Genomic DNA, 56,444 nt, shown 5'->3' on the forward strand with positions numbered 1-56,444 from the left:
GCGCCGGCTGCAGACCGCGGATGGCCGTACCCGTGTCTTCGTCAACGACCAGCCGTCCAGCGTCACGCTGATGCGCGACATAGGCCACGCGCTGGTCGAGATCCACGGCCAGCATGACGAGCGCGCCCTGGTCGATCCAGGCGCGCATCGCGAATTGCTGGACAGTTTTGGCGGCCATCTCGGCGCCGCCCGCGCGACCGGCGAGGCGTGGCGCTACTGGCGCGGCGCCGAGCAGGAGTTTGCCAGGCACCGCGCCAAGGTCGAGGCAGCGGCGCGCGAGGCCGATTATCTCAGGGCCTCGGTGGCGGAACTGGCAAAGCTCGATCCGCAGCCCGGCGAAGAGACACAGCTGGCGGAATTGCGTGCAACGATGATGCGGGCGGAAAAGATCGCCTCGGAAATACACGATGCACAGGATGTGCTGTCAGGCCCGTCCTCGCCGCTGCCGCAACTGGCCAGCCTGCTGAGGCGCCTGCAGCGCAAGGCCAGCGAAGCGCCGGGACTGCTCGAGGATGTGGTGAAGTCGCTGGACGAGGCGATGCTGTCACTGGATGCAGCGCAATCGGGCGTCGAGGCGGCACTGCGCGCCACCGAATACGACCCGCAGAGGCTGGAGAAGGCGGAGGAGCGGCTGTTTTCGCTGCGTGCGGCCTCACGTAAGCACAGTGTGGCCGTTGACGATTTGGCGCAACTGCGCGACACCATGTCCGCCGATCTCGCCGATCTTGATGCCGGCGAGGGGCGCCTGCATGTCCTGGAAAAGCAGGCCTCAGCGGCGCGAGAAGCCTACGATATTTCCGCAGCCCAGCTCTCCGCCCTTCGCCATGCGGCCGCGGTCGGCCTGACCAAGGCTGTGATGGCCGAATTGCCGGCGCTGAAGCTGGAACGGGCTGAGTTCATCGTCGAACTGGCCAGCGATGGCGAGAACCGCATGGAAGAAGGCATCGACCAGGTCGAGTTCTGGGTGCGCACCAATCCCGGCACCAGGCCTGGGCCGATGATGAAGGTCGCCTCCGGCGGCGAGCTGTCGCGCTTCCTGCTGGCGCTCAAGGTGGCGCTGGCCGACCGTGGCTCGGCGCCGACATTGGTCTTCGACGAGATCGACACCGGCGTCGGCGGCGCCGTGGCCGATGCGATCGGCCAAAGGCTGGCCAGGCTGTCGAAGCGCGTGCAGGTGCTGTCGGTCACGCATGCTCCGCAAGTGGCGGCACGTGCTGCGACGCATTTCCTGATCTCCAAATCCGGCGGCTCGGACAAGGTCGCCACCGGCATCGCCGAAATGGACCGGGCGGCGCGCCAGGAAGAGATCGCGCGCATGTTGGCCGGCGCTACCATCACCGACGAGGCGCGCGCAGCCGCGGAACGGCTGCTGCGCGAGAATATTGCTGCAGCGTAGTCGTCGCAAGGCTTTCGGACTGAGTCAGGATATGGCTCCATCCCGCTGTTCAGGAATGCTTTTTCCGAAATCCTGATTTATGGTGCCTCGCCACTGTCCAGGGACCGCTGCATGTCTGAAAAACCAGTCGAATCGTTGAGCGAAAGCGAAGCCGCGGATGAGCTCCAGCGGCTGGCCGAGGAGATCGCCGGTCATGACCGGCGCTATCATGCCGAGGACGCGCCGACGATTACGGACGCAGAATATGACGCGCTGCGGCGGCGCAATCTTGCCATCGAGGAGCGCTTTCCCGGTCTGGTGCGCGAGGATTCGCCCTCGCTGCGGGTCGGCGCCGCGCCGGCGGAAGGCTTTGCCAAGGTGCGCCATGCGGTGCCGATGCTCAGCCTCGCCAAGGCCTACACAGACGAGGACGTCACCGATTTCATCGAGCGTGGCCGGCGCTTCTTCGACCGCGACAAGGACCTCGACATCGCGTTTACGGCCGAGCCGAAGATCGACGGCCTGTCGGCGTCGCTGCGCTATGAACGCGGTGTGTTCGTGCAGGGTGCTACGCGCGGCGACGGCACTGTAGGCGAGGACATCACCGCCAATCTCAGGACCATCGCCGACATCCCCGCCAAGCTGAAAGGATCGGGCTGGCCCGAGACCATCGAGATCCGCGGCGAGGTCTACATGACCTATGCGGAATTCGAGGCACTGAAGGCCCGCTCGGCGGCGGTGGGCGGCCAGGACTATGTCAATCCGCGCAATACGGCAGCGGGCTCCTTGCGACAGAAGGATGCGTCCGTCACCGCCAGCCGCAATCTTAAATTTTTTGCCTATGCCTGGGGCTATACGACAGCGGATCCGGCGCCGACCCAATATGATTCGGTGCAGAAATTCGCCGAATGGGGGTTCAAGGTCAGCCCATTGATGGTGCGGGCGAAGTCTGTCGAGGAGCTGATCGCGCACTACCACAAGATCGAGGAGCTGCGTTCGTCGCTCGGCTACGACATCGACGGTGTCGTCTACAAGGTCGACCAGCTGGAATTGCAGCGTCGCTGGGGCTTTGTCACCGGCGAGCCGCGCTGGGCGGTTGCGCATAAATTCCCGGCCGAACAGGCGATGACGACGGTGCAGAAGATCGACATCCAGGTCGGCCGTACCGGTACGCTGGCGCCGGTGGCGCGGCTAGCGCCGGTCACGGTCGGCGGCGTGGTGGTCGAAAACGTCACGCTGCACAATGAGGACTACATCAAGGGTTTTGACAGCAACGGCTTGCCGATTCGCGACGGCATCGATGTCCGCATCGGTGACACGGTTGTCATACAACGGGCGGGCGATGTCATTCCGCAGATCGTCAGCGTCGTCGTCGACAAGCGGCCGGCTGATGCGGTGCCTTACGAATTCCCGCACATTTGTCCGGTCTGCGGCTCGCCGGCGACGCGCGAAATCAACGAGAAGACCGGCAAGGAGGATTCGCGCCGGCGCTGCACCGGCGAGCTGATCTGCGCCGCGCAGGCCGTGGAGCGGCTGCGTCATTTCGTGTCGCGCGGCGCGCTCGACATCGAGGGGCTGGGCGCCGAGAATATCGACCTGTTCTTCAATTCGGGACTGGTCAAGACCGCCGCCGATATCTTCACCCTCAGGGATCGCCGCCCGGCCGTCACCAGGGCGCTGGCCGAGCGGCGCGAGGAGCAGGCTAGGCAGCGCGAGGCGGCATCGGGCAAGGCGCGCAAGAATGTGCGCGGTGTCGAGGACCGCAATTATGAAGGTCTCGACAAGCTGTTCGCGGCCATCGATTCGCGCCGCCAGCCGGAGCTCGACCGCTTCATCTTCGCACTCGGCATCCGCCATATCGGCGAAACGACGGCGGCCGTGCTTGCCCGGACGTTTTCGACCATCGAGGAGCTGATCCGCGTCGGCAAGGAAACGGCGGCGGCTGAGGATCCGCACAGCGTCTTCCCCTCCATCAACGGCATTGGCGATACAGTGATCGATGCGTTGCGCGATTTCTTCGGCAATGAACGCAATGACGACGTGCTCGACAGACTGCTCGAACAGGTCAAGCCGAAGCCGTATGTCGTCACCGTGTCGACCGACAGCGAGGTTGCCGGCAAGACCATCGTCTTCACCGGCACGCTGGAAAAGATGACACGCTCCGAAGCCAAGGCGATGGCCGAACGGCTCGGCGCCAAGGTGGCGGGTTCGGTGTCGGCGAAGACCGATCTGCTGGTGGCCGGGCCGGGCGCTGGCTCCAAACTGAAGCAGGCCAGCGAACTCGGCGTCGAAGTCATCGACGAGGACACCTGGCTGCAAAGGGTCGGCAAGGCGTGATGGCCGGTTCGTTCAAAGGGTTCGGGCAAAAAGCCATCCCGTTCCTCAAGGCGCTCGACTTCCACCAGAGCCGCGAATGGTTCCAGGAAAACCGCGCGCTTTACGACAGCGAGTTGCATGAGCCGTTCTGCGATCTGGTCGAGACGCTGACCGAGCGCTTCGCGGCGGCGGGTCTGGGCTTGCGCGGAGACCGCAAGAAATCGCTGTTTCGCATCAACCGCGACGTGCGCTTCGCCAAGGACAAACGGCCCTACAACCAGCATTTGTCGGCCATGCTGTCACCGGATGGCACCAAGATGGAGCAGGGCGTGTTCTTCGTCTATGTCGGGATCGACCGCTGCTTTGCCGATGTCGCCTGGTGGAATCCGGAGCCGTCCCTGCTGCTGGCGATGCGCAAGGCGATCATCGCCCGGCCGGCCGACTTCCGAAAACTGCTTTCAACCCTTAGGAAAAACGGCTTCGAACTCGAAACCGAGGGCCGCATGAAGCGCACGCCGCGCGGCTTCGAGCAGGTCAACGAACCCGATCTTGTCGACGCCATCCGCAACCGGCACTTCTATGTCCAGCACATGATCGATCCGGCTGGAATTCACGCGCCGACGCTGGTCGACGAGCTTGTCGATTTCGCCTTGCGCGCCAAGCCGCTGCTCGACTGGGGCAGGGCGATCCAGGGCACGGCACCGCGGAGCTAAATCAGCCCCGCGCGCTGCACGGCTACATCCGCATCAAAAGACCGCCGTCGACTGCCAGTTCGATGCCTGTGATGTAGCTTGCCGCATCGGAAAGCAGGAAGAGCGTGGCATTGGCCATGTCCTGCGGCGTGCCGATGCGGCCGAGCGGCGCATAATTGGCAACGGCCGCGCGTTTCTCCTCGGTATCCCAGCGCGCCTGCAACGGCGTCAACGCCATGCCCGGGCAGATCGAATTGGAGCGGATGCCATCGCCCGCCAACTGCATGGCGAGCGACTTCGACAGCGCACAGACGCCGGCCTTGGAGGCCTGGTAGGCATCCTGCGGGGTCGGGTCGCCGCGATACCACTGGATGGTGGAAAAATGCACCATGGCGCCGCCGCGTCCGCCGGCCCGCATATGCGGAACGACCGCCCGCGCGGTGTGGACGAAGGATTTCAGATTGATGTTGAAGACCTGATCCCAGACATCGAGGTCCATCTCGAGGGCCGATTTGTCGCGACCGAACCAGAGCACGCCTGCGACATTGGCGAGATAATCGATGCCGCCGCGCTCGCGGCCCGTGGCATTGATGGTCTGCTCGACAAAGGCGGCGTCGGTGAGGTCGCCCTGGGCAAAGGTGAGCCGGTCGTCATAGGCGGCAAGCGACGCCGGACGCGGCTTGACGTCGATGGCGGTGACCGAGGCGCCGGCATCGAGCAGCGCCAGCGAGATCGCCTCGCCCATGCCGCCACCGGCGCCGGTGACGACCGCGTGCCTGCCGGTGAAATCATAAGCGATCATCCGAACCCCCTCATTTGTTTTTACAACATCAGTTTCGCTGATTTGTTGGCTCAAGCGAATTCGTCTGACTTTTCAAACGCCGGCTCCTACATAGCAGCGCGAGATGGGAATGTGACATGTCGGCAGAGACCTTAAGCGAAAATTCCGTGGCCAGCGACTTCTGGGACGGCGTGCGGCTGTCGATGCCGGTGGTTGTCGCTGCGGCGCCATTTGGGCTGCTGTTCGGCGCCATCGCCGTCGACAACGGCTTTTCCGTTCTCGAAGCTTTCTTGATGAGCGCGCTGATCTTCGGCGGCGCCAGCCAGATGGTCGGCATCGAATTGTTCGGCCAGCATGTCGCGCCATGGCTGATCGTGCTGTCGATCTTCGCCGTAAACTTCCGTCACGTGCTTTACTCCGCCAGCATCGGCCGGCGAATCGCGCACTGGCCGGTTATCAGCCAAGCGCTGGGCTATTTCGTGCTCACCGATCCGCAATTCGCGGTGGCCGAGCGTAAGGCCGAAGCCGGCGAGACCGTTGGCTTTGCCTGGTACATGGGGCTTGGCCTGCCGGTCTATGTGTTCTGGGGGATCGAAAGCGCGCTGGGCGCGGTGTTCGGCAAGCTGATCCCGGACACGCATGCGCTCGGCATCGACTTCCTGCTGCCGATCTATTTCCTCGGGCTGGTCATGGGCTTTCGCAACCGGCCACTGTGGCTGCCGGTGGTGATCGCCAGCGCCGCGGCGTCGATCATTGCCTACAAAACTGTGGGATCGCCATGGCACGTCTCCATCGGCGCCGTTGCAGGCGTGCTTCTGGCCGTCATCCTGCCGCCGCACCATAGCGGTGTGGAGGCAAAACGATGAGCGCGACCTTGTGGATCATCATTGCCGGCGCGATCGCCACCTATCTCACCCGCGTCGGCGGCCATCTGGTGATCTCGCGCTTCGACCACATCCATCCACGCGTCGAGGCGGGTTTGAATGCCGTGCCGGCCGCAGTGTTGACGACGCTGGTGGCGCCCGCCGCACTTAGCGCCGGACCGGCGGAATGGGCGGCGCTGGTCGTCGCCGCTGTGGTCTCGCTGCGCGGCGGCCTGATGGCGATGTTTCTGGCCGGGGCGGTGGTGCTGATCCTAGCGCGGCAGTTTGTCGGGTAATCAGATCTTGGCGTCGTGCGGCAGCGGCGCTGTTGCCTTCTCCAGCCAGGCCAGCGTCTCGCCGTCGAGCATCGGGCCGATCTCGGCCAGCACCCAAGCATGGTAAGTATCCAGCCAGTGCAACTCCTCGCGCGTCAGCAGGTCGGTGCGGATCAGCCTGATATCGATCGGCGCCAGTGTCAGCGTCTCGAAACCGTGCATGGCGATGTCGCCGCCCTCCACCTGTTCAGCCGGTGTCACCAGGATCAGGTTCTCGATGCGGATGCCGTAGGAGCCTTCCTTGTAATAGCCGGGCTCGTTGGAGAGCATCATGCCGGCCAGCAGCTTTTCGGTGCCGGTGCGGGCGATGCGCTGCGGCCCTTCATGCACGGCCAGATACGAGCCGACACCATGGCCGGTGCCATGGGCAAAGTCGCAGCCATGCTTCCACAGCGCCATGCGCGCCACCGCGTCGATTTCCGAGCCGCGCGTGCCGGCGGGAAAGCGCAGCGTCGAAATGCCGATCATACCCTTCAGCACCAGCGTAAAGCGCTCGCGCATCTCCTCGGTCGGCTGGCCGATCGGCACCGTGCGGGTGATATCGGTGGTGCCGTCCTGATACTGGGCGCCGGAATCGAGCAGGAACAGCTCGCCCTTTGCCAGCTTGCGATTGGTGGCGCGCGACACACGGTAGTGCATGATGGCGCCGTTCGGCCCGGCGCCGGAAATGGTGTCGAAGGAGACATCGCGCAGCGGCATCTGCGTTTCCTCGCCGGTCTGCCGGCGCGTTTCCTCCAACTTGGTGACAACGGTTATTTCGTCGAGCGTGCCCGGCTTCTGCCGTTCCAGCCAGCACAGCAGTTTCGCCACCGCCGCCCCGTCTCGGCGGTGCGCGGCGCGGCTGCCGGCGATTTCCGCTGGGTTTTTGGTGGCGCGCGGAATGCGGGCGGGATCGGCCGCTGAAACAAATGCGCCGCCATTGTCCTCGACCAGCATTCTCAGCTTTTCCGCCGCCAGCACCGGATCGAGCGCGATCTTGGCGCCGCCATTGGCAAGGGCTGCGACCGCCGCTTCGAACTCGCCGGGTTCGTGCAAATCAGCAAGCTGGGTGAGATAGGCGGCGACCGTGCGCGAAAACTTGCGCTGGTCCATGAACAGCTGGTGCTTGCCGTCGGCGGCAAGGATCGCGAAGCCGAGCGCCAGCGGCGTGTGCGGCACGTCGCCGCCACGGATGTTGAAGGCCCAGGCGATCGAGGAGGGGTCCGTGAGCACGGCGTGCGTCGCGCCCTCCTTGCCGATTGCCGCCGCCAGCCGCGCCAGCTTGTCCTTCGCCAGTTCCCCGGCAAAGCCGATCGGGTGGATTTCGACTGGCGCCGCTGGTGGTGCCGGCTGATCCTTCCAGATGATGTCGATCGGGTTCCTGTCGAGCGGCACCAGCGTCGCGCCGGATTGCTCGGCCGAGGTTTTCAGCGCCTTGACCTCAGCGATCGTGTGCAGCCAGGGGTCGAAGCCAAGCCTGGCGCCCTTGCCGAGATTGTCCTTGATCCAGGAGGCCGGCGGGTTGTCGACGAGACTCTCGATTGCAAAAATGTCGAGATCGACTTCGTGGCGCACTTGCAAGGTATAGCGGCCATCGACGAACATGAAGGCGCGGTCACGCTGCACAAGTGCTACGCCGGCCGAGCCGCTGAAGCCGGTCAACCATTTCAGCCGCGCCGAGCGATCGGCGACATATTCGCCCTGGTGCTCGTCCGCGCGCGGCACCAGGAAACCGTCGAGGCCATTATCCGCCAGCCATCGCCGCAGCAACGTCACGCGCGGCCTGCCGACGCTGGGGTCGCCTGCGGAATCGAAGGTCTGGAACATGGTATGCCTCCTGTATCGGGCGCGACCGTAGCGCATGACCCGGAAAACCGGAATCGATTTTCGCCAATCGCAACAGGCTCGGATTGGTCCAAAGCGCGTTGCGTCTCAGTGCTTCAGGTGGATCGTTACCCAGCCTTCGCGATGCAAGGTCCTGACATGGCGGAAATTCTGGCCGACATAGGCCGAGATCACCGCATTGCACTGGCGCTCGAGGATGCCGGACAACACGATCGAGCCGCCGAGGCTGATGTGCCTGGCCATCTCAGGCGCCAGCCGCATCAGCGGCCGCGCCAATATGTTGGCGACGATGAGGTCGAAAGGCGCGCGCTTGCCGAAGATCGGGTGGTGGAAGCCGGGCGCCGTCACCGTTTCGACCAGCGCCTTGACGTGGTTGAGGCGGGCGTTGGCGGCGGCGACCCTGACGGCGATCGGATCGATGTCGGTCGCCAGCACCGGAATATGCGCCAGTTTGGCGACGGCGATCGCCAGCACCGCGCTGCCGGTGCCGAGGTCGAGGGCATTCCTGGGACCTTCGCGGCGCACGACCCGCTCCAGCATTTCGAGGCAGCCGGCCGTGGTGCCGTGATGGCCGGTGCCGAAGGCAAGGCCGGCCTCGATCTCGATGGCCAGTTCGCCGCTGTGGCGCTTCCTGCGGTCATGCGCGCCATGGACGAAGAAACGTCCGGCGCGCACCGGCTTCAGTCCCTCCAGCGAGCGCGCCACCCAATCGATGTCGGGCAAAACCTCGCGCTCGATCGGCTTCGACAGGGACAGTCCGGCAAGGCTGTCCCTTAGCCGCGCCTCAACCGCGTCGACATTGCCGTCGGTGTAGAGCGAAACCTCATAGATGTCGCGGTCTTCATCGACTTCGAGCACGGCGATCGGCAGGCCTTCATCCTCGAAAGCCGGCTCGAGCGCGGCAAATATGCGGTCGGCCTCGATCTTCCCAGCGATGAAGTGGAGCCTGGTCTGACCCATCAGTTGGTCTCTTGCTTGAGCATGATCTCTGGACAACACTTTTCTGTCCGAGAAAACCGGATTCCACATTTAGGGATCATGCCTAGCCTGCTGCCAGCCGCTTCAGCTTGGCAATCGCGGTATCGGCGCTTTCGCCATAGGCGATGGTGCCCGAAAACTCGCCCTTGGCATTGAGCAGCAGCGCCGAGGCGGTGTGGTCCATCGTATAATCGCCGTCGCCGGTGTCGACCTTCTTCCAGTAGATGTTGAAGGACTTCGCCATGGCGTGCACCTTGTCGGGATCGCCCGATATGCCGACGATGCGGTCGGAGAAATTGCTGACGTAAGTGTTCATCACAGGCGGCGTGTCGCGCTCTGGATCGACGGTAACGAAGTAGGCGTTGAGGTTCTTGCCGTCGTCGCCCAGCGTCTTCAGCCAGCCGGCCATTTCGAACAAAGTGGTCGGGCAGACTTCCGGGCAATGGGTGAAGCCGAAGAAGACGATGCTGGGTTTTCCCCGGAAGGCGGTTTCGGTGATTGGCGCGCCTTTCTGGTCGACCAGCGTGAATGGCGCGCCATACGGTTCGCCACCATAGTGGCCGCGATAGAAGTCAAAGGTGAGCCAGCCGATGCCCGCCGCCATCAGAACGAGAATGCCGACCAGAATTGAACGCATCATCAGGAATTGTCCGTAGCAGAAATCATCGAGCGCCGGATCGGCGCCTCTCTGCCGGCAGTCTTAGCCGGTCGCAGGGGGCAAGGCAAAGATGCCGCGTTGCCGCAACCGGGCTGGGCGCTACCTTGCAAACAGCTGGCCCTTATCCCACCTGAGACCGGCAAACTGAACCTGAGGAGGCTCCCTTGCAAAGACGGACTGGGCAGAGACGGATTGGGCAGAAACTGATCGGCGGCGCGCTGGCCGCATGCATTGCCCTTGGCGCCGGTGCCGCCGCGGCAGAGGAGGTCGGCAAGGTCGGCGTCGATTGGGTCGGCAACGACATCATCGTCGAGGCGATCAAGGACCCCAAGATCGACGGCGTGACCTGCCATGTCTCCTATTTCGACCGCAGCGTCATCGACCGGCTGCACAAGGGCAACTGGTTCGAGGATCCGTCTGATTCCTCGATCTCCTGCCGCCAGACCGGGCCGATCACCATCGGCGACATCGACATGAGCGAGGGCGGCGAAGAGGTGTTCAAGCAAGGCATCAGCCTGATCTGGAAGAAGCAGGTGGTGAACCGCATCTACGACAAGAAGAACGAGACGCTGATCTATCTCTCGCATTCGCGCCAGGTGCAGGACGGCTCGGCGAAAATGTCGGTGACGACCGTGCCGCTGTTCGGCCAGAACGTGGTGTGGACCGGCGGCAAGCCGAAATAGCCGGTCGGAGCCGACGCAAGATCGACCCGCCTGCGGGCCCGACGGCGACGCGACAATTGCTTCCGCAATTGCGCGGGGGTAAATCCGCCAGATGGACCGTACCGAAAACCTCGTCCTGAAAGATCCGGAGCCGCGCATCCATCCGACCGCGGAGCTGAAAGCGTGCAAGCTTGGCCGCTATGCCTCGATCGGCGAACGGGTGGTGCTGCGCGAGGTCAATGTCGGCGATTTCTCCTATTTCGAGCGCCACGCCGAGGCGATCTACACGACGATCGGAAAATTCTGCTCGATCGCCGCCAACAGCCGCATCAATGCCTTGGAGCATCCGATCGAGCGGATCACGCAGCACAAGCTCGGCTACCGGCCGAACGAGTATTTCCGCTGGCTGGGCGTCGACGCGGCGTTCCGCGCGCGGCGGCAGGCCAAGGCGGTCGGCATCGGCAACGATGTCTGGATCGGCCATGGCGCCGTCATCATGCCCGGCATCAGCATCGGCAATGGCGCCATCATCGGCGCCAATTCGGTGGTGACGCGGGATGTGCCGGCCTACACAATCGTCGCCGGCGTACCGGCGAAGCCGTTGCGCATGCGCTTTCCCTCCGAGATCGCGGCGCGGATCGAAAGCCTTGCCTGGTGGGACTGGCCGCCGGAGAAACTCGCCAAAGCGGTTCCCGACATGCAGGCCTTGCCGATTGAGGATTTGCTCGATCGTTGGGAGCAAGAGCATTCCTGAGAGCTCGCCGCGCGTGCGCGGTTTCATCGACTGGCTGGCCGAAATCCTGGCGCCAAAATTCTGAACGGCACGTGTCGGGAAGAGTTCCGCCGGTCTGCGGCAACGCAACGGACCCCTTCCGCCATGCGGGGGTGGCGCAGCGGAAGGGGCTTGGAGACAAATCCGCCGTGAAGCGGAACGAACAGGTTTTGGCCTGCATGGCTAATGGCAACAAACCGATAAGGCGGCTTTTCACGGCGCTGCGCCTTTGGCGTGCATACAATTGCACCAGCGATGCCCTCTGCGACAGGGAACCGGAAGCGGCTGCCGGTTGTTTATTGTTGGAGCGATGAATGCGGCCTTGGTCAGCTCGTCGCGCTTTGAACGGTTGAGGATGTGAATGATCGAAAAGCTGTTTACCAGAATCGCCAACACCGTTTCGCACTTGGCGGGCCTGCCGCCGACTTTCATCGCCTGTTGCGCCATCGTTATCGTCTGGGCGGTAAGTGGGCCATTCTTCGGCTTCTCCGATACGTGGCAGCTCGTCATCAACACGGGAACGACGATCATCACCTTTTTGATGGTGTTCCTGATTCAGAACACCCAGAACCGCGACGGCGCCGCGGTTCAGGCCAAGCTCGACGAACTGATCCGCGTCAGCGAGGGCCACAATCATTTCATCGGCATCGAGCACCTGACCGAATCCGAGGTCGAGGAGATCAGAGACAAATGCGAGCGGGCGGCAAAACGCCATGACCACGAGCTCGCCGAACTGGCGGGCAAGAAGGCCGTCGCGCAAAAGCGCACCGCGAAAAAACGCGCGCCCGCCTGAGTCTCGGCTTTGGCTGAGTTCGACGATCAGTTTCCCATAAAGGCCGCGAAAGCGTCCTTATGGTCGGGGTGCCAGCGCGAGAGAGCAGGCCGGTTCTCGATGATGTCGCCGATCGCCCAGGCCATGCGCTTTTCATCGGTCGGCCGCATCACCTCATTGTCGGGGCACAGGATGTAGAAGTCCCCGCGCGCCAGCGAAGCCAGCATGAAGTCGACCACCTGCTCGCCGGTCCAGGCGCCAGCGGGTTTTTCGACCGCTCCTTCGGTGAGGCCGGTGAAGGTGAAGCCGGGAATGAGAAGATGCGCCGCGACCTTCGCGCCCGGCTCGTTGCGCAATGCGTGCGCCAGGCCTTCGGTGAACGTCTTCAATGCCGATTTGGATACGTTGTAGGCGAGATTGCCGGGTGGCGTGGTGATGCCTTGCTTGGAGCCGGTGTTGATGATCAGGCCCGGCTCTCCGGAGGCCAGCATGGCCGGCGCAAAGGCCTCGACGCCATGTACGACGCCCCAGAAATTGATGTCGATCAGCCGCTTCCAGGCGTCGCCGTTCTCCCACGGTTTTCCCGGATTGTTGCCGACGCCGGCATTGTTCATCAGCAGCGATACGGCGCCGAAAGCGGCATGCGTCTTTTCCGCCAGCCGGCCGAGTTCGTCGGCCTTCGAGACGTCTGTGGCGACCGCAAGCACGGCATTCTCGCCGGCGATCGCGGCGACTGCCTGGCGGGCCGCATCGAGGCGCGCGCCGCCAATGTCGGCCAGCACCAGTCTCATGCCCATAGCCGCCAGCCTTTTGGCGGCGGCAAGCCCGATGCCGCTGGCGCCCCCGGTGATGACGGCGACGTTGCCTCGGCTGAGGGCGGGCAAAGCGGATTGCATTTCGGCGTCGGAGGTCATGATCTTTTTCCTAGGGTTCGGGTGGCGCCGAACTTAGCGCGGGACGCGCATCGTGCAAGGCCGTCCCGCGTGTTCGGGTTGACCGCATCAACGGCGGCCGTGCATGCTGCGGCCGAACAGGGAGACTGCCGATTGACCGACTGGGTTGCGATCCTGAAGGAGCAGACCGCCACCGGCGACCAGATGGGCCGCGAGGTGCCGCAGATGCTTGCCAATCCGGACATAAGCGAAGCGCAGGTGAAGACCTTGTTTTCGGCACTCGAAAAACAGGCCGAGTTCGTCGAGAAATTGCGCATGGCGCTGGAAAAATTCGGCCATGATTTTTCGATCATCAAGGCGGCCGAGCGGCTGGAGGAGCGCTATGCCGACCTTGCGGCGTCGGTTGCCGAAAAGCTGAAGGCGATGCGCAAGTAGAGACGTCCTACGCTACTTTTCCAGCACCCGCGAAAAACGCGTGTCCGGCACGAACCAGACGGCGGCCACCAGCACGAAGATCGCAACGCCGATCCATTGGTTGACGAAGGCAAGCGGGACGGCTGCGGCGTAGAGGGCCACCGAGATCTTGCCCTTGCGGTCATTGCCCAGCGCCTTGGCGAAGGCGGTGTCGTTGCCGTGCAAATGGTGCAGCTTGGTGGCGAGAAAGGTGTAGGCGACCGCGCACAGCACCAGGTCGATGCCATAGACCGCGACGGGGACGGGCGCGAAATGGTTCTCGCCCATGAAGGCCGTCGTTGCCGGCATCAGCGACAACCAGAACAGAAGGTTGAGGTTGGCCCACAGCACGCGGCCGTCGACCCTTTGGACGGTGTGGAACATGTTGTGCAGATTGTTCCAGTAGATGCCGACATTGATGAACGACAAGACATAGCTGAAAAAGATCGGCCACAGCGGCAGAAGCGCTGAAAAATCCTGGCCATGCGGCACTTTCAGCTCCAGCACCATGATGGTGATGATGATGGCGACCACCCCATCGGTGAATGCCTCGACTCTACCTTTTCCCATGGATTCTCCCTCTCGATGGAAAGACGTTAAGCGAGGACTTCGGGCAAGACCATCCTGACAAGGTTGTCAGGATGAAGTTCGGCGCGTGGAACGGCCATCCTTACATGGACGTTGGGGCGCAATTGGGCGTTGGGCGATTGGCCGGAGGTTGCCATGACCAGCTATGCCGAGACCACGACGCGCGACAACGGACTCGATGGCCGGCCCGCGATGGCCGCGGTTGCCGCCATGATCGCCGCGCTGTTCGCCGGCAGCACGGTGCTGACGCCGCTTTACGTCATCTACAAGCAGGCCTTCGGTTTCTCGCAGATCACGCTGACGCTGGTCTACGCCGTCTATGTCGTCGGCAATCTCGGCGCATTGCTGATGTTCGGGCGCTTGTCCGACGGCATTGGCCGCCGTCCTGCGGCGCTGGCGTCGATGGCCATAGCGGTGGTCAGCGCGGTGGTGTTCCTGCTGGCCGAGAATGTCGCATGGCTCGATGTCGCCCGCATATTGAGCGGCCTTGGCATCGGCGTCGGCGCGGGAACCGGCACGGCCTGGCTTGCCGAGTTGATCGAGGGTAAGGACAAATCGCGCGCGGCAATCATCGCCACCAGCACCAACTTCGTTGGCCTTGGCCTCGGCGCGCTGGCATCGGGCCTGCTCGCCGAATATGCGCCCTGGCCGTTGAGACTAACGTTTGCGGTCTATCTTGCCTTGCTCGTGGTGGTGACGCTGTTGATCTGGCGCACCAGGGAAACCGTTTCGCGGCCGGGAAGGCTGGCCGATGTTTCGCTGCGGCCGCGGCTGTCGGTGCCCGCTGATATCCGCGCCGCTTTCGTGGCGCCGGCCGTCACCGGCTTCGGCGCCATGGCGCTGGTCGGCTTCTATGCAGCCCTGGCGCCGAGCATCCTGGCGCAGCAGCTGCATGTGGCCAACCATGCCGAGGCTGGCGGGCTGTTCTTTGAACTGTCGATCGTTGCGGCCGCGACCATTCTGGCCACGACCCGACTGTCCAGTCGCGCCGGCATGCTGGCCGCGCTGGCGCTGATGATCCCGGCCGTAGGGCTGATGGTTGCTGCTCAGTTTTTCGCGTCGATGTCCCTGATGGTTGCCGCCACCGCTGTGTGCGGCGTGGCGGCGGCGCTCGGCTATCGCGGCGGCCTGCAGGTGGTGAACCAGATCGCACCTGCCGAGCGTCGCGCCGAATTGGTGTCGGCGTTCTTCATCTGCTGCTTCTGCGGCAATGCGCTGCCGGTGATCGGCATTGGGCTGCTGTCGAGTTGGGCCACTCCGACGACGGCAAGCCTGGCCTTCGCCGGCATGATCACGCTGTTCTCTGTCGTAGCGCTGGGGTTCGGCGTCAAATACGCGCGCTGAGCCTCACCCGCTTGGCGTCCCGGGCCATGTTTGCCCGTCCGCGCGGGATGCCGAGGCCGGTGTCGGGCGGCTCGCCGGCGGCCGGCCGGTCCTCGATCATGTGCATGGTGCGCCAGCGGCCGAAGCGATAATAGGCGGCGGCCAGAACCAGCGAGGTGATCGATCCCGCCGGAAAACTCCACCACAGCGCTTCCTCGCCGATGTAGCTCCTGAAGAAGTAGGCAAAGCCGGTACGCACGACCATCACGGAAATCACCAGAATGATCAGCGGCGGCATCACGGCACCGGTGGCGCGCACGGTCGCGAACAGCACGATGGTGACGCCGAACAGGATGAACGACCAGGACGCCACCTTGTTGATGTGGGCTGCAATGTCGATTGCGGTGCTGTCCCCGCTAAGGAACAGGCCGAGTACCGGCCTGTCGAAGAAGAACAGCAGCGCCACCAGGGCGCCGGTGAGCACCAGGTTGAAGCCGACGCCGGACGCCGCGATGCGACCGATGCGGTCCCACCGCCCTGCGCCGACATTCTGGGCCGCCATCGACGAGACTGCGGCGCCGATCGCCAGTGCAGGCATCTGGATATAGGTCCACAGCTGCGCCGCGATGCCATAGGCGGCGGCGACCTGCGAGCCGTAGGAGTTGACGATGCCCATCACGGTCAGCGCCGCCGCCGAAATGACGATCATCTGCAGGCCCATCGGCACGCCCTTGAAGACGACGATCCTGAGCAGCGCCGGATCCGGCCGCAGCAGAGCGAGGTTCGCGCCGGCGAGCCGCAACGGATGCTTTCTGGCATAAAGCACGACGAGGATGGCGATCACGCTCACCGTCTGGCCGATCAGCGTCGAGGTGGCGGAGCCGGCGATGCCGAGCTCGGGGAAGGGGCCGATTCCGCGAATGAGCAGCGGATTGAGGATGATGTCGAGCACGACGGCGAGCGCCATGAAGAAAAATGGCGTGCGCGAATCACCCGCACCGCGCTGCACCGTCATGACGAAGGACAGAAGATTCATCATCGGCACGGCGACGAAGATGATGCGCAGATAGGAGCGCGCCAGCGGCAGCGCATCGGGCGGGGTGCCCAGTGTGTTGAGGATAGCGTCGACCCAGATCCAGCCGCAGACGGCGAAGATAGCCGAGACGAGGAAGAAGAAGCTGGCGCTGGTGCCGACGATGCGCCGCGCCTCGGGCAGGTCGCGGGCGCCGACCGATTGCGCCACCAGGATGGTGGCGGCCATGCCGATGCCGAACACGGTGCCAAGAATCAGGAACAGCACCAGATTGGCGTTTGAGGTCGCCGTCAGCGCCGATTCACCGAGGAAGCGGCCGACCCACACGGCGTTGATCGAACCGTTGAGCGACTGCAGCACATTGGAACCGAGCACCGGAAGCGCGAACAACAGCAGCGTGCGAGGGATTGGGCCGCTGGTGAGATCGCCGGTGCGCCGGCGCGGTAGTATTTTTTCGTCCATGGGCTGTTCGGCGAAGGTTCATCTCAAAGTCCGCCCGGCAATGATCGCCGATTTAACGGACAAGGTCGATGCGGCATTGGAACATGCCACCTGGCGGCTTCACGCTAATCAGTTCTCAAAACATTCGGAATGGGATATGGGTCGTCGCCGCGTGGGGTCGCATATCCTGTTGGATATGATGAATAGGCTGGGGGGATCATGTCCGACAATCCGCTTTTTTCCGAGCGCCTGAACCGGCGCGCGTTTCTTGGAATATCCGCTTTGGGTGCCGCTTCCATGGCGCTTTCAGCCTGCACCACGACCGACGTCGTGGTGCCGCCAACGCCCGCTCCGGCGCCCGAACCGGCTCTGGGCGATGCCGCCACCATGTATTCGGCGCGCGTCGATGAGGGCTTTTCATTGCCGGCAATCCCCGTGGCCAAGCTCGATCCGAAGTTCGTGCGCCAGATCGTGGACGATCCGACCGGCGAAAAACCCGGCACGATCGTCGTCGATACATCCGAGCATTTTCTCTATCTGGTGCGCGACGGCGGCAAGGCAATGCGCTATGGCGTCAGCCTCGGCAAGGCCGGGTTTGGCTGGACCGGCAGCGCCGTGATCCAGGCGCGCAAGAAATGGCCGGTGTGGACGCCGCCGCCCGAAATGATCCAGCGCCGGCCGGAACTGGCGAAATACAAGGACGGCATGCCGCCGGGACCGCAGAGCCCGCTCGGCGCGCGCGCGCTCTATCTGTTCCGCGACGGCAAGGACACGATGTACCGGCTGCACGGCACGCCGGAATGGGATTCCATCGGCAAGAATGCGTCGTCGGGCTGCGTGCGCTTCATGAACCAGGACATCATCGACCTCTACAGCCGGGTCAACGGCGTAGCCCAGGTCTATGTGCGCCCGAACCTGTCGGCCGCGGGCAAGATCATGGCTGTGTCGAGCCGGACCGCCGAGCCGATCGATGCCGGCGTGCCAAGGGATGCGGAGATTTTGAAATAGGTGCCTTCACGGCATCGCTGATCGCCGACAAACGGTTAGAGGCGGACGCGCCGAGCGCGTCCGCCTCTCCGTATACGGCTACTTCTTGGCGAGGCCCGGAAGCGTGACCTGATAGACCAGGAACATGGTATCGACATCGGCGCCGTCTTCGGCCTTGTAGGGCGCGCCGACCTGAAAACCGTCCTCGGTGAGAAAGTCGTTATCGTTGCCAACGAACAGGAAATAGTCGTCGGGCAGCGCCGGATCGAGCACGCTGACCACCGACATTGCTTCCCACTTCTCCGACAGATTGTTCTTGTCGTTGGGCTTGCCGTCATGCAGGCCGAAACGGCCGAGTTCCTTGTTGTCGTTGATGTCGATGAACGGCGTCAGCTTGGCCGGCGTCACCGAGGGGTCGAGCACGCCCTTGGGCGCCAGCGGCTTGTCGGCGGCATCGAAGGCGCCGCCGGCAATGTCGGTGGCGCCAGAGACGTCGACGACGAAAATCTGGCGCAGCAGCGAAGTATCGCCCTTCACCCCCTGGCCGTTTCCGCTGTCGCGCGCCAGCATCAGGAAGGTCTTGTCGGACAGCGCCATGATCTCGCTCTGCGCGGCGACCTTGGTCTTGTCCTTGGTGACCTTGAACACCGGCAGCGGCACGACATATTCATGCACCAGCTTGAGATGGGCCGGGTCGGAGGCGTTGTAGACCAGGGCGCGGGTGTTCTGGCGCGTCGCGGGCGAATCGCCGCCATCCTGGCGGGGCGCCGACTGCAGCACAGCGATCAGCGACTTGCCGTCCGGCGTCAGCGCCATGCCTTCGAGGCCCTGGTTGTTCTGGCGGCCGGTTTCGGGATCCTTCGGATCGGGTTCGGCTGCACCGGGGCCTGGATTGTCGGAGGCGAAGTTCGGCCCGCCCTTGCGCATCGGCACCAAAGCGGCCGGCGGCTGCGTTGCCGACAACAGATGGCCGTCGGCCGAGAAGCGGTAGATGTTGGGGCCGTATTCGTCAGAGATGAACATGGTGCCGTCGGGCAGCCGCGCGATCGCCTCGTTGTCGAGCGCCAGCTTGCCGTTGGCCTCGGGCAGGATCGGCAGGTCGCCGCTCGCCGCGCGCACGCCGTTGAGCGGATCGAGGCCGGTGGCGTCTGCGCCCTTGTCGTCGGTGAGCAGCAGCGAATCGGCTAGCGTCGCCTTGACGCCTGTTTGTTCCTGGCCGGCAGCGGGCGTGGCGCCCAGTGCGGTCGGCGTGAACTCGATGCGAATAGTGTTGAGCCGCGGCCGGTAGTCGGTGGTGCCGACGACATTGTAGCCGCGATCCGGCAGCAGCCACAGCGAACCCTTGTAGCCATCCGCGCCATGGGTCCAGCTTGCGGCGTCGATCGAGCATGCCGGAGCCGGAGCCGAAGGTCTCGCCGAACTTGTCCTTCTGATCGGCCGGAATGCGGCCGACGCCGACCAGGCCCTTGTTGACGAAGCCGCCAACGGTGGCGGTGCTGCCGGCAAGGGCAGGGGTCAGGGCGGTAAACAGCGCCAATGCGGCGCCGAGCGACACGGTTCGGTGCAGATTTTTCATGGAGATCCTTCTTGTGACGGAACGGGCCGGAACGGCCGGATGACGAAGCCGCCGCAATCGACGATGCCGCGCCCACCGATGAGCGGTCTAGGACGCGAAGATGATAGTTGCGTGACAGACCTTGTCGCACTCGCTCCGGAACCATTTTCCAGCCTGATCCGTTGCACGCGAGCCCAAGCGTCGCCTGCGATGGCCGGTCGAGCCCCGGGCCTGGGAGGGATAAATGGGTTTCGATCAGTATCACGAGCCGCCGGAAGAACTGACGCAGGAGGTGCGGACCTTTGCCCGCATGATCACCTCGTTGATCGAAGAGGCCGAGGCGATCAGCTGGTACGAACAGCGCATGTCGGTCGAGAAAGACCCTCAGGCCAAGGCGATCATGAAGAACGCGCAAGGCGAGGAGTTCAAGCATTTCGGCATGGATCTGGAATTCCTGCTGCGCCAGAAGAAAGACTGGCGCGCGGAACTGAAGGAAATCCTGTTCACCACCGGCGACATCGTCAAGGCCGGCGAGCGGGGCGAGAAGAAGGTGGATTGAGGCCCGCCGGCCTTCCTCCGCGGCGGATCAATCGCTGTCGCGGGCGATCAGCTCCAGCGGCCAGACTTCGCGGATGATGCGCGGACCTTCCGGGCCGGCAAAGGCGGGAAGCGAGGCCAGCAGCATTTCGGCCAGTCGCCGGCCCATCGGCTCCAGCGACGGACGGAAGGCGGTCAGCGCCGGTGAAAAATAGCGGCAGAGCGGCGTGTCGACGATGACGATCACCGCGATGTCGTGGCCGGGCCTGATGCCCATCTCGGCCAGTGCCTTGCAGCCGCCGAGCGCCATTGCGTCATTGTTGAAGATGATGGCTGTGGGCCGGTCCCTGGAGAGCATCACGCGCGGCGTCACCTGGTAGCCTCCGGCCTCGTTGATGAAGCCGTCGGCGATCAGGCCGGGGTCGACTTCGATACCATGCCGCTTCAGCGCCTTGCGGTAGCCGTCGAGGAACAGGTAGCCGAAGTTGAGATCAAGCGAAGGGCGGATGGCGGCAATGCGGCGGTGGCCGCGCGCGACCAGCCGGTCGACGGCTTCATCACCCGCCCTCTCGAAATCGATATCGAGCGAAGGATAGGTGTCGCCGCCGGATTGACTTCGGCCAAGCGTGGCGAAGGGAAAGCCGGCCTTGCTGAGATAGTCGATCCGATCGTCTTCCCGCCGTGTATTGGCCAACACGACCGCGTCGGCCCGGCGCGTCTCAACAACGCGGCGCAGCCTCTCCTGCTGATATTGACCGGGCTCACCCATGACGACCATCAAATCCAGGCCATACTCGGCAAGCCGGCCCTGCAGACCGATCAGGAACGGGATGAAGAACGGTTCGCCATATTGCTGGTCGCCCGGATGCGGCTGCAGCATGAAGGCGATCGAATGGGTGGTGCCTTGCCGCAGGCTGCGGCCGGACTGGTTGGGCGAATAGTTCAATTGCTTGGCGGCGGCGAGCACGCGCTGGCGGGTGTCGGCATTGACGTCGGCGCGGCCGTTCAACGCCCGCGACACGGTGCCGATCGAAATGTTCAGGTGACGCGCGAGGTCATGGATGCTGGACGCCAAGGACAGTTCTCCCCCTGTCTTGGCTAGCACCGGCTGCCGCCCAGGCCAAGGCTTCGGGATGATTTTCGCGGGCAGCCGATTGACATTCTAGGCCATCGGGTGTGTTCTCGTAAACGTTTACGGAGAAACGTTTACGGTGATGCCGGAAATGCCGTGACATTCGGTCTGGAGGGACCGGACGGGAGGAATGCCGGATGATGAATGCCGTCCTCGTCGGCTGTGGTGCGATGAGCAAGGCCTGGCTCGATGCCGCGAGGCAGATCGACGGGCTGGCCATTGTCGGCCTTGTCGATCTCGACGCCGAACGGGCGAAGGCGAGGGCGCACGAATACGGGCTCGACGGCGCGGTAATCGGCACCAGCCTCGACGCGGTGCTCGACCAGACCAGGCCCGACGCGGTGTTCGATGTCGTGGTTCCAGCCGCCCGGCGTGATGTCGCCTTTGCCGCCTTTGCCCATAATTGCCATCTGCTGACGGAAAAGCCGCTGGCCGATACTCCGGAAAATGCGCGCGCCATCGTCGATGCGGCGCGTAACGCGGGGCGCGTCCATGCGGTCGTGCAGAACCGCCGCTATGTCGCCAATGTCCGGCGCATAAGGCGCTTTCTCGACTCCGGCGCCATCGGCAAGCCAACCAGCATCCATGCCGACTTCTTCGTCGCGCCGCATTTCGGCGGCTTTCGCGAGGAGATGGCGCATGTGCTCTTGCTCGACATGGCGATCCACACATTCGATGCCGCCCGCTACATGGTCGCAGGCGATCCCGCCGGTGTTTTTTGCCAGGAATGGGAGCCGGCCAATTCCTGGTACCGGCAGGGTTCCTCGGCCAGCGCTATCTTCGATCTCGGTGGCGGCAAGCGGTTCACCTATGCAGGCTCTTGGTGCGCGGCGGGCTTCCGCACCAGTTGGGAGAGCACATGGCGCATCGTCGCCGAGCACGGCAGCCTGGTCTGGGACGGCGAGGACGGGCTGAAGGCCGAAGTTGTGTTGTCGGTCCGCGACGGCCTTTTCGACCTGACCCAGCCCATCATCGTGCCGCCGCTCGATCCCGCCGACCGCATCGGCGGTCATCTCGGCGTCATCAAGGATTTCATCCACGCCATCGAGACCGGTAGCGAGCCGGAAACCCGTGGCAGCGACAACATCAAAAGCCTGGCCATGGTTTTCGGCGCCATCGAAAGCGCCGAGACGGGGCGGCGAGTGGCTATCAGGACACAGGAAACACAATGATGCCGAACCCGCTTCTCGACATCCGCATCGGCACCATGGTGCGGGCCAATCTCGAAGACCCGGCAGCCTACATCAAAGAGATTCTGCCTCTCGGCTTCGAGAGCATCCAGCCCTTCTTCTGGCAGACGCTGGGCGGCAAGGATTTGCCGCGGCTCGCCGGCGAGATTCGCGAGGCGATCGGCGATGCCGATGTCGTCGTGTCGTCGATCGGTGTGTTCGGCAATCCGCTGGAGGATGACGAGGTCGATCGCGGCGTGCTCGCGGCCTGGGAGACCGTCATCGACAATGCGCATCTGTTCGGCGCCTCGACGGTCAGCGGCTTCACCGGCCGCCTGCGCGGCAAGAAGCTGACCGACAGCCTGCCGCGCTTCCGTGAGGTCTGGGGGCCGCTGGCCAGGCGCGCCGCCGACAAGGGCGTGCGCATCGCCTTCGAAAATTGCGCCATGGACGGCAACTGGGCCGCCGGTGACTGGAACATCGCCCACAATCCGGACGCCTGGGAGCTGATGTTCAACGAATTGCCCGACGAGAATCTCGGCCTGGAATGGGAGCCCTGCCATCAGCTTGTCTACCTCATCGACCCGATGCCGCAGATCCGCAAATGGGCGCCGCGCATCTTCCATGTCCACGGCAAGGACGCGACGGTGCGCTGGGATGTGATCCGCGAGCACGGCGTGTTCGGCAAGCTGCCCTTCGTGCAGATGCGCACACCCGGTTTTGGCGACAGCGACTGGACGCGGGTGATCAGCGAATTGCGGCTGGCCGGTTACAAGGGCGCTATCGACATCGAAGGGTGGCACGACCCGGTCTATCGCGGCGACCTCGAAATCACAGGTCAGGTGCGCGGGCTGGAATACCTCAAGCAATGCCGGGGAGGAGCGACCTACCTGCCGAACCCGGCGTGACCGAGGGCCGGTGGGAGGAGCCGGCCTGACAGATTGCCAAGCACTGCCGACAAGCACTGCCGAAAAGCGAACGACGAACCCCTCGGCTCACCGAGGACAAAAGGGAGGAACGTGCATGAGCATCGCAATGAGAACGACACTTCTGCGCTCGACCGTCGTGGCCGCCGCCACGGCGCTATGCGCCGCCATCTCCACTCTGCCGGCGCAGGCGCTCGACGCCCAGTGGTGCAAGGACGTCCACATCCGCTTTTTCGTCGGCGGCGCCGAGGGCGACGCTTTCGGCACCATCGTCTACAATGGCGCCAAGCAGGCGGCGTCCGATCTCGGACCCAAGGTCGACTACATCTTCTCGCAGTGGGACGTCGAGAAGATGGTTCAGCAATTGCGCGAGGCCGTCGCCGTGAAGCCCAACGGCATTGCCATGATGGGCCATCCCGGCGACGCCGCGATCATGCCGCTGGCCGAACAGGCGCACAAGGACGGTATCAAGATGATGTACCAGAACGTGCCGGTGCCGACGGTGGTGGCTGCGTTCGGCGGCGGCTATGTCGGCGCCCAGCAGGAGCAGCAGGGCCGCGCGCTCGGCACTGAGGCGTTCAAGCTCGGGAAGCTCAAGTCCGGCGACAAGGCAATCATGATCGGTCCGTTCGAGAACGAGGCCCGCGGCGCGCGCGAGCGCGGCACGGTGGCAGCACTCAAGGAAGCCGGCGTCGAGGTCATCCAGCTGTCGTCGCCGCCGAGCGGCGAATGGGCGTCCGACCCCAATTTGGCGATCCCGGTGATCACCGCGGCCCTGCTCAACAATCCCGATGTCAAGGCGGTCGGCTATCCCGGCGGCCAGATGCTGGGCAACGTCGCCACCTACATGCAGGCGGCGGGGCGCAAGCCGGGCGACATCTTCAACTTCGGCTTCGATACCAGCCCGCAGATCGTCGAGGCGTTCAAGGGCGGCTGGGTGCAGCTGACGGCCGATCAGCAGCCGTTCCTGCAAGGCTATCTGCCGATCCTCAGCCTTTGCCAGCAGGTGGTGCTGGGCCTGGCGCCGATGAACGTCGACACCGGCGCCGGTTTCGTGACGCCGCAAAATTACGAGATCGTCGCCGAGCTCGCCAAGCAGGCGCTGCGCTGACCTCCCAAGCTGCCGGCTGGGCGCAAGCCCGGCCGGCAGGACCGCCGGCACCAGGCCGGGATGATACCACAGGAGCGAGGATCGCCATGGCCGAACGCATCATCGAACTGCGCGACATCAGCAAATCCTATGGCCAGGTCTATGCGCTGGGCGGGGTCAATCTCTCGGTCGACCGCGGCGAGGTGGTTGGCCTGATCGGCGACAATGGCGCCGGCAAATCGACGCTGATCAAGATCCTGTCCGGCGTCGTCAAGCCGACCAGCGGCGAGATCCTGGTGCGCGGCAAGCCGGTGACCGGCTGGAGTGCGGCACGCTCGCGCGACGCCGGCATCGAGACGGTCTTCCAGGATCGGGCGCTGGCCGTGCAGCAGACCATTGTGCGCAACATCTTCATGGGCCGCGAACTCACCGGCTTCATGGGCTTTCTGAAGGTCAATAAAGAGATAGAGGAGGCGAGCCGGCTGATGCGCGAGATCGGCTTCACCTCGAAGGTGTTCACGCCGCACTCGATCGTCGGCCAGCTCTCGGGCGGCGAGCGCCAGGGCGTGGCGATCGCGCGCGCCATCTACAAGCAGGCCGAGCTGATCATCCTCGACGAGCCGACGACGGCGCTGTCGCTGACCGAGACCGCCAAGGTCTTCCATTTCGTGCGCCAGGTGCGGGCGAGCGGCCGTTCGATCCTGTTCATCGGCCACAACATCCACCATGTCTTCGACATCGCCGACCGCTTCGTGGTGATTGACCGCGGCAAGGTGGCGCTGACCGCCGATCGCACCGAGGTCAAGTCGGCCGAAGAGCTGATCAATTTCATGGAAGACGTTGCGCATCCCGGAGGATTGCCGGGGCTGCACGAGGCCGGCGACGCGGAGAGGGCAGCACGATGAGCAAGACCATGGAACCCGATCTGCAGAGCCCGCTCGGCGGCAAGGCAGCCCGGCCTGAGTGGAAGCACCCGTCCGACCATTGGCTGCGCGGTTTCGTCATCGACAACCGCGCAGCGCTCGGCACGCTCGCCGTGTTCATCATCATGATGGCGGCGTTCCTGATCGCCAACCCGACCGTGTTCACCACCTGGTATCTCTACAGATCCGTGCTGACCACGCTGCCGGTTGCCCTGTTCGTGGTGGTGCCGCTGGTCTTCGTCGTCACCTGCGGCGAGATCGACCTGTCGTTTCCCGCAACCATGGGCTTTGCCTCCTGGGTGTTCGCGCTGGTGGTGCAGGCCGGCTACGATCCGTTTCTCGGCATCGCAGCGGCGATTCTCACCGGCACGCTGCTCGGCTTTCTCGTCGGATCCCTGGTCGTTTATGGCGGGCTGTCGTCGCTGATCGCCACGCTCGGCATGAATTTCCTGCTGCGGGGACTGATCCAGATCATCAACGAGGGCAGATCGACGGCATTGACCGGTCTCAGCGACAGCTGGGCGTACACCATCTTCTCCGGTCAGGTGTGGGGTTTTCCGGTACAGGTCTTCTGGGCACTCGCCTTCGTCATTTTGTCGGCAATGCTCTACAACCGGCACCGCTTCGGCGCGCAGGTGAGGGTGGTCGGCGACAACCCCGACAGCGCCCAGCAAATGGGCATCGACGTCAAGCGTGTGCGGGTGAAAGTGTTCATCTTCACCGGCATCGGGGCCGCGATCGCCGGCACGTTTTCGGTGATGATCAACTTCACCTGGTGGCCGACCGCGGGCGACGGCTATCTCTTGCCGGTGCTGGCTTCGGTGTTCGTCGGCGGCACGCCGACCTGGGGCGGCATCGGTACGGTTGCCGGTGGAGCGATCGGCGCGGTCACCGTGTCGTTCATCCAGACCGGCGTCGTGGCGGCGGGCCTGAGCGGCTTCTACGTCCAGTTCTTCAACGGGCTGATCATCATCCTGTCGCTGCTGGGGCACAAGTGGAACCAGGCGCGGTACAGGTGAGGGGCGGGCTAAATTGACGGGGACGCTCATGTTGCGGACCGCATGCCCCGACGACTGGGCAGACGCCCGTCGCTTCGTCATTCTAGGGCGGAGCAGGAGCGAAGCTCCGTCGCGTAGACCCTGGAATCCATTCCGCGACCTTGGAGTGCAGCTGCGCAGGATTCCGCACCGTGGCAACGCGTTGAAGACGCGGGATGGATCCTCGGGTCTACGCTGCGTCGCTACGCTCCTTGCTCCGCCCGTGGATGACGAGGCGGGGAGGGCTCCGCCAGACTACAACAATGTGGTCGCTTGTAGGACAACAGGACAAGCGGGCGCTCACACCGCCGCCACAAACCCGTCCAGCACGCGTTTCTGGCCGGCTTTGTCGAAGTCGATGGTCAGCTTGTTGCCTTCGATGTTGGAGATGTTGCCGTTGCCGAATTTCTGGTGGAAGACGCGGTCGCCGACGCTGAAGGGCGACGGCGTGTCGGCGACGGATTTGGCGACCAGTTCGCCGTCAATGGTGCGGCCTTTGACGCTGGTTCGGCCGGCGCCGTAGCCGGAGTCGGTCTCGCCATAGCCGATGCGCTCGACCTGGTGGCCGGAGCGCGAGCCCCAGTTGCGGTCGGTCGCCTCGGTGCGGTTGGCCTGCGCGCGCTGCCAGCCGGGCGTCGCATAGGTGTTGGAGAAGGCGCCGGATTTTTCCGCGCCGACATTGTCGAAGCGCGAGGCGCCGTAGGGGTTCTGCCGCCCTGCGCCCTGGCCGCCACGGCCCGACGCGAACGAACCGCCGCCATAGGAATTGCCGTAGCCGCCATAGGAGTTGCCGCTTTCGGCGACCTCGACATGGGCTTCCGGCAGTTCGTCCAGAAAGCGCGACGGGATGGTCGACTGCCACAGGCCGTGGATGCGGCGGTTGGAGACGAACCACAGATGCAGGTTCTTCTTGGCCCGGGTCAGGCCGACATAGGCGAGACGGCGCTCTTCCTCCAGGCCGGAGCGGCCGCCTTCGTCCAGCGCGCGCTGGTGCGGAAACAGGCCTTCCTCCCAGCCGGGGAGGAACACGGTCTCGAATTCGAGGCCCTTGGCCGAATGCAGCGTCATGATGTTGACGGCGTCAAGCTCGGCGTTCTGCTCGGCGTCCATGACCAGCGCGACATGCTCGAGGAAGGAGCGCAGCGATTCATACTCCTCCATCGAGCGGATCAGCTCTTTCAGGTTTTCCAGCCGGCCCGGCGCCTCGACCGAACGGTCGTTCTTCCACATGTCGGTGTAGCCGCTCTCCTCCAGAATGGTCTCGGCGAGCTCGGTGTGTGGCGTGGTTTCCAGCGCCTTCTGCCAGCGCTCGAAATTGGCCGCCACTTCGCGCAAGGCCGCGCGCGGCTTGGGCTTCAGCTCATCGCTTTCCGCGAGCTTGGCCGCGGCCTCCAGCATCGGGATGCGCAAGCTCCGCGCCGTGTCGTGGATCTGCCGGATGGTGGCTTCACCCAGGCCGCGCTTGGGGACATTGACAATGCGCTCGAAGGCGAGGTCGTCGGCGCCTTGGGCGACGACGCGGAAAAAGGCCAGTGCATCGCGGATTTCCATGCGCTCGTAGAAGCGCGGGCCGCCGATGACGCGGTAGTTGAGGCCGAGCGTGACGAAGCGGTCTTCGAATTCGCGCATCTGGAAGGAGGCGCGGACCAGGATCGCCATGTCGTTCAGCTTGTGCTTGGCACGCTGGTAGGTCTCGATGGTTTCGCCGACGGCGCGCGCTTCCTCTTCGGAATCCCACGCGGCGTGGACATGCACCTTCTCGTCGTCCTCGGCGACCTTCTCGGTGAACAGCGTCTTGCCGAAGCGACCCTCATTGTGGGCGATGAGGTGCGAGGCGGTGCCGAGGATGTGCGCGGTCGAGCGATAGTTGCGCTCCAGCCGGATGATGGTGGCGCCGGGAAAATCCTTGTCGAAGCGCAGGATGTTGTCGACCTCGGCGCCACGCCAGCCATAGATCGATTGATCGTCGTCGCCGACGCAGCAGATGTTGACTTTGTTTTCGCTCACGGGCCGTTCCGCGCCTGCCGGCGCGGGCCCTCCGCCCCCTCTTTTTTGCGCGCCTTCGGCGTCGCGGGAGTCGCCTCGCAACGGCTCGGACGCCCGGTCGGGCTTGCGGCCTTCGGCCGATCGCGCTTTACCCTCCCCTGGATGGGGAGGGTCGCCGCGAAGCGGCGGGGAGGGGTGACTGGCGCCGGCGCTGCCACCCCCCCCCCCCNCCACCCGCGCCGCTACGCGGCGCGACCTCCCCCATCGAGGGGGAGGTAGGTCTTTGCGCCAGCAGCCGCAGCCACATGTATTGCGCGGTGTTGGTGTCCTGGTACTCGTCGACGAGGATGTATTTGAAGCGCTTGTGGTAGTCCTTCAGCACGTCCGTATTGGCGCGGAAGATGCGGATCGGGTGGCAGAGCAGATCGCCGAAGTCGCAGGCGTTCAGCGTCTTCAGCCGCTCCTGATAGGCCTTGTAGAGTTCCCGGCCCTTGCCGTTGGCGAAGCTGCGGGCATCGCCCTCGGCAATGTCGGCGGGGCCTTGGCCCTTGTTCTTCCAGCCGTCGACCATCTGCGCGAACTGCTTGGCCGGCCAGCGCTTGTCGTCGAGGCCTTCGGCCTGGATCAGCTGCTTGATCAGCCGTACGACGTCGTCGGTGTCGAGGATGGTGAAATCGGATTTGAGCCCGGCCAGCTCGGCGTGCCGCCGCAAGAGCTTGACGCCGATGGAGTGGAAGGTGCCGAGCCACGGCATGCCCTCGACGGCTTCGCCGACGAGATGGCCGATGCGCTGCTTCATCTCGCGCGCGGCCTTGTTGGTGAAGGTCACCGCCAGGATCTGCGAGGGGAAAGCCCTGCCGGTGGCCAGGATATGGGCGATGCGGGTGGTCAGCACGCGGGTCTTGCCGGTGCCGGCGCCGGCCAGCACCAGGACCGGGCCTTCGGTGGTTTCCACCNCCAGCCGCTGCTCGGGGTTGAGGCCGTTGAGATAATCGGGCGCGCTGTTGGGGCCGCTGCGGGCCGCCATGGCGCGCGCGGCTATGCCCGACGGGCCCGCGGGCCGCGCATTGGGTTCGTCGAAAAAGGGCATGTCTTCCGCAAAGCCGGACATCTCCCCCGAATGTAGTGATTCGGGAGCGAAAGACCAGAAGTGTCTACGTTTTGTTCTGCTAAAGTCCCCGATACCGCGGCTCAGGCCTTTCGGTAACCGAGCGCGACGAACAATCGATGTCCGAACGAGCGCGCTTCCTCTGTCATCACCATGCCAAAGGCCGTCAGCATCTGGTCGTAATAGCGGCTGCCCGCGGGTGACGCCAGGAATGTCGAGTACAGTCTGAGATCGCCGAGCGAGATATCCCGGTATGTATAAGCGCTACCCTGCATGGCATTCTGTTCGATGTTCTGGCGAATTTTCACGGATTGCTGACGCACCAGCGCCATGATCTGTTCGTCCGACAGAGGCTTTCCGGCTGCGCCCAGCATCCCCGTGACCATCGCGTAGCTCATGTTCAGCGCTATCGCCTCGCCGGTGTCGACAGCGCTGATATCGTCGATGATCTTGCGGTACAATTCGAGCCGGGCTGGATCCTTGGTCGGAAGCTCGGCGAGGATTTGCTTGCCCTCTGTCTTCTTGCCTTGCCTGCCTTCCGGGCCAGACGACTGAATTTCCAAAGCGGTGACGTGCTTGCCCAACGGGGAAGCGTAAAACGCTGCGAGGTCGGACAGATCGGTGGCCGACAGCCTGTCGGCCATCCGCGATTCGATGGCAGTCTCCATTTTGACTGCGTCGAAGGCGCCTTCCAGCGCGACCGACAAGGCGTCCTGGAAATTTGCCGGTAACGGTTCGGGTATGGATTTCGTGGCTGCGGCGATGCCGGGACCAATGCCCATCAGCATCTCGTGAAAGCCGTTTGCCTTGTTGATTTCGCTCAGCGTCTGTGCCGGCGCGGCCACAGTGCCGGCCGTGAGCGCGACGAAGCTACAGAGGACAAGGACTACGCGCGTCAGAGGCGAGGCGAATAACGTCACTCTGGTTGCTCCTGATGGTTGGTCCAAAGCAGACTGCTGGAAAACCCGGATGCCGGCAAGGCGGGATTGCCACCTTGGCGTGTGGCCTCGAAAAACGCCCTGTTACGCAAGAGAGCCTGCGGCATGGCCTTTTGGTTTCGCCATGGATCGCTCCCCGGCGGCTTGACAGGCACGGCGGCCGGGAGAAGGTTGTACCGCCGGGGGCAGGATTGGCATACCTTTGCCCATGGCCGCGTCGCGGAATGCGCATCAGTCGAAGGAGTATCGTCTTGGCTGTCGTCATCACCTCCCTCATCCTGTTCCTCATCGGCCTGGCACTTGGCGGCGGCGGCGTCTGGCTCTCGATGCTCGGCGGCAGCTGGTACTATGTCATCACCGGTCTCGCNTCTCGCCTTCCTGATCGCCGCATGGCTGCTCTTCCGGCGCAAATCGACGGCGCTCTGGCTCTACGCGGCGATCGTGCTCGGCACGCTGGCCTGGGCGGTGTGGGAAATCGGCTTCGACTGGTGGGAACTCGGACCGCGCGGCGGCATCATCGTGCTTCTGGCGCTGTGGCTGCTGACGCCTTGGGCAAGGCGGGGCCTGACCGGCCCCGACGCGCGCGCGCCGCTCATTCTGGCCGTGCTCGCATCGCTCGCCGTCGCCGGTTATTCGATGACGGCCGATCCCAAGGACATCGCCGGCGACCTCAGCGCCGACAAGGTGACGCCGACTGCCGATCTCGGCGGCAATGTGCCTCCCGGTGAATGGCACTTCTACGGCCGCACGCAATTTGGCCAGCGCTATTCGCCGCTCGACCAGATCACGCCCGACAATGTCGCCAAATTGCAGCCGGCCTGGACCTACCAGACCGGCGACGTGAAAGGGCCGGACGATGTCGGCGAAACCACCTACCAGGTGACGCCGCTGAAGGTGGGCGATGCGCTCTATATCTGCACGCCGCACAATTTCGCCATCGCCATCGATGCCGCCACCGGCAAGGAGAAATGGCGTTTCGATCCCAAGATCAAGCTCGACAAGGACCGCCAGCACCAGACCTGCCGCGGCGTGTCCTACTATGCCGATGCCAAGATCGCCGCCGGCCAGCCTTGCGCGACACGCGTCTATCTGCCGACCTCGGATGCGCGGCTGATCGCGCTCGACGCCGCCAACGGCCAGGTCTGCGCGTCCTTCGCAGAGGCCGGCACGCTCAATCTGTTGACCAACATGCCTTATCCGAAGTCGGGCTATTATTACTCGACCTCGGCGCCGCTGATTGCCGGCGGCAAGATCATCATCGGCGGCGCGGTCAACGACAATTATTCGACGCAAGAGCCGTCCGGCGTCATCCGGGCCTTCGACGTCGATACCGGCGCCCTGGTGTGGAACTGGGATTCCGGCAATCCGGACCAGACAACGCCGCTGGCTGCAGGCCAGACCTACACCCACAACTCGCCCAACATGTGGTCGACGGCGAGCGCCGACGAGAAGCTCGGCCTGCTCTATGTGCCGCTCGGCAACCAGACGCCGGACCAGCTCGGGATGGGCCGCAGCGCCAATGTCGAGAAGTTTTCCTCCTCGATCACCGCGCTCGATCTGGCCACCGGACAAGTGCGCTGGGTGCGGCAGACCGTGCATCACGACCTCTGGGACATGGATGTGCCGGCTCAGCCGACGCTGGTCGACATCACCACCGCTGCCGGCGTCGTTCCGGGTCTGGTTGGACCGACCAAGCAGGGCGACCTCTACGTGCTCGACCGGCGCAGCGGCGAGCCGATCATCCCGATCAAGGAAGTGCCGGCGCCGGGCGGCGCTGTCGAGGGCGATCACACGTCGCCGACGCAGCCGGTCTCGGATCTCTCCTTCAATCCGAGGCCGCTGACCGGCGCCGACATGTGGGGCATCACCATGTTCGACCAGCTGGCCTGCCGGATCGAATTCCAGGGCCTGCGCTACGAGGGTCGCTATACCCCGCCATCGGTGCAGGGCTCGCTGGTCTATCCCGGTAATTTCGGCACCTTCAACTGGGGCGGCGTCGCCGTCGATCCGGTACGGCAGGTGATGTTCGGCATGCCGACCTATCTGGCGTTCAAATCGCAGCTCATTCCGCGCGACCAGGTGCCGCCCCCGGATGAGGGGCGCGGCAGCGAACAGGGGCTGAACCGCAATGAGGGCGCGCCCTATGCGGTGGTGATGGGGCCGTTCCTGTCGCCGCTCGGCGTGCCCTGCCAGGCGCCGCCATGGGGCTATGTGGCCGGGGCCGACCTCAGAACCGGCAAGATCGCCTACAAGCACCGCAACGGCACCGTCTATGACATGACGCCATTGCCCTTGCCGCTGAAGGTCGGTGTTCCCGGCATTGGCGGGCCGATGATCACCGCCGGCGGTGTCGTCTTCCTGGGCGCGGCGGTCGACGACTATCTGCGCGCCTATGACCTGACATCGGGCAAGCAGCTCTGGCAGGCCAGGCTGCCGGCCGGTGGGCAGTCGACGCCGATGACCTACACCGTCACCGACGGCCGCCAGTTCGTGGTCATCGTCGCCGGCGGCCACGGCTCGGTCGGCACCAAGCCGGGCGACTATGTGATGGCCTATACGCTGCCGAAGTAGCAGCGATGTGACTTAGGTAGGTGATCGGCCCGGCAGATATTCTGGCAATGTCGCGCCGCCCCTCATCTGCCTGCCGGCATCTTCTCCCCGTATAGTGACGGGGAGAAGGGGCAGCTTCAGCGTTGGCGCCCTTCCCTGCAACGCTGGCGATTGGCGAAATCATCGATGACGGCATCCTTCTCCCCGTCACTAAACGGGGAGAAGTGCCCGGCAGGGCGATGAGGGGCAGCAGCAGCCTTGGTCAGCTTGCGTAAGAGATGGCCTTTGAGGCTGGGCACGGAGCCCAGTACTTCATTGGTTAGCTGCGGCCCTGTTTCGGCCTGCTGGATCAGCGTGGTGACGGCCGGCGCCGGTCGACGCGGACCTTCACCATCCGAGCGGCGGCTGCGGCAGCAGCGGAGCGCATTCCCAGCAAGGCAGCAACAGCAAGCACGAGCGCGCTTGCAAGGATCGGAGTGGACAAGGTCATGGCGTTGTTCCTTCTCGTCGGGCTCGCCGCTACGGGCGAGACCATCATCAGCTTCCTTCCATATTGTGGCGGCACCATCGACATTCTCTGAAATGACCAAAATGTGATGCGCGCGTTCGGCGGGGCCGCCGCATCGTTCGATGGCGCAAGCGTCACCCATCCGAGACTGGACCGTGCGAGCTTGCACCCTATCTTGATCCGCGAGTCGTCCCGGAGTGACCGCGAGGTCATCCCTGAGTGACCATGAGGTCATCCCGGAGTGACCGTGAGATCATCTCCTAACGAGGAGCACGCCATGACGAAACCCACCGCCGAAGCCGTCAAACCTGCCAAACCTGCCATCACCCAGGCGATGATCGATGCCTATGACGAATACACGCATCTGACGCTCGACCGCCGCCGCTTCATGGAGCAGCTGACCAGGCTTGCCGGATCGGGCGCGGCGGCGGCCGCGATCGCGCCGCTGCTGGCGGCGAATTCGGCGCAGGCGGCAATCGTCGCCGACAACGATCCGCGCGTGAAGGCTGAAGATATCACCTATTCCGGCAGCAGCGGTGAGATGAAGGGCTATCTGGTCAGGCCGGCGGACCAGTCCGGCAAGCTCGGCACCGTCATCGTGGTGCATGAGAACAGGGGGCTCAACCCGCATATCAAGGATGTGGCGCGGCGCGTTGCGCTGGAAGGGTTCGTGGCGCTGGCGCCGGATTTCCTGTCGCCGCTCGGCGGCACGCCCGCTGACGAAGACAAGGCGCGCGACATGTTCACCAAGCTCGACGCCAGCCAGGTCACCGCCGATGGCCTGGCGACCATCGCCTATCTCAAGGGCGAGAAGGACGGCAACGGCAAGGTCGGTGCTGTCGGCTTCTGCTGGGGCGGCGGCACGGTCAACAATCTGGCGGTCAACGCGCCCGATCTCGCCGCCGGCGTCGCCTATTACGGCATGCAGCCGAAGGCCGAGGATGTGGCGAAGATCAAGGCGGCGCTGTTGCTGCACTATGCCGGCCTAGACGAGCGCATCGACGCCGGCATCGATGCCTACAAGAAGGCGCTCGACGCCGCCCATGTCGAATACACGGTCTATGTCTATGACGGCGTCAACCATGCCTTCAACAACGACACCTCGGCCGCGCGCTATGACAAGAAGGCAGCCGATCTCGCCTGGGGCAGGACGATCGCTTTCCTCAAGGAGAAGCTGGCGTAGGCTTCAGGCCGCCGACGACGCCCATACGCTCTCATAGGCCGGCGACAGCGTAAAACCGGCCGGCAGCACCGAGACCGGGGGCGGGCGCCGCACGCCCTCCTGCAGATAGCGCAACGCCGACACCAGTCCGTTCATCGTGTAGGGCTTGGCGATGACGCCGATCGCGCCGGCGAAATGGTCGGGGATGCGTTTTGGATTGGCGGTCATGAACACCACCATGGAACGGTTACCCTCGCGGATATGCTCGGCAACCTCGACCCCGGTCGGTCCGTCGGCGAGGTGGATATCGACAAAGGCAATATCGGCATCGGCGGTATCAATCATACCTCTTGCTTCGGCCAACGATGTCGCCCAACCCACAACGCTGTGGCCGGCTTCCTCGACGAGGCTTTCCAGTTCCATCGCCAGCAACGCCTCATCCTCGACGATCAGGACCTTGAGCGGTTCGTTCATGACAGCTTCCCTTTCTGCTGCGGTTCGTTCGGCATCGAGATGACGACCTTTGTGCCCGGGCCGGCGTCGCGCCATTCGATGTCGGCATGCAACTGACGGGCAAGCGACTTGATCAGCCGCATGCCGAAGGAAGCATCGCCACTGGCCTCGGCCATGCCGACGCCGTCATCGGAAACCTCGATGTTGAAGTGGCCGTCGGGCTGGCTCATCTTGATGCCGATGCGCCCCGCGGTGGTGCCGTCCGGCTTTTCCTTGAAGGCATGCTTCAGCGCGTTGGTGACAAGCTCATTGACCATCAAGGCAACAGGCGTGGCTTTTTCGGCCGGAATGACGATGGGTTCGAGGTCCAGCGTCGGCTTGATCTCGGCGCGCCCCGATGCGGTCAGCAGGTCGGTGACCAGATCCCTGGCGAAATCCGAGACATCGAAGCGGCTGACATCCTTTGACTGGTAGAGACGGCGATGCACAGTGCTCAGCGCCTCGATGCGCTCCAGCATGGTGGTCAGGGATCGCTTCGTCGCTTCATCCTTGATTGCCCGGCTTTGCATGATGATCAGCGAGGAGATCATCTGCAGGTTGTTTTTCACCCGATGGTCGACCTCGTGCAGCAGCGTGGTCTGCGCCTCAAGGGCGGCCTCAAGCTCGCGCGTGCGTTCCTTGACAGCCTTTTCAAAGCGGTTCTTGTCGGCGGTGATGCGATCCTCGGAGCGCTTGCGATCGGAGACGTCGAGCTGTGAGGCAAAGAAGAACAGGAGTTCGCCTTTGTCGTTGGAAACCGGGCTGATGTAGAGCGCATTCCAGAACGTCGAGCCGTCCTTGCGGTAATTCAACAGATCGATGGCGATATCCGTTCCGGCTGCTATCGCGTCGCGGACGCTAGCCACAGCTGCCTTGTCTGTCTCTGGCCCCTGCAGGAAGCGGCAGTTCTTGCCCATGACCTCGTCGCGCTCATAGCCGGTCAGGCGCAGGAACGCGTCATTGGCAAAGACGATCGGATTGTCCGCCTGACGGGGATCGGTGATGACCATCGACATGCGGGTGGCGCGGATGGCGGCCGCGAACGGATCGCCCTTGCCGTGCTCGGCATGCAGATTGTCCGTCATGTGCCATGCGTCGGCCGGTTCCCTGGTCCTTTTCCAGTCCATGCTTTCACTCCAAGCCGTTTTTCAGGGGTCACAACGGCTTAGACGTGGAATTGGTTCAATCTTGATCTTCTTGTCGCGGGCAGCCATTTGCGGAACCGAATCGCCGGTTCCACAACGGATTGAAATAAATGGGTTTGAAGGTTGTCGGATGTAGTCGATTCGCTGAAAGCAGGGCTGGCGCCGACCTATAGAAATGATCAGATCGCAATTGTCCGTGGCGGCGCTCGCCAGTGTCGGCTTCTCAGGGCAGGGGAAACGTCAGGCGTGGCCACGCTTCATGCGCGCCTGCTTCAGGATGGCGCGCCAGCGGATCATGTCGAAGGGGATAGGCTCGTTGTTGTTGGCGATGTGGAAGATCTCGTTGTTGACGTTCTTCAACGAGCGCCAGAAATCATAGTCGGTGATGCGCGGATCGGCAGCCAGCCTGTCCACCTCGACCTTGATGTCGGTTTTCATGCACGTTCCTCGAACCGCCTGTTGCCCGCCGCCCGCGTCGCAACTCGCATGGCACCGTTCTCAAACGGTCAGCTGAGTCGTTCAATGGCCCAAATGGCTTGTTCACGTTAAAACCTTGGTAAGGTTAACGCGGGCGAGGCAGCGCTTCAAGCGGTCCTGCGGCGAATACCGATCGAACGGCCGGCGCGCTCGGGCATCGGCAGTGCAGAATGGGCGGCGCGCATGGCTTCCACCTTGGCCTGCACATCGGCGGGGAAGGGCGCGACTTTCGGCCCGGACATGTCGACATGCAGCGACAGGGTTTCGGAAGTGGCGGCGAGCCAGCCATCGACATGGCGGATTTCCTGGTAGGCCCGCAGCCGCTTGTCGTCATGATCGATCAGTTGGAAGGATACGACGACCTTGTGTTCGAGGCGCAGTTCCTGGACATAGCAAACATGGACTTCGGCCGTGTAGATGGTCAGGCGCCGCTCTTTGACATAGTCCAGCCCCATGCCCATCGCCTCGAACGCCTCATCCGAGCAGCGGTCGAACAACACGTTGTAATAGGCCATGTTGAGATGGCCGTTGTAGTCGATCCAATCCTTCTCGATGTCCATCGGTTTGGAAACTAAGGGGGCGGGAACAGGCATGGAAAGTTCCTTGTTCTGGTGCTGGACAGAGCGCGGCAGTCGAGACTACGCATCCATAATCGCATAACAAGCGTGGACGCTGGTCCATTCGCGGAGGAATTCATGGCTCTGAGCGACCTCAATCCGGTCGAACGCAACGAGGAAGGCATCGCCGCCGTGCTCGGCATTCTCAAGCAGCAGCTCGGCGAACGCTTCCAGACAGGCGCGGCGATCCGCTCGCAGCATGCGCATACCACCACCTATATTCCGACGCAGGCGCCTGACGGTGTCGCGTTCCCGGAGACGACAGAAGAGGTGCAGGAGATCGTACGTGCCTGCGCCGCGCACCGCGTGCCGGTCATCGCCTTCGGCGTCGGTTCCTCGCTGGAGGGCCACACCAACGCGCCGGGTGGCGGCATCTCGGTCGACACCTCGCGCATGAACCGCATCCTGTCGGTCAACCCCGAGGATCTCGACTGCACGGTCGAGCCTGGCGTAACGCGCGAGGATTTGAATCGGCACCTGCGCGATACCGGCCTGTTCTTCCCCATCGATCCCGGCGCCAATGCTTCGCTCGGCGGCATGGCGGCAACGCGGGCCTCCGGCACCAATGCGGTGCGCTACGGCACGATGCGTGAAAACGTGTTGTCGCTGACGGCCGTCATGGCCGATGGCGAGACGGTGACGACCGGCAAGCGGGCGAAAAAGAGTTCGGCCGGCTACGATCTGACGCGGCTTCTGGTCGGCTCGGAAGGCACGCTCGGCATCATCACCTCGCTGACCTTGAAGCTGCAAGGCATTCCGCAGGCGATCTCCGGCGGCGTCTGCCCGTTTCCAAACCTCGAGGCGGCCTGCAACGCGGTCATCGCGACCATCCAGATGGGCATTCCGGTGGCGCGCATCGAACTGGTCAATGGACTGCAGATGCGGGCGATGAAGAATTACTCGAAGCTCGATTATCCCGAGAGCCCGTGCCTGTTCGTCGAGTTCCACGGCAGCGATGCCGGCGTCGCCGAACAGGCCGAGACCTTCGGTGCCATTGCTGAAGACAATGGCGGCGGGCCATTCCTTTGGACCAGCGTCGCCGAGGAGCGCACGAAACTCTGGAAGGCCAGGCACGATGCTTATTGGGCGTCGCTGACGCTGCGGCCGGGCACCAAGGGCCTGTCGACCGATGTCTGCGTGCCGATCTCGCGGCTGGCCGAATGCGTTGCCGAAACCGAGGCCGACATTGCCCAGATGGGCCTGGTTGCGCCGATCGTCGGCCATGCCGGCGACGGCAATTTCCATGTGCTGGTGCTGATGGACGTCAACGACCCCAAAGAGATCGCGCTGGCGGAGAAATTCGTCTCGCGGCTGAACATGCGGGCGATCGCCATGGACGGCACCTGCACCGGCGAACACGGCATCGGCCAGGGCAAGATCGGCTTCCTGCGCCATGAGCTCGGCCATGGTGTCGACATCATGCGCTCCATAAAAAAAGCGCTCGACCCGCAAGACATCATGAACCCAGGCAAGATATTACCTGCATAGCCGAAATGTGAGGAGCGGCAATGGATACCCTGATTATAAGGGCATCGCTTGGCAAGACACTGTTATTGCTGTCGGCCAGCCTCTTCTTTGTCCTGGCCTGCGCTTTCCTGATTTATGTGTCCGAGGACGGCGACACCGCCGGCCTTTGGTGGTGCGTGGCCTTTTTCGGGCTGGTCGCGTTGGTGTTTGCCTGGCAGCTTGTGCGGCCGCAGATTCTGGTGCTGAACGGACAAGGTTTCAGTCTCGGCGGAGGCCTTGTTCGATCGCCCAAGCTGGTCCCCTGGAAGGATATCGAAAGCTTCTTCGTCGTCCACCGCCGGCGCAGGATAGGCGATACGATCGGGTACAATTTCGCACCGGGGGTCAAGAAAAGCTCCGTCATGGGCAGCGTGACCAAAAGCCTCGGCGCCGAAGCCGCATTACCGCAGGGCTGGACATTGTCGCCCGAGGAGATGGTAATGCTGCTGAACGAATATCGCCGACGGGCGGTGGCGGGTTAGTCTGTTGCATGTCGGCCGGCACGCAGTCACAGGCGTCCGAAATCTCTGCTCGTCCAGATACAGAGATCAAGCAACTCTGGATGAATTGCCTCTTTATCGACACGCTGATGCGGGTAGAGTGCGGCTGACTTTCAATCAACCCGTTCGGAGCTGATGCTCGCACGCCTGTTCGTGATCTTCGGTGGCTTGTTTGTGCTGGTGCTGGTTGCGGCGCTGGTGGTGCCGTATTTTGTCGACTGGACCGGGTACCGCGCCCAATTCGAGCGCGAGGCGAGCGCCATTCTCGGCCGCAAGGTGACGGTGCAAGGCGACGCCACGGCGCGGCTGTTGCCGTTCCCCTCGGTGACCTTCTCAAACGTCACGGTCGCCGGCGGCCCCGGCGGCCAGCCGGCAATGACCGTCGAGACCTTTTCGATGGACGCGGAACTGGCGCCGTTCCTGCGCGGCGAAGTGCTGATTTTCGACATGCGGCTGGTGCATCCGAAGGCGACGATCGACATCGCCGATAACGGCACGGTCGACTGGGCGATACGGCCGTCCTCGCCCTTCGATCTCAACCAGATCTCGATCGAGAAGCTCACGGTGACGGAGGGAGAAATTGCGCTCCGCCATGCCGCAGGCGGGCGCAGCCATCTGATTTCCGAGATCAATTCGACCATCTCTGCCAAGTCGCTGGCCGGGCCGTGGCGCATGGACGGAACGTTGCTGCTCGACGGACTGCGTTCGACGGTTGCGGCTTCGACCGGCAAGGCCGAAGGCAGCGGCCAGATGCGGCTGAGGCTCAAGGTCGATCCCGATGCCTATCCACTGGTCATCGAAACCGACGGCAATGCAGGCATCGTCAATGGGGCTGCCGTCTATTCCGGCCAGTTCAAGATTTCCGGCAACGACAAGAATTCGGCTACGCTGCGCGGCAGCGATGGTGAGGTTGTCGAGATCAATACGGGCAAAATCAGCGCCGGCAAACCCGATCCGGGGTTCAGGCTGAACGGCAAGTTCTCGCTCGACCACCAGAAGCTTGGCGTCGACGAATTCCGCTTCGAGACCGGGCCGCTCGACAATCCCTACACAGCCGACGGCAAGGCTTCGGTCGATCTCGGCCTTAGGCCGAACTTCGCCATCGAGGCCAATGGCGCGCAGGTGCAACTGGACGAGGCGGTGGGCGCTGAGAAGGGCGCCGGCCTGACGCTGGACCAGCGCATTGCCGGAATCGAGCAGGCGCTGCTCGAACTGCCGAAGCCGAGCATCCCCGGCACTGTCGAGGTCAAGCTGCCGGCGGTGGTGGCTGGCGACACCACGGTGCGCGACGTGCATCTCTCGGCCGAGCCGGTCGAGGGCGGCTGGTCGGTGAAATCGCTGGCCGCGACCTTGCCCGGGCGCACGACGCTGGAAGCCAGCGGCATGCTCAGCGTCGAAGATCATTTCCGTTTCAGCGGCTCCATGCTGCTGGCGGTGGCGCAGCCTTCCGGCTTTGCTGCCTGGTTGTCCAAAGATGTCGACGAGGCGATCCGCCGGCTGCCGGCCGCCGGCTTCAAGGCCAAGGTGGACCTGTCGGAGAAGCGCCAGGCGTTCAGCGATCTCGAACTGATCCTCGGCAAGTCGAAGTTCACCGGCCGCATCGATTCCAGCCAGCCCGACGACGCCAAGTCCTCGGTGCTGATGCGGCTCGAGGGCGGCGAACTCGATGTCGACGGGCTGACGGCCTTCGCCTCGATCTTCGTCAGCGACAAGGGCGCCAACCGCTTTTCCGACCGTGACCTCGATTTTCAGATCAAGGCAGGGCCGGTCAATGCCGGCGGGCTCACTGCCGACACGGTCGATACCGCGCTCCGGCTCCGCGACGGGCTGCTCGAAATCGACCGGCTGTCGATTGGCGGCCTTGCCGGCGCCTCGATCAGCGCCACCGGCCGGATCAAGGATTTTCCGGCAAGCCCGACCGGCAAGCTCGATGCCTCGGTGGTCGCCGTCGATCTGAAGCCGCTGATCGACATTGCCGCGCAACACTATCCCGACAATCTGATGCTGAAGGGACTGGCTGGCCGCACGGCCGCCTATCCTGAACTGTTCCAGGACGCGCGCGTCGATCTGGTGGCGAGCGCCGCCGACAATGGCGACGGCACGACCGGGCTGGCGGTGAGCGGACAAGGCAAGGCCGGCGGTTCGGCCTTTTCGGCGTCGCTGTCGGGCAAGGGTGCCGTCGGCCAGTTGCTCGACGCGCCGGTGACGCTGACCTTCAACGCCAAAAATCCCGACGCCACCGTGCTGCTGGCGCTCTACGGCCTGCCGGCGCTGCCGCTCGGCATGCTCGGCCAGGCAAGCACCGATATTTCGGCGAAAGGCACACTCGGCGGCGGCCTGGCGACGAGCTTCAATTTCGCCGCCGATGACTTCAAGGCGACGTTCGACGGCACCGTCGCTCAGACGCCGCAAGGCGCCACCGCCAAGGGCAAGATCGGCCTCGACGCTTCCGATATCGAGCCCTGGCTGATGACGACCGGCGCCGGCCTGCCGGGTATGGGAACGGGCACCTCGACCTCGCTCAGCGCGGATGCCGATTTCGGCAACGGCCTGCTGGTGTTGAGCGGCCTCAGCGGATCCATCAACGAGTCGGAGATTTCGGGCGACGTCAACATCGATGCGAAGCAGGGGCTGCCGCATTTTGCCGGTGCGCTGGCGCTCGACGAACTGGACCTCGACCCGATTGCGGTTGCGCTGTTCGGTGACCAGTCGTTCCTCAGCAGCAACGCGAACTGGCCGACGGCGCCATTCAGCCAGAAATCCAGCCTGCCGTTCAGCGCCGATCTCGACCTGACGACGGCGACGCTTGCCGCCGGACCGCTGGCGACAGCCTATGACGCGTCGCTGTCGTTGAAACTGGACCAGGAAGGCATCCGCGTTTCGGACCTGAAGGCAAAACTGCTCGGCGGCGCGCTCACCGGATTGTTCGAGTTGAAGAACACAGACGGCACGGGGCTGTTCTCCGGGCAGATGAGGCTTGCCGGCGCCGACCTGGCGACTGTGCTGCCGGCTGCCGGATTGAGTGGCAACGGCGATTTCTCGACAGGGCTGTCGACCAGCGGCAAATCGGTCGACGCGATGATTGCCGCACTCTCCGGCTCGGGCACGGCGGCGCTGAAAGGCCTCACCATTGCCGGCGTCAATCCCGATGCCTTCGGCGCGTTGATTGCCAAGGCCGATGCGATCGGGCGCGACATCGACGTGGCCAAGACCGCGGGCTTTGCACCTGAGATCGCTGGCGACGGCAGCTTTGCTGCCGGCGATGCCGACATCGCCTTCACGGTCGCCGGCGGCACGTTGCGGGCACCACCGATCAAATTCGAAAACCAGGCGGCGACGCTGTCTGCCGACATCACGGCCGACCTCAACACCGGCACCGTCGCCACCAAGGGCGCGGTCACCTATAAGCCTGGCGACGAGGCGCTGATCGGCTCCGATCCGACGGCCAATTTCAGCGTCGATGGGCCGTTCGGGGCGCTGAAGAAGCAGTTCGACAGCGAGCCGCTGGCGCAATTTTTGACCCAGCGCGCGCTGGAAAAGGAGCAGCAGCGGGTCGAGGCGATGCAGGCCGCACTGCTCGAGAAGCAGCGGCTGCGGCGCGAGGTGCGCTACTACGCCGCCCTGCAGACCGAGCGCGACAACGCGGCCGAGGAATTGCGCAAGCAGGAGGAAGCGGCACGGCTCAAAGCCGAGGCCGACGCCAAGGCGAAGGCACAGGCCGACGCAAAGGCACAGGCCGAAGCGGATGCCAAGGCCAAGGCGGATGCCAAAGCAAAGGCCGATGCCGATGCGAAAGCGCAGGCAGAGGCTGACGCCAAGGCCAAGGCGGATGCGGACGCGAAGGCGCAGGCCGAAGAGCAGGCTGCCGAAGACGCCGCAAAGGCCGAGGACGAACGGAAGAAGGCTGAGCAGGCGATGCGGACCGCTTCGCAGGAAAAAGCCAGGCTGGAGGCCGAGCGCAAGGCTCAGGAGCAGGCGCCGAAGGTCGACCGCTCACTTCCCGGTGTCAATGACGGTTCGGCCCCGGCGCCGCCGAAGCCCAGGACAAATCCGTTCTCGGTCGACAATTTGCTGAAGTCGCTGGGCAATTAAGAACCATTCAGACCGCGCCGCGCTTGGCCCAGTCCAGCACGTGGAGCCTGAGCGCCGAGGACAGATTGGCATCGCGCGGTCTTGTCTCATCGATCTCCGCGACCAGGGCAGCAAGGGTCAGCTTGCGCGCGGCGGCGATGGCGACGAGATCGTCATAAAAGGGTTTTTCGAGGGAATAGCTGGTGCGATGGCCGCGGATGGTCACGGAGCGTTTTTCGACCGGGCTCACCGCAGGCGGTCCATCAATCGCCCTGGTCTTCCGGGCGTTCGCGGCGGTGGCCGGCGACGAATTTTTCGGCCTTGTCCGATGTCAGACGGTCACGAGTTCTTTCGGCTTTGGAACGGCCGTGCAGAGCGCGGTTCTCGCCGGCGAGCTTTTCCTTTTCGGTGCGCGCCTTCTGCTTGCGGACCTGGCGAAGGTTGACGATTTCGCCCATGTCGCGCCGACCGTCCCGCTACTTCTTGCGGAAGGCGTCGAGCGACACGACGTCGGCGCCCTTGCCGGCGGCGGCATCGGCCACGGCGGGCTTTTTCTCCGCCTCAGTGGCAGCTGCCTTCTTCTCGGCCTTCGGCTTTTTCTCGGAGACGATAGCCAAAGGCTCGGCAGCCGGCTGGGCGGCTGCATCGTCTTCCGCCGGGACGTCGGTCTTAACGTCGAATTCGAGTTCGAAATTGACCGATGGGTCGTAGAAGCCGCGTACGGCCGAGAACGGGATTTCCAGCTTCTCCGGCACGTCGGAGAAGGACAGCCCGACCTCGAAGCCGGTATCGGTCACCTTGAGGTCCCAATACTGGAACTGGATGACGATGGTCATCTGTTCGGGATAGCGCTCGCGCAGCCTGGAGGACACCCGCACGCCCGGCGCGCCGGTCAGGAATGTGATGAAGAAATGATGATTGCCGGGAAGGCCGGTGCGCGCGACTTCGGCCAGGACCTTGCGCATGACGCCGCGCAACGCCTCCTGGGCCAGAATGTCGTAGCGGATGTGGTCGTCGGCCATGTGCTGGTCGGGTTCCGTTGAATCGTCCGCATAGCTGTAATCAAGCTTGAGCGCGGCGTAAACCGGATATAGATCGCTGATGCGCCGAAGCGAAGCCCGTAACGGACGATTTGATCGCCTGCTTTGGCGTTCAGGCGCTGGCCAGCTGTTTTTCCACCGCTGCCGCTGATCTGCGCTTGCCGAAGGCGCGCAGGAATGTGCGCACGCCGTGGGTCGCGGATTGCAGCACTTCATCTTCCGACGGCATGCCGCCGAGCATGAAGGTGGTCTGCAGTTCGGCGTTGGCTAGCGCCAGGAACTGGCGTGCGGCGACATCGGGATCGTCGACCGCGAGATGGCCGGCATGGGCGAGGCGGGCAAAACGGGCGGCAAGTGCCGGCCAGGTCCGGCCCGGCCCCTGGTCGCGCCATTCGGCGAAGAGCTCGGGATAGCGCTCGCCTTCGGTCTGGATCAGCTTGCGCAGGAAGCGTCCGTCGCGGTTGCAGATGCAGTTCTGATTCATGCGCACGGCAAAGCCAATCAGGTCGGCTTCCAGATCCTTCGGCTGGTCTGGGAAAGAGGCGAAGGTGGCGAAGATGCCGGCATTGCAGCGCTCCGTCAGATCGCGCACCACAGCCATGAAGAGCTTTTCCTTGTCGCGGTGGTGATTATAGATGGTCTGGCGCGACACGCCGGCCTCCACCGCGATCAGGTCGATATTCGCGCCGGCAAAGCCTTCCCGGCAAAAGACCGAAGCCGCCGCATCGATAATCGACATACGCTTGGCCTCGTGGCCGCGTGGCGGGAAAATGTCAGGAGAAACGGCAAGCTTCATAGAAATCTATATAGAGGTGATTGACGAATTAGACAAGGCTGTCTAAATTTGTGGACACAATAAATGGGGAATTCGCTCCGTAGAGACGAATAATCTCGCTCTGAGCCGTCGGATTTCAACGGGATGGAACGTCCTAGGGTTAGTCGTCGCGTTGGCGGCGCCAACCAGACTTGAAAGAAGCCTTTATCATGAGTCCCAAATTCCTCCGCATCGCGGTCGTGCTCGGCCTGTTGTCCGCTATCGGCCCCTTCGCCATCGACATGTATCTGCCGGCGTTGCCTTCGATCGGCGAAGATCTGCATGCCGGCACCGCCGCCGTTCAGATGAGCCTTTTGATCTTCTTCCTGTCGATGGGCTTCGGCCAGATCGTCGTCGGACCGATCTCCGACATGGTCGGCCGCAAGCTGCCGCTTTACGGCGGCCTTGCGCTGTTCATGGTCGGCGGTATCGGTTCGGCCATGAGCCCGACCATCGAATGGCTGATCGCCTTCCGCTTCCTGCAGGGACTGGGCGCCAGCGCCGGCATGGCGGTGCCGCGCGCCATCGTGCGCGACCTGCACACCGGCACCGAAGCCGCCAAGCTGATGTCGCTGCTGATGCTGGTGTTTTCGGTGTCGCCGATCCTGGCGCCGCTGACCGGCAGCCAGATCATCGAGAATTTCGGCTGGCGCGCCGTGTTCTGGACGGTGACGGGCGCGGCCCTGCTGGCCACCATTCTGCTGGCGACCTCGCTGAAGGAGACGCGGCCGGCGGAAGAACGCGTCGGTTCCTCCTTCGGAACCGCACTCGCCGGCTATCGCTTCCTCATGGGTAACCGCAATTTCCTCGGCCTGGTGGCGATCGCCGGCTTCGGCATCGCCAGCTTCTTCGTCTACCTCTCGAGTTCGTCCTTCATCCTGATCGACCATTACGGGCTGTCGCCTTCCGTCTACAGCGTGTTCTTCTCGATCAATGCGGTGGCCTTCATCGGCATGTCGCAACTGACGGGGATGCTGTCGGAGCGCTTCGGGCTGAAGCGCGTCGTCTGGGTGGCGGTAACCGGCTATGCCACGACGATGGTTGTGCTGTTCGCAGTCATGGCGACCGGCGTCGACCGGCTCGATGTTATGGCGGCACTGCTGTTCGTCGGCTACGGCTTCCTTGGCCTGGTCATCCCGACGACGTCGGTGCTGGCCATGGAAGAGCATGGCGAGATCGCCGGCACGGCCTCGGCGCTGATGGGCACCCTGCACTTCGCCATCGGTGCGCTGGCGATGGGCGTCGCCGGCATCTTCTTCGACGGCACCCCGCTGCCCATGGTGGCCGGCATCACGCTCTGCGCGGTGATCTCGTTCACGCTGGCCAAACTGACGCTTGGCCGCTCGCGCGAAGCCGTTGAAGCGCCGGCCGAGTAAGCTGACCGCAATCGACCGGAAAGGCCGGGTCATCCCGGCCTTTTTCACGTCTGGGGTAATCCGGCCCCGGCCAGAACCACGGCCTTCACGACGCCAGCGGCAAATTGCACCAGCTCATGGCTCAATTTGGTGTAGGCTTCGCGGCCCATCGTCATGCGAAATCCGGCCAGCGGCAGCCGGCATTGAGCGTACGACATCGAGGAGGGGAGAAGTGGAGGTTTCTGTTGCCAGGTACCTCCGAACCCCGCCTAGAAGTGCGAACCTCTAGGGCTTGATTTGAAGCTATCGCGCCGCTTACGCGGCGAGACGTGCTTCCGCATAGTTGTCATTTGCAACTACAGGTTTAGCCCGATGACGGTGGTACCATGCCGGGCAAAAGTACGATCTTTACACCTTCGTCGATCCTATTTCGCCCCCAGCAACAGCCGCTCTGATCACAGAGCGGTTCTTGGTGGAGGCGCCGGGTACCGCCCCCGGGTCCGAACGGCTTATTACATCGCCCATTTATCGCCATAGTCGGTCAAGCCGACAAAACGAATATAGGGGGCGGGCGCACAAAATGAAAGGCCGCAATGACACTTCTTGGCCGCACCAAACTGCGGCGCCGAGGGTTGACTCGCGCGCGGTCTCAACCGAAGCTTTGCGATGGTGAGGAGTATCGACCGAGCGCACAAGTTGCGGCAGCGCGCCACAGCCCTCATCGATCGGATCCCGTGGCGCCGACATGGGGAAATTTGATGGCCGATTATCTCGCAGACGTGAAGAAATACGACGCCGCCGCAAATGCCGATGTGGTTGCCAAGATTGTGAAACATCTGGGCATCGCGCTGCGCAACCGCGATTCCTCGCTGGTATCCTGCACCGACCCCAAGGAATTGGAGCGCGTCAAGACCAACTGGGTTGCCAAGAAACTCGGCGTGACCGACGGGGCGAAAGCCGACTCAGCGATCGAGAAGACCTGCAAGGCGTTGGCCGCCGACAGCTCCAAGAGCCGCGTGACTTTCTACTATCTGGTCGCCAAGGATCTGGGCAAGCTCGGCTCTTTGTAGAGATTATTGCCGATAGGCAGAGCGCGCGTTTGATTTTGCTCCTCACCTGAGGTCAGCACCGCCCCTCATTGCCCTGCCGGGCATTTCTCCCCGTATAGTGACGGGGAGAAAGGGCTGACCGCAGCCTTGGCTCTCTCTCTCGAACAAGCTTGTGATTGGCGAAACCGCTGATGACAGCGCCCCTCTCCCCGTCCCTATACGAGGAGAGGATGCCGGCAGGCAGGTGAGGGGCAGCGCCACCTCTTGAGAGATGGGGCAAGCCGCGTTCTGGTCCCTTTTGCTGTGTTCGGCCGGCGGCCAGTCGGTTATGATGGCGGTAACCCCGAATCGAGGCGAAGCCGATGCGCCAGTATCTCGACCTTTTGCAGCATGTGCTGGACAATGGCGCCGATCGTGGCGACCGCACGGGCACCGGCACGCGTGGGGTGTTCGGGTACCAGATGCGCTTCGACCTGTCGCGCGGCTTTCCCGTCACCACCACCAAGAAGCTGCATCTGAAGTCGATCATCCATGAACTGCTGTGGTTCCTGGCCGGCGACACCAACATCAAATACCTTAGAGATCATGGCGTTTCGATCTGGGACGAATGGGCCGACGAGAATGGCGATCTCGGCCCGGTCTATGGCAAGCAGTGGCGCTCCTGGCCGGATGGCCGTGGCGGGTCGATCGACCAGATTGCCAATGTTCTGAAGGAGATACGCAGGAATCCGAATTCACGCCGGCTGATCGTTTCGGCGTGGAACCCGGCCGAAGTGGAGGCGATGGCGCTGCCGCCCTGCCACTGCCTGTTCCAGTTCTACGTCTCGGACGGCAAGCTGTCCTGCCAGCTCTACCAGCGCTCGGCCGACATTTTTCTCGGCGTACCCTTCAACATCGCTTCCTACGCGCTGCTGACCCTGATGGTGGCGCAGGTGACCGGGCTGAAGCCCGGCGAGTTCGTCCATACGCTGGGCGATGCGCATCTCTATTCCAACCATTTCGAGCAGGCGCGCGAGCAATTGCGGCGCACACCCAAGGCGCCGCCGACGCTGTGGATCAATCCGGAGGTGAAGGACCTGTTCGCCTTCCGCTTCGAGGAATTCCGGCTGGAAAACTATTTTGCCGACGCGTCGATCAAGGCGCCGATCGCGGTCTGATCCGTCCACCGTCAATCAATTCCGACCCTCAATCGATGTCGACCATGACGTCGGTTGCCTTGATCATGGCATAGGCTGCTTGCCTTTTTCGAGCTTGAGATCGGCAACGGCCTCGTTGGTGATCGAAGCGTGACGACGGAGCCGGCGACATCACCGCGGACAGGCGAGGTGCTTTGACGATCTCGACGATCGTTCCCTTGAGGATGTTGCGGGCGCTGATCTTCATCGGAGTTCCTTTCCGGGTTTCGGTGCACGTCCAAACCAGAACAATCGATGCCGAACATACGCTTTCGCAGGAGGCGGCCTTCCCTTGTTATATTCATCCAGATATATCGGTCGGCAGGAGTCGAGCCAGCAGATTTCAAGCCCAGGGAGAGTTTTCATGTTGGGGCACAAAGGTTTTGGTTTGAGGGCGATCGCGATTGGCGGCTTTGCCGTAGCTCTGATGGCCGTGATGCCGGCGGCTCACGCGGGAGACAAGGTGATCGTGTTTGCCGCAGCCAGCCTCAAGGACGGGCTCGACGCCGTCACCAAGGCCTGCGAAGCCGATGTCGGTGAAGCGGCGACCGTCTCCTACGCCGCGAGCTCGGCGCTGGCCAAGCAGATCGAAAGCGGGGCGCCCGCCGATGTGTTCATCTCGGCCGACCTCGACTGGATGAAATATCTCTCCGACAAGAAACTGACCAAGCCGGACACCGAGGTGAAACTGCTCGGCAACCAGATCGTGCTGGTGGCGCCGAAGGATTCCAAGGTCGAAACCAGGATCGAGAAAGGCTTCGACCTCGCCAAGCTGATCAGCGACGGCAAGCTCGCCATGGGCGACGTCAAGGCGGTGCCGGCCGGCAAGTATGGCAAGGCGGCACTTGAATCGCTCGGCGTCTGGTCGTCGGTCGAAGGCAAGGTGGCGCAGGCCGAGAATGTGCGCGCCGCGCTGAAGCTGGTTTCAACGGGCGAGGCCGCGCTCGGCATCGTCTATGCCACCGACGCGCATGCCGACAAGGGAGTCAAGGTGGTCGGCACCTTCCCGGAGGATTCGCACCCGCCGATCATCTATCCGGTTGCCCAGACCACCGATTCGAAGGACAAGGATACCCCGGCTTTCCTGAAGTGCCTGCAGTCCGCCAAGGCGGTGGAGCTGTTTAGGGATCAGGGTTTCACCGTGCTCACGCCGAGCAATTAAGGTAGCGGCTGACGCATGAACTGGCTGCTGGACCTCACTCCCGACGAATGGAATGCGGTCCGGCTGTCGATCAAGGTGGCGACGGTGGCGATGCTGTTCAGCCTGCCGCCGGGCATCTTGATGGCGCTTTTGCTGGCCCGCGGAAAATTCTGGGGCAAGACGCTGCTCAACGGTGTGGTTCACCTGCCGTTGATCCTGCCGCCGGTGGTGACAGGTTATCTCTTGCTGCTTACCTTCGGCCGGCGCGGGCCGGCGGGAGCGTTCCTGGCCGAGCATTTCGGCATCGTCTTCTCGTTTCGCTGGACCGGCGCCGCACTGGCCTGCGGTATCATGGGCTTTCCCCTGATGGTGCGGGCGATCCGGCTGTCGATCGAGGCGGTCGACCGCAAAATGGAGGCAGCGGCGGGAACCCTCGGCGCCAACCCGGTTTGGGTCTTCGCCACCATCACGCTGCCGCTGATCCTGCCCGGGCTGATCGCCGGCTCGATCCTGTCCTTCGCCAAGGCGATGGGCGAGTTCGGCGCCACCATCACCTTCGTCTCCAACATTCCCAACGAGACGCAGACGCTGCCTTCGGCGATCTACACCTTCACGCAGGTGCCTGGCGGCGATGACGGGGCGCTCAGGCTGACGCTGATCTCCATCGTCATCTCGATGGCCGCATTGGTCGCCTCGGAAGTGCTGGCGCGGCGCGTCGGCCGGCGGATGGACATCGAATGAGCGTGCTGGTGGACATCAGCCATCGGCTCGGCGGTTTCGCCGTCGACGCGCGTTTCGAAAGCGCCGGGCGGCTGACGGCGCTGTTCGGGCCATCGGGCTCCGGCAAGACGACGCTGATCAACGTGATCGCCGGCCTGATCCGGCCGACCAAGGGCCGTATCGCGGTCGACGGCTGTGTGCTGGTCGACACCGATGCCGGCATTTTCGTGCCGAAGCACAAGCGCCGGATCGGCATGGTGTTCCAGGACGCGCGGCTGTTTCCGCATATGAGCGTGGCCGGCAATCTGCGCTATGGCCGCTGGTTCACGCCACCGGCGGAGCGCTATGCGGATATCGACGCGGTCGTCGAACTGCTCGGCATCGGTCCTCTGCTCGACCGGCGACCGGCAAAGCTCTCGGGCGGCGAGAAGCAGCGCGTGGCGATCGGCCGGGCGCTGCTTGCCAGCCCGAAACTGCTGTTGATGGACGAGCCGCTGGCCTCGCTCGACGATGCGCGCAAAGCCGAGATCCTGCCCTATATCGAGCGGCTGCGCGACGAGACCAAGCTGCCCATCGTATATGTCAGCCACTCCGTCGCCGAGGTGGCGCGGCTGGCCAGCGACGTGGTGGTGATGGCGCAAGGCAAGGTCGCTGCCTCAGGCCCGACCGGCGCGATCATGCAACGGCTCGAATTGCTGCCGGCGGAGGAACGCGGCGAGGGCGGCGCGGTTCTCGACACCAAGGTGCTGCGCCATGATGAGATCTTCGGGATGACCGTGCTCGGCTCGGCGGCGGGCGAAATCCGGGTGCCGCAATTGGCGGTCTCGGTCGGCGCGCCTGTGCGCATCCGAATCCGCGCCCGCGACGTGATGATCGCCACCGAACAGCCGAAAGGTCTCAGTGCGCTCAACATCCTGCCGGGCGCCATCGTCGCAATCGGCTCGGGCGAGGGGCCGACGGTCGAAATCGGCATCGACTGCAATGGCGCAACCGTGCTTGCGCGCATCACCGAACAATCCAGGCAGGTACTGAACCTTCAACTCGGCGGCAAGGTGTTCGCGGTGATCAAGACTGTCAGTTTCGACCGCGCCAACACCGGCGCCGGGCTGCCGGCCGAAGCGGATGGCTGATAGCCGCTATATCGTTTTGGAATAGCGCTATGGGTCGAGAGGGGCTAGTGTGACCGTGGAGGACAAGAGATGCCGTCGCTGAGCCTGCGGATAAATCTCGATCCGGACGGGCGCATAGGTCCGGGCAAGATCGAATTGCTGGAGCAGATCGCCACTTTCGGCTCGATCTCGGCTGCGGCACGCGGCATGGAGATGTCCTACAAGCACGCCTGGGATCTGGTGGAAGATATGAACCGTGTGTTCGGCAAGCCACTGGTCGCGGCGCAGACCGGCGGCAAAAAGGGCGGCGGCGCACAGCTGACCTCAGTTGGCCTTGCGGTCGTCAGCCGTTTTCGCGCTATCGAGCGCGCTGCGGCGGCAGCGGCGGCCACGCATATGGACGCCTTGCAGGCGGAGATTGATGCTGGGTGAGGGTTGAAGCTTGCGATCCGTCACACCCCCCTCTGTCCTGCCGGACATCTCCCCCGCAAGGGGGGAGATCAGCTAGCCCGTAGACGGGCGCTAATCTGTTAGGCGATTGGCGAAATCCTCCGTGACGGCCAATCTCCCCACTAGAGGGGGAGATGTCCGGCAGGACAGAGGGGGGCGCGAAGGAACTCGACCTTTGAGCGCGCTATTCCTCGGGCTCTCCTGCTTTACGCAGCAGATAGGTGTCCATGATCCAGCCCTTTCTTTTCCGGGCTTCTTCTCTCGTCCTCTCAATCTCCTCGCCGACATCACCCAGGCGACCGGAAACGATGATCTCGTCCGGTGTGCCGAGATAGGCGCCCCAATGGATGATCAGATCCTTGTCTGCCAGCGTGTTGAAGGCGCATTTGCCGTCGAGCATGACCACGGCGCTGCCGGCATTGTGCGGCATGCCTTGTTCGGCGAGGCGGCGGCCGGTGGTGATCAGCACGGGGTCGCCGATGCGGTTCAGCGCCATTTTGTGGCTGGCGGCGAGCGCCTGGACGGCGGTGATGCCGGGGATGACTTCCAATTCGAATGCGACATTGCCCCTCAGTCTTACGCGCGCGAGGATGCGCAGCGCGCTGTCATAGAGCGAGGGGTCGCCCCAGATCAGGAAGGCGCCGCAGCCGTCCTCGGCAAGTTCGTCGCGGACCAGGCTCTCATAGATCTGGGCGATGGCCTCGTGCCAGTCATCGACGGTCGAGCGATAGGAAGGCGCCGGCTCGGCGCGCACCGGCACGTCGAACTCGACGCGGCGCGATTTCGGATTGCTGACGAAACGGTCGCAGATCTGGCGGCGCAATTCGGCAAGGTCGTTCTTCTTCGCCCCTTTGTCGGGAATAAACAGGACGTCCGCCCGGTTCAGGCCATCAATCGCCTGCACGGTCATATGATCGGGATTGCCGGCGCCGATGCCGATGACGAGAAGCTTGCGCATGACGCGAACTCCTGCCCGATCGAAACCTGTTAGTCCAGACCGCCGATTGGCGTGTCCAGACACTGTGGCGTCCTGTTGGGAGACGGAAGGCTTTGAAACGCCACACTGAAACGGCTAGGGTCGCGGCATTCTTGGCGAGGGGCTTCGATGTTGCAATATGTTCTGACCGTAGCGCTGGCGCTTTCAGCAGCGCCCGCGCTGGCCAATGATACGACCGCCGAACTCGGCACAGGTGGCCTGATCCTGTCGCGTAGCGACGCGGTGTCGATGCAAAGCGAGGACCTCTATATCTCGCCGGAAAAGGTCACGGTCGACTACGTCTTCCACAACAACACGGACAAGGATGTAAATGCCATCGTCGCTTTTCCGCTGCCGGACATCGAAGGCAATCCGGAGGAAATGCCGGCCATCCCGGAAAACCAGAGCGACAATTTCCTTGGCTTCGAGGTGACGATCGACGGAGCGCCGGCAAAGCCGCAGCTCGAGCAGAAAGTGTTCGCTGTCGGCATCGATATCGGCGCCGATCTGAAGGCGCAGAACGTGCCGTTCAATCCGTTCGGCGATGCGGCCAAGGCGGCCCTGGCGAATCTGCCGAAAACGGTCGCCGAGGATTGGGAAAACCGCGGCATCATCATCGAGGATACGGGCAGCGACGGTACCGAGGCGAAAAAGGTCTATACGCCGTGGTGGCAGTTGCGCTCGACCTATTGGTGGCGCGCGACCTTTCCGGCCAACAAGGATGTCCACGTCTCGCACCGCTACAAACCGAGCGTCGGCGGCACGTCATCGGTGAGTTTCTTCTATGACGGCAAGTTCTCCGAGGGCAGCCAGTATACGACCTACAAGACCCGCTACTGCATGGACGACAGCTTCGAGAATGCGGTGCGGCAGGCCGCCAAGGCCGAAGGTTATCCGCATTTTTACGAGAACCGCATAGCCTATATCCTGACCACCGGCGGCAACTGGGCCAATGGCAGCATCGGCAAGTTCAAGCTGACCGTCGACAAGGGCAATCCGAAAGCGCTGATCTCGTTTTGCGGCGACAATGTCAAGAAGGTCGGGCCGACGACCTTCGAGACGACGGCGCAGGATTTCTATCCCGAGCACAACATCGACATATTGCTTTTGGAGCCGTCGGATAACGGCGCCGGGGAAGCCAACTGATGGACGTCGCAATCTATGTCGCCATTGCGCAGAACGGCGTCATCGGGCGCGACGGCGGCTTGCCGTGGCGGCTGTCCACCGATCTCAAGCGCTTCAAGGCCGATACGATGGGCAAGCCCGTCATCATGGGCCGCAAGACTTATGAAGGCATCGGCCGGCCGCTGCCGGGCCGATTGAACATCGTGGTGACCCGCGACAAGGCCTGGCGCGCCGAGGGCATAGAGGTAGCGCACTCCCTGGAGGCCGCGATCCAGCTGGCCACGGTGCGCGGGCGTTGCATGAACGGCGTCGACGAAATCTGCGTCATCGGTGGCGGCGAGATCTATGCGCAGGCGCTGCCGCTGGCAGACCGGCTGCACGTCACCCATGTGCTGGCGACGGTCGATGGCGACGCGCATTTTCCCGACATCGATCCGGATTTGTGGCGCCTTGTCAGCGCTCAGGACGTTCCGGCCGGTGAAAAGGACAGCCATGCGACGCGCTATTCGGTTTACGAGCGACGCCGCGGCGTGCATTGAGACGATAAAAGGGTCGCGAACGTCCAAAACGGACATGCTCGGCAGCGGATCGCGTTGAAAGCGCATCGCTGCGTCCCTATAGAAGAACAACTGGATTTTGCGCCGCAACGTCGGCGCTGAGGGAATCCCAAGCGAAAGGACATTCATGCCCTGGAACGACAAGAGCGGCGGCGGCGGCCCATGGGGCGGCGGCGGCAACAATCAGGGACCCTGGGGGCAGGGACCGAAGGGGCCTAGCGGCCCGCCGGGGTCACCTCCCGATCTCGAAGACATCATCCGCCGCGGCCAGGACCGGCTGCGGCGCGCGCTGCCCGGTGGCGGCGGCGCCAGCCCGGCCGTCTTTGCGCTGATCGCAGCGGCTCTGATCGTGCTGTGGGCGTTCAAGGCGGTCTACACCGTGCAGCCGGACGAGGTTGCGGTTGAGCTGCGCTTCGGCAAGCCGAAGGCGGAGCTGTCGCAGCCGGGTCTGCATTTCCATTGGTGGCCGGTCGAAACCGTCGAGACGGCCAACATCGCCGAACAACTCGTCGATATCGGTGGTGGCGGCGCGACGAGCGGCAACTCGTCGGGGCTGATGCTTACCGGCGACCAGAACATCGTCAACGTGCAGTTTTCGGTGGCCTATCAGGTCTCCGATCCCCGGGCCTATCTGTTCGACGTCTCCGATCCCGAAGGCATGCTGCAGCAGGTCGCAGAGAGCGCCATGCGCGAAGCGGTCGGCCGGCGACCGGCCCAGGACATCTTCCGCGACGACCGTCAGGGCATCGCCGCGTCGGTGCGTGAAATCATCCAGACGACGCTGGACGGCTACAAGGCCGGCCTGAATGTCAACGCGGTTTCGATCGAGGACGCGGCGCCGCCGCGTGAAGTGGCCGACGCGTTCGACGAAGTGCAGCGCGCCGAGCAGGACGAAGACAAGTTCGTCGAGCAGGCCAACCAGTATTCCAACCAGAAGCTTGGCCAGGCGCGTGGCGCCGCGGCGCAGATCCGCGAGGACGCGGCAGCCTACAAGAACCGTGTCGTCCAGGAAGCCGAAGGTGAGGCGCAGCGCTTCATCTCGGTCTATGACGAATACGCCAAGGCGCCCGACGTGACGCGCCGGCGGCTTTATCTGGAAACGATGGAGAAGGTGCTGAAGGATTCCAACAAGGTCATCGTCGAACAGGGCAATGGGCAAGGGGTCGTTCCCTATCTGCCGCTGCCGGCACTGCAGCCGAAGGCGCCGGCGCCTGCGACCACGGGAGGAGCCCAGTGATGGCCAATCGTCTTCCCATCATCGCGGTCATCGCGGCCGTGCTTCTGTTCCTGCTCTACTCCTCGGTCTTCGTGGTCAACGCGCGCCAGCAGGCGCTCGTGCTGCGGTTCGGCGAGATCGTCGACGTGAAAAATGAACCCGGCATCTATTTCAAGGCGCCTTTCGCCTTCTTCGACGCCGACAGCGTGCAATTGATCGAAAACAGGGTGCTGCGCTTCGATCTCGATAACATCCGCGTCCAGGTTTCGGGCGGCAAGTTCTATGAGGTCGACGCTTTCATCGCGTACCGCATCTCGGATCCGCGGGTGTTCCGCTCCGCGGTGTCCGGTCAGATCACACTGGCCGAAGCACGACTGAGGACGCGTCTCGATGCGGCGCTGCGCCGTGTCTACGGTCTGCGCGACTTCGAGGCGGCGCTCTCGGAAGAGCGGGCCGTGATGATGCGCGAAGTGCGCGATCAGCTGCGGCCCGACGCCACCTCGCTCGGCCTGCAGATCGAGGATGTGCGCATCCGCCGAACC

General features: G+C 63.6%; 51 protein-coding genes, 1 other RNA gene and 5 pseudogenes (2 of these 57 running past the window's edge). 33 read left to right on the forward strand and 24 right to left on the reverse strand.

What is annotated here, in order from left to right:
* The 3 genes from recN to X726_RS162555 form a co-directional block, all read left to right on the forward strand.
* A protein-coding gene (gene recN, locus X726_RS162565) for a DNA repair protein RecN (protein ID WP_023668285.1) crosses the window boundary here: on the forward strand, positions 1-1,396 show its 3' portion. Its footprint begins 278 nt before the window's first position; the window shows 1,396 of its 1,674 coding nt (coding positions 279-1,674); the start codon falls outside the window, past its left edge; the stop codon is at positions 1,394-1,396.
* Positions 1,397-1,507: 111 nt separating this feature from the next.
* Positions 1,508-3,712, forward strand: coding sequence for an NAD-dependent DNA ligase LigA (ligA, locus tag X726_RS162560; RefSeq protein ID WP_023668286.1), 2,205 nt, complete (start codon positions 1,508-1,510; stop codon positions 3,710-3,712).
* A complete protein-coding gene (locus tag X726_RS162555; protein WP_023668287.1) occupies positions 3,712-4,404 on the forward strand; it encodes a TIGR02453 family protein in 693 nt (230 codons plus the stop codon). Before ligA ends, X726_RS162555 begins: the two co-directional genes overlap by 1 nt.
* A gap of 22 nt (positions 4,405-4,426) precedes the next feature.
* Here the strand turns inward: X726_RS162555 and X726_RS162550 are convergent, their stop codons facing one another.
* Entirely contained in the window at positions 4,427-5,185 is a 759-nt protein-coding gene (locus X726_RS162550; RefSeq protein ID WP_023668288.1) for an SDR family oxidoreductase, read from the reverse strand.
* A gap of 116 nt (positions 5,186-5,301) precedes the next feature.
* On the opposite strand from X726_RS162550, the gene X726_RS162545 reads away from it, so the two are divergent.
* Positions 5,302-6,030 carry an AzlC family ABC transporter permease gene (locus X726_RS162545; RefSeq protein WP_023668289.1) on the forward strand — a complete coding sequence of 243 codons (729 nt, stop codon included), beginning with the start codon at positions 5,302-5,304 and terminating at the stop codon, positions 6,028-6,030.
* Positions 6,027-6,323 carry an AzlD family protein gene (locus X726_RS162540; RefSeq protein WP_023668290.1) on the forward strand — a complete coding sequence of 99 codons (297 nt, stop codon included), beginning with the start codon at positions 6,027-6,029 and terminating at the stop codon, positions 6,321-6,323. The genes X726_RS162545 and X726_RS162540 overlap by 4 nt, the downstream gene beginning before the upstream one ends.
* Here the strand turns inward: X726_RS162540 and X726_RS162535 are convergent, their stop codons facing one another.
* The 3 genes from X726_RS162535 to X726_RS162525 form a co-directional block, all read right to left on the reverse strand.
* Positions 6,324-8,168 carry an aminopeptidase P family protein gene (locus X726_RS162535; RefSeq protein WP_023668291.1) on the reverse strand — a complete coding sequence of 615 codons (1,845 nt, stop codon included), beginning with the start codon at positions 8,166-8,168 and terminating at the stop codon, positions 6,324-6,326.
* 105 nt (positions 8,169-8,273) lie between these two features.
* A complete protein-coding gene (locus X726_RS162530; RefSeq protein ID WP_023668292.1) occupies positions 8,274-9,146 on the reverse strand; it encodes a 50S ribosomal protein L11 methyltransferase in 873 nt (290 codons plus the stop codon).
* Positions 9,147-9,228: 82 nt separating this feature from the next.
* A complete protein-coding gene (locus X726_RS162525) occupies positions 9,229-9,804 on the reverse strand; it encodes an SCO family protein (protein ID WP_023668293.1) in 576 nt (191 codons plus the stop codon).
* A gap of 182 nt (positions 9,805-9,986) precedes the next feature.
* Here X726_RS162525 and X726_RS162520 point away from each other — a divergent pair, with 182 nt between their 5' ends.
* From X726_RS162520 to X726_RS162510, 3 genes are all read left to right on the forward strand, one after another.
* Entirely contained in the window at positions 9,987-10,505 is a 519-nt protein-coding gene (locus tag X726_RS162520) for a CreA family protein (RefSeq protein WP_023753104.1), read from the forward strand.
* 91 nt (positions 10,506-10,596) lie between these two features.
* The gene (locus X726_RS162515) at positions 10,597-11,238 is read left to right on the forward strand and encodes a DapH/DapD/GlmU-related protein (protein ID WP_023668295.1); all 642 of its coding nucleotides are present in this window, start codon (positions 10,597-10,599) and stop codon (positions 11,236-11,238) included.
* Between the two features lie 379 nt (positions 11,239-11,617).
* A complete protein-coding gene (locus X726_RS162510; RefSeq protein ID WP_023750938.1) occupies positions 11,618-12,049 on the forward strand; it encodes a low affinity iron permease family protein in 432 nt (143 codons plus the stop codon).
* 26 nt (positions 12,050-12,075) lie between these two features.
* Here the strand turns inward: X726_RS162510 and X726_RS162505 are convergent, their stop codons facing one another.
* The gene (locus X726_RS162505; RefSeq protein ID WP_023668297.1) at positions 12,076-12,942 is read right to left on the reverse strand and encodes an SDR family NAD(P)-dependent oxidoreductase; all 867 of its coding nucleotides are present in this window, start codon (positions 12,940-12,942) and stop codon (positions 12,076-12,078) included.
* Between the two features lie 132 nt (positions 12,943-13,074).
* On the opposite strand from X726_RS162505, the gene X726_RS162500 reads away from it, so the two are divergent.
* Positions 13,075-13,356 (forward strand): hypothetical protein, encoded by a 282-nt coding sequence (locus tag X726_RS162500; RefSeq protein WP_023668298.1) that lies wholly within the window; start codon positions 13,075-13,077, stop codon positions 13,354-13,356.
* 12 nt (positions 13,357-13,368) lie between these two features.
* On the opposite strand, the gene X726_RS162495 is transcribed toward X726_RS162500, so the two are convergent.
* Positions 13,369-13,944, reverse strand: coding sequence for a TMEM175 family protein (locus tag X726_RS162495; protein ID WP_023668299.1), 576 nt, complete (start codon positions 13,942-13,944; stop codon positions 13,369-13,371).
* A gap of 153 nt (positions 13,945-14,097) precedes the next feature.
* On the opposite strand from X726_RS162495, the gene X726_RS162490 reads away from it, so the two are divergent.
* Positions 14,098-15,306, forward strand: coding sequence for an MFS transporter (locus X726_RS162490; RefSeq protein WP_023668300.1), 1,209 nt, complete (start codon positions 14,098-14,100; stop codon positions 15,304-15,306).
* Here X726_RS162490 and X726_RS162485 read toward each other — a convergent pair.
* Positions 15,290-16,780, reverse strand: coding sequence for an MATE family efflux transporter (locus X726_RS162485; protein WP_023668301.1), 1,491 nt, complete (start codon positions 16,778-16,780; stop codon positions 15,290-15,292). The two genes, X726_RS162490 and X726_RS162485, sit on opposite strands and share 17 nt — an antisense overlap.
* A 198-nt stretch (positions 16,781-16,978) precedes the next feature.
* On the opposite strand from X726_RS162485, the gene X726_RS162480 reads away from it, so the two are divergent.
* Positions 16,979-17,767: a L,D-transpeptidase gene (locus tag X726_RS162480; protein WP_023668302.1), complete on the forward strand. Its 789-nt coding sequence runs from the start codon at positions 16,979-16,981 to the stop codon at positions 17,765-17,767.
* 78 nt (positions 17,768-17,845) lie between these two features.
* Here X726_RS162480 and X726_RS01000000166635 read toward each other — a convergent pair.
* Positions 17,846-19,322: pseudogene (locus tag X726_RS01000000166635) on the reverse strand (esterase-like activity of phytase family protein).
* A gap of 223 nt (positions 19,323-19,545) precedes the next feature.
* On the opposite strand from X726_RS01000000166635, the gene X726_RS162475 reads away from it, so the two are divergent.
* A complete protein-coding gene (locus X726_RS162475) occupies positions 19,546-19,860 on the forward strand; it encodes a hypothetical protein (RefSeq protein WP_023668303.1) in 315 nt (104 codons plus the stop codon).
* A 27-nt stretch (positions 19,861-19,887) separates the two neighbouring features.
* Here X726_RS162475 and X726_RS162470 read toward each other — a convergent pair whose 3' ends face one another.
* Positions 19,888-20,913 carry a LacI family DNA-binding transcriptional regulator gene (locus tag X726_RS162470; RefSeq protein ID WP_023668304.1) on the reverse strand — a complete coding sequence of 342 codons (1,026 nt, stop codon included), beginning with the start codon at positions 20,911-20,913 and terminating at the stop codon, positions 19,888-19,890.
* A 194-nt stretch (positions 20,914-21,107) separates the two neighbouring features.
* Between X726_RS162470 and X726_RS162465 the strand changes: the two genes are divergently transcribed.
* From X726_RS162465 to X726_RS162445, 5 genes are all read left to right on the forward strand, one after another.
* Entirely contained in the window at positions 21,108-22,142 is a 1,035-nt protein-coding gene (locus X726_RS162465) for a Gfo/Idh/MocA family oxidoreductase (RefSeq protein WP_023668305.1), read from the forward strand.
* Complete coding sequence (locus X726_RS162460) at positions 22,139-23,047, forward strand: sugar phosphate isomerase/epimerase (protein ID WP_031214657.1); 909 nt, start codon at positions 22,139-22,141, stop codon at positions 23,045-23,047. Before X726_RS162465 ends, X726_RS162460 begins: the two co-directional genes overlap by 4 nt.
* Before the next feature lie 115 nt (positions 23,048-23,162).
* Positions 23,163-24,176: a substrate-binding domain-containing protein gene (locus tag X726_RS162455; RefSeq protein WP_023668307.1), complete on the forward strand. Its 1,014-nt coding sequence runs from the start codon at positions 23,163-23,165 to the stop codon at positions 24,174-24,176.
* A gap of 86 nt (positions 24,177-24,262) precedes the next feature.
* On the forward strand, positions 24,263-25,060 hold the full coding sequence (locus tag X726_RS162450; RefSeq protein ID WP_023668308.1) for an ATP-binding cassette domain-containing protein: 798 nt from the start codon (positions 24,263-24,265) through the stop codon (positions 25,058-25,060).
* Positions 25,057-26,097: an ABC transporter permease gene (locus X726_RS162445; RefSeq protein WP_023668309.1), complete on the forward strand. Its 1,041-nt coding sequence runs from the start codon at positions 25,057-25,059 to the stop codon at positions 26,095-26,097. The genes X726_RS162450 and X726_RS162445 overlap by 4 nt, the downstream gene beginning before the upstream one ends.
* Positions 26,098-26,415: 318 nt before the next feature.
* On the opposite strand, the pseudogene X726_RS1000000172350 reads toward X726_RS162445, so the two are convergent.
* The 3 genes and pseudogenes from X726_RS1000000172350 to X726_RS162440 form a co-directional block, all read right to left on the reverse strand.
* A pseudogene (locus tag X726_RS1000000172350) lies at positions 26,416-28,122 on the reverse strand (3'-5' exonuclease); the annotation flags it as partial.
* Between the two features lie 209 nt (positions 28,123-28,331).
* Positions 28,332-29,212: pseudogene (locus X726_RS1000000172355) on the reverse strand (ATP-dependent helicase); the annotation flags it as partial.
* Positions 29,213-29,292: 80 nt separating this feature from the next.
* A complete protein-coding gene (locus X726_RS162440; RefSeq protein WP_023668310.1) occupies positions 29,293-30,129 on the reverse strand; it encodes a DUF2059 domain-containing protein in 837 nt (278 codons plus the stop codon).
* A 269-nt stretch (positions 30,130-30,398) separates the two neighbouring features.
* On the opposite strand from X726_RS162440, the pseudogene X726_RS01000000166640 reads away from it, so the two are divergent.
* Positions 30,399-32,718: pseudogene (locus X726_RS01000000166640) on the forward strand (glucose/quinate/shikimate family membrane-bound PQQ-dependent dehydrogenase).
* 328 nt (positions 32,719-33,046) lie between these two features.
* Here X726_RS01000000166640 and X726_RS1000000171025 read toward each other — a convergent pair.
* A complete protein-coding gene (locus X726_RS1000000171025; protein ID WP_198037277.1) occupies positions 33,047-33,187 on the reverse strand; it encodes a hypothetical protein in 141 nt (46 codons plus the stop codon).
* 295 nt (positions 33,188-33,482) lie between these two features.
* Here X726_RS1000000171025 and X726_RS162435 point away from each other — a divergent pair, with 295 nt between their 5' ends.
* A complete protein-coding gene (locus tag X726_RS162435; RefSeq protein ID WP_023668312.1) occupies positions 33,483-34,388 on the forward strand; it encodes a dienelactone hydrolase family protein in 906 nt (301 codons plus the stop codon).
* Positions 34,389-34,391: 3 nt separating this feature from the next.
* Here the strand turns inward: X726_RS162435 and X726_RS162430 are convergent, their stop codons facing one another.
* The 4 genes from X726_RS162430 to X726_RS162415 all read right to left on the reverse strand — a co-directional run bounded on the left by X726_RS162430 (position 34,392) and on the right by X726_RS162415 (position 37,074).
* On the reverse strand, positions 34,392-34,841 hold the full coding sequence (locus tag X726_RS162430; RefSeq protein WP_023668313.1) for a response regulator: 450 nt from the start codon (positions 34,839-34,841) through the stop codon (positions 34,392-34,394).
* Positions 34,838-35,986, reverse strand: coding sequence for a histidine kinase dimerization/phosphoacceptor domain -containing protein (locus X726_RS162425; RefSeq protein WP_023668314.1), 1,149 nt, complete (start codon positions 35,984-35,986; stop codon positions 34,838-34,840). The genes X726_RS162430 and X726_RS162425 overlap by 4 nt, the downstream gene beginning before the upstream one ends.
* 258 nt (positions 35,987-36,244) lie before the next feature.
* On the reverse strand, positions 36,245-36,442 hold the full coding sequence (locus X726_RS162420) for a hypothetical protein (RefSeq protein ID WP_013531006.1): 198 nt from the start codon (positions 36,440-36,442) through the stop codon (positions 36,245-36,247).
* 146 nt (positions 36,443-36,588) lie between these two features.
* On the reverse strand, positions 36,589-37,074 hold the full coding sequence (locus X726_RS162415; protein WP_023668315.1) for a thioesterase family protein: 486 nt from the start codon (positions 37,072-37,074) through the stop codon (positions 36,589-36,591).
* A 102-nt stretch (positions 37,075-37,176) separates the two neighbouring features.
* Between X726_RS162415 and X726_RS162410 the strand changes: the two genes are divergently transcribed.
* The 3 genes from X726_RS162410 to X726_RS162400 all read left to right on the forward strand — a co-directional run bounded on the left by X726_RS162410 (position 37,177) and on the right by X726_RS162400 (position 43,196).
* Positions 37,177-38,586, forward strand: coding sequence for an FAD-linked oxidase C-terminal domain-containing protein (locus tag X726_RS162410; RefSeq protein ID WP_023668316.1), 1,410 nt, complete (start codon positions 37,177-37,179; stop codon positions 38,584-38,586).
* Positions 38,587-38,651: 65 nt separating this feature from the next.
* Positions 38,652-39,086, forward strand: a complete 435-nt coding sequence (locus X726_RS162405) for a hypothetical protein (RefSeq protein ID WP_156940613.1) — start codon at positions 38,652-38,654, stop codon at positions 39,084-39,086.
* A gap of 153 nt (positions 39,087-39,239) precedes the next feature.
* Positions 39,240-43,196 carry an AsmA family protein gene (locus X726_RS162400; protein ID WP_023668318.1) on the forward strand — a complete coding sequence of 1,319 codons (3,957 nt, stop codon included), beginning with the start codon at positions 39,240-39,242 and terminating at the stop codon, positions 43,194-43,196.
* A gap of 7 nt (positions 43,197-43,203) precedes the next feature.
* On the opposite strand, the gene X726_RS162395 is transcribed toward X726_RS162400, so the two are convergent.
* From X726_RS162395 to X726_RS162380, 4 genes are all read right to left on the reverse strand, one after another.
* Positions 43,204-43,425 carry a ribbon-helix-helix domain-containing protein gene (locus X726_RS162395; RefSeq protein WP_023668319.1) on the reverse strand — a complete coding sequence of 74 codons (222 nt, stop codon included), beginning with the start codon at positions 43,423-43,425 and terminating at the stop codon, positions 43,204-43,206.
* Between the two features lie 13 nt (positions 43,426-43,438).
* On the reverse strand, positions 43,439-43,633 hold the full coding sequence (locus tag X726_RS162390; RefSeq protein WP_023667420.1) for a DUF4169 family protein: 195 nt from the start codon (positions 43,631-43,633) through the stop codon (positions 43,439-43,441).
* 18 nt (positions 43,634-43,651) lie between these two features.
* Positions 43,652-44,197: an SspB family protein gene (locus tag X726_RS162385; RefSeq protein WP_023667419.1), complete on the reverse strand. Its 546-nt coding sequence runs from the start codon at positions 44,195-44,197 to the stop codon at positions 43,652-43,654.
* 130 nt (positions 44,198-44,327) lie between these two features.
* Positions 44,328-45,011: a TetR/AcrR family transcriptional regulator gene (locus X726_RS162380; RefSeq protein ID WP_023668320.1), complete on the reverse strand. Its 684-nt coding sequence runs from the start codon at positions 45,009-45,011 to the stop codon at positions 44,328-44,330.
* A gap of 188 nt (positions 45,012-45,199) precedes the next feature.
* Between X726_RS162380 and X726_RS162375 the strand changes: the two genes are divergently transcribed.
* Positions 45,200-46,405: a multidrug effflux MFS transporter gene (locus X726_RS162375; RefSeq protein WP_023668321.1), complete on the forward strand. Its 1,206-nt coding sequence runs from the start codon at positions 45,200-45,202 to the stop codon at positions 46,403-46,405.
* 210 nt (positions 46,406-46,615) lie between these two features.
* Here the strand turns inward: X726_RS162375 and ssrA are convergent.
* Positions 46,616-46,974: a transfer-messenger RNA gene (gene ssrA / locus X726_RS1000000168510) on the reverse strand.
* 168 nt (positions 46,975-47,142) lie between these two features.
* Here ssrA and X726_RS162370 point away from each other — a divergent pair.
* A complete protein-coding gene (locus X726_RS162370; RefSeq protein ID WP_023668323.1) occupies positions 47,143-47,454 on the forward strand; it encodes a DUF2853 family protein in 312 nt (103 codons plus the stop codon).
* Positions 47,455-47,795: 341 nt separating this feature from the next.
* Positions 47,796-48,590: a thymidylate synthase gene (locus tag X726_RS162365; protein WP_023668324.1), complete on the forward strand. Its 795-nt coding sequence runs from the start codon at positions 47,796-47,798 to the stop codon at positions 48,588-48,590.
* 28 nt (positions 48,591-48,618) lie between these two features.
* Here X726_RS162365 and X726_RS0134575 read toward each other — a convergent pair.
* A pseudogene (locus X726_RS0134575) lies at positions 48,619-48,816 on the reverse strand (TOBE domain-containing protein).
* A gap of 159 nt (positions 48,817-48,975) precedes the next feature.
* Between X726_RS0134575 and modA the strand changes: the two are divergent.
* From modA to X726_RS162345, 4 genes are all read left to right on the forward strand, one after another.
* A complete protein-coding gene (gene modA, locus X726_RS162360; RefSeq protein WP_155923189.1) occupies positions 48,976-49,770 on the forward strand; it encodes a molybdate ABC transporter substrate-binding protein in 795 nt (264 codons plus the stop codon).
* 15 nt (positions 49,771-49,785) lie between these two features.
* On the forward strand, positions 49,786-50,490 hold the full coding sequence (modB, locus tag X726_RS162355; protein ID WP_023668326.1) for a molybdate ABC transporter permease subunit: 705 nt from the start codon (positions 49,786-49,788) through the stop codon (positions 50,488-50,490).
* Positions 50,487-51,599 carry a molybdenum ABC transporter ATP-binding protein gene (gene modC, locus X726_RS162350; RefSeq protein ID WP_023668327.1) on the forward strand — a complete coding sequence of 371 codons (1,113 nt, stop codon included), beginning with the start codon at positions 50,487-50,489 and terminating at the stop codon, positions 51,597-51,599. Before modB ends, modC begins: the two co-directional genes overlap by 4 nt.
* Positions 51,600-51,668: 69 nt before the next feature.
* Positions 51,669-52,010, forward strand: a complete 342-nt coding sequence (locus tag X726_RS162345; RefSeq protein WP_023667411.1) for a winged helix-turn-helix domain-containing protein — start codon at positions 51,669-51,671, stop codon at positions 52,008-52,010.
* Between the two features lie 202 nt (positions 52,011-52,212).
* On the opposite strand, the gene cobF is transcribed toward X726_RS162345, so the two are convergent.
* A complete protein-coding gene (cobF, locus tag X726_RS162340) occupies positions 52,213-52,986 on the reverse strand; it encodes a precorrin-6A synthase (deacetylating) (RefSeq protein WP_023668328.1) in 774 nt (257 codons plus the stop codon).
* Positions 52,987-53,133: 147 nt separating this feature from the next.
* On the opposite strand from cobF, the gene X726_RS162335 reads away from it, so the two are divergent.
* The 4 genes from X726_RS162335 to X726_RS162320 form a co-directional block, all read left to right on the forward strand.
* Positions 53,134-54,150, forward strand: a complete 1,017-nt coding sequence (locus tag X726_RS162335; RefSeq protein WP_023668329.1) for a DUF4424 domain-containing protein — start codon at positions 53,134-53,136, stop codon at positions 54,148-54,150.
* Positions 54,150-54,668 carry a dihydrofolate reductase gene (locus X726_RS162330; RefSeq protein ID WP_023668330.1) on the forward strand — a complete coding sequence of 173 codons (519 nt, stop codon included), beginning with the start codon at positions 54,150-54,152 and terminating at the stop codon, positions 54,666-54,668. Before X726_RS162335 ends, X726_RS162330 begins: the two co-directional genes overlap by 1 nt.
* 145 nt (positions 54,669-54,813) lie before the next feature.
* Positions 54,814-55,923 (forward strand): FtsH protease activity modulator HflK, encoded by a 1,110-nt coding sequence (hflK, locus tag X726_RS162325; RefSeq protein WP_023668331.1) that lies wholly within the window; start codon positions 54,814-54,816, stop codon positions 55,921-55,923.
* A protein-coding gene (locus tag X726_RS162320; protein ID WP_023668332.1) for a protease modulator HflC crosses the window boundary here: on the forward strand, positions 55,923-56,444 show its 5' portion. It continues 456 nt past the right edge of the window; 522 of the gene's 978 nt are visible here — the first part of the coding sequence; its start codon is at positions 55,923-55,925; its stop codon lies off the right edge, out of view. The genes hflK and X726_RS162320 overlap by 1 nt, the downstream gene beginning before the upstream one ends.

Origin of the sequence: Mesorhizobium sp. LSJC285A00, assembly GCF_000503155.1 — a bacterium.
Classification (GTDB): domain Bacteria; phylum Pseudomonadota; class Alphaproteobacteria; order Rhizobiales; family Rhizobiaceae; genus Mesorhizobium.

Coding starts and splice junctions, on each gene's coding strand:
- ligA (WP_023668286.1), top strand. CDS start 1,508: ATGTCTGAAAAACCAGTCGAATCGTTGAGCGAAAGCGAAGCCGCGGAT.
- X726_RS162555 (WP_023668287.1), top strand. CDS start 3,712: ATGGCCGGTTCGTTCAAAGGGTTCGGGCAAAAAGCCATCCCGTTCCTC.
- X726_RS162550 (WP_023668288.1), bottom strand. CDS start 5,185: ATGATCGCTTATGATTTCACCGGCAGGCACGCGGTCGTCACCGGCGCC.
- X726_RS162545 (WP_023668289.1), top strand. CDS start 5,302: ATGTCGGCAGAGACCTTAAGCGAAAATTCCGTGGCCAGCGACTTCTGG.
- X726_RS162540 (WP_023668290.1), top strand. CDS start 6,027: ATGAGCGCGACCTTGTGGATCATCATTGCCGGCGCGATCGCCACCTAT.
- X726_RS162535 (WP_023668291.1), bottom strand. CDS start 8,168: ATGTTCCAGACCTTCGATTCCGCAGGCGACCCCAGCGTCGGCAGGCCG.
- X726_RS162530 (WP_023668292.1), bottom strand. CDS start 9,146: ATGGGTCAGACCAGGCTCCACTTCATCGCTGGGAAGATCGAGGCCGAC.
- X726_RS162525 (WP_023668293.1), bottom strand. CDS start 9,804: ATGATGCGTTCAATTCTGGTCGGCATTCTCGTTCTGATGGCGGCGGGC.
- X726_RS162515 (WP_023668295.1), top strand. CDS start 10,597: ATGGACCGTACCGAAAACCTCGTCCTGAAAGATCCGGAGCCGCGCATC.
- X726_RS162510 (WP_023750938.1), top strand. CDS start 11,618: ATGATCGAAAAGCTGTTTACCAGAATCGCCAACACCGTTTCGCACTTG.
- X726_RS162505 (WP_023668297.1), bottom strand. CDS start 12,942: ATGACCTCCGACGCCGAAATGCAATCCGCTTTGCCCGCCCTCAGCCGA.
- X726_RS162495 (WP_023668299.1), bottom strand. CDS start 13,944: ATGGGAAAAGGTAGAGTCGAGGCATTCACCGATGGGGTGGTCGCCATC.
- X726_RS162490 (WP_023668300.1), top strand. CDS start 14,098: ATGACCAGCTATGCCGAGACCACGACGCGCGACAACGGACTCGATGGC.
- X726_RS162485 (WP_023668301.1), bottom strand. CDS start 16,780: ATGGACGAAAAAATACTACCGCGCCGGCGCACCGGCGATCTCACCAGC.
- X726_RS162480 (WP_023668302.1), top strand. CDS start 16,979: ATGTCCGACAATCCGCTTTTTTCCGAGCGCCTGAACCGGCGCGCGTTT.
- X726_RS162475 (WP_023668303.1), top strand. CDS start 19,546: ATGGGTTTCGATCAGTATCACGAGCCGCCGGAAGAACTGACGCAGGAG.
- X726_RS162465 (WP_023668305.1), top strand. CDS start 21,108: ATGATGAATGCCGTCCTCGTCGGCTGTGGTGCGATGAGCAAGGCCTGG.
- X726_RS162460 (WP_031214657.1), top strand. CDS start 22,139: ATGATGCCGAACCCGCTTCTCGACATCCGCATCGGCACCATGGTGCGG.
- X726_RS162455 (WP_023668307.1), top strand. CDS start 23,163: ATGAGCATCGCAATGAGAACGACACTTCTGCGCTCGACCGTCGTGGCC.
- X726_RS162450 (WP_023668308.1), top strand. CDS start 24,263: ATGGCCGAACGCATCATCGAACTGCGCGACATCAGCAAATCCTATGGC.
- X726_RS162445 (WP_023668309.1), top strand. CDS start 25,057: ATGAGCAAGACCATGGAACCCGATCTGCAGAGCCCGCTCGGCGGCAAG.
- X726_RS1000000171025 (WP_198037277.1), bottom strand. CDS start 33,187: ATGACCTTGTCCACTCCGATCCTTGCAAGCGCGCTCGTGCTTGCTGTT.
- X726_RS162435 (WP_023668312.1), top strand. CDS start 33,483: ATGACGAAACCCACCGCCGAAGCCGTCAAACCTGCCAAACCTGCCATC.
- X726_RS162430 (WP_023668313.1), bottom strand. CDS start 34,841: ATGAACGAACCGCTCAAGGTCCTGATCGTCGAGGATGAGGCGTTGCTG.
- X726_RS162425 (WP_023668314.1), bottom strand. CDS start 35,986: ATGGACTGGAAAAGGACCAGGGAACCGGCCGACGCATGGCACATGACG.
- X726_RS162420 (WP_013531006.1), bottom strand. CDS start 36,442: ATGAAAACCGACATCAAGGTCGAGGTGGACAGGCTGGCTGCCGATCCG.
- X726_RS162415 (WP_023668315.1), bottom strand. CDS start 37,074: ATGCCTGTTCCCGCCCCCTTAGTTTCCAAACCGATGGACATCGAGAAG.
- X726_RS162410 (WP_023668316.1), top strand. CDS start 37,177: ATGGCTCTGAGCGACCTCAATCCGGTCGAACGCAACGAGGAAGGCATC.
- X726_RS162400 (WP_023668318.1), top strand. CDS start 39,240: ATGCTCGCACGCCTGTTCGTGATCTTCGGTGGCTTGTTTGTGCTGGTG.
- X726_RS162390 (WP_023667420.1), bottom strand. CDS start 43,633: ATGGGCGAAATCGTCAACCTTCGCCAGGTCCGCAAGCAGAAGGCGCGC.
- X726_RS162385 (WP_023667419.1), bottom strand. CDS start 44,197: ATGGCCGACGACCACATCCGCTACGACATTCTGGCCCAGGAGGCGTTG.
- X726_RS162380 (WP_023668320.1), bottom strand. CDS start 45,011: ATGAAGCTTGCCGTTTCTCCTGACATTTTCCCGCCACGCGGCCACGAG.
- X726_RS162375 (WP_023668321.1), top strand. CDS start 45,200: ATGAGTCCCAAATTCCTCCGCATCGCGGTCGTGCTCGGCCTGTTGTCC.
- X726_RS162370 (WP_023668323.1), top strand. CDS start 47,143: ATGGCCGATTATCTCGCAGACGTGAAGAAATACGACGCCGCCGCAAAT.
- X726_RS162365 (WP_023668324.1), top strand. CDS start 47,796: ATGCGCCAGTATCTCGACCTTTTGCAGCATGTGCTGGACAATGGCGCC.
- modB (WP_023668326.1), top strand. CDS start 49,786: ATGAACTGGCTGCTGGACCTCACTCCCGACGAATGGAATGCGGTCCGG.
- modC (WP_023668327.1), top strand. CDS start 50,487: ATGAGCGTGCTGGTGGACATCAGCCATCGGCTCGGCGGTTTCGCCGTC.
- X726_RS162345 (WP_023667411.1), top strand. CDS start 51,669: ATGCCGTCGCTGAGCCTGCGGATAAATCTCGATCCGGACGGGCGCATA.
- cobF (WP_023668328.1), bottom strand. CDS start 52,986: ATGCGCAAGCTTCTCGTCATCGGCATCGGCGCCGGCAATCCCGATCAT.
- X726_RS162335 (WP_023668329.1), top strand. CDS start 53,134: ATGTTGCAATATGTTCTGACCGTAGCGCTGGCGCTTTCAGCAGCGCCC.
- X726_RS162330 (WP_023668330.1), top strand. CDS start 54,150: ATGGACGTCGCAATCTATGTCGCCATTGCGCAGAACGGCGTCATCGGG.
- hflK (WP_023668331.1), top strand. CDS start 54,814: ATGCCCTGGAACGACAAGAGCGGCGGCGGCGGCCCATGGGGCGGCGGC.